The organism is Patescibacteria group bacterium (genome assembly GCA_028707065.1).
In the GTDB taxonomy this organism is placed as follows: domain Bacteria; phylum Patescibacteriota; class Patescibacteriia; order Patescibacteriales; family WJLG01; genus JAQTUZ01.
Map to the genome: position 1 here is coordinate 1 of JAQTUZ010000014.1, position 42,811 is coordinate 42,811.

Consider the following 42,811-nt stretch of genomic DNA (forward strand, 5'->3'; position numbering starts at 1 on the left):
ATCCATCGGTTTTTTTTGTCATCCCGAGCCCTGCCGAGGGATCCCTTTAATTTTTAATTGATTGAGATGTCAAGTACTAAGGAAATACAAAGACGAATAAAATCCATCGGCAATACCAAGAAGATTACTAAGGCGATGGAAATGGTCTCGGCCGCCAAGATGAGGAAAACCATCGAGGCTGTTTTGAAGACGCGGTCATACGCCAATTTGAGCTGGATGACGGTTTTGAATATCGCTTCTTCGGTGCATGCCGGAAAATATCTGCATCCGCTTTTAGCGCAAAGAAAAGAAATCAAGCGCGAAGCAATTGTCTTAATTACTTCCAACCGTGGTTTGTGCGGCAGTTTCAATTCAGCCGTGATCGCCAAGGCAGTCAATTCTGTTAAAAAACATCACACTGATGACAAAAAATTGACAGAAAATTTGTCTGAAAAAGTTGAACGGCCGGTTGATTTCATTTTATTGGGCAAAAAAGGAATTTCCGTAAAATCCCGATACAATTATAATATTGCCGCCGAATTCGTGAAGGAAGATGTGGCTTACCAGGCCAAGGAAGTCGTGCCGGTGGCCAAGATGATCATCAATGATTTTCTTTCTGGAAAATATGATAAAGTGATGGTGGCTTACACCGATTTTGTCAGCCCATCCAAGCAGATTCCCCGCGTCAAACAGATTCTGCCGATCGATTTGGAAGCCAAGGATCATCATTTGGGAATTGTCGGCCGTAATCCGCAAGTCGGTTTAGATGCTGAATTTATCAAAGCCAAGGAAGAAAAATATCTGCATGACGAGAAGCATGAATCCTATGTTTTCACCTACGAACCTTCCGCCGAAGAAGTTTTGAATGAAATCCTGCCCCGTTTGATCGAAGTCCAGCTGTTCCAGGCTTTGTTGGAATCCAACGCCTCTGATCATTCCGCCCGCATGGCCGCGATGCATAAAGCCACTGATGCCGCTAAAGATCTGGTCGCCGAGCTTACCTTATATTATAACAAGGCTAGGCAGGCGGCGATCACCAGGGAAATTTCGGAGATCAGCGCGGGAGTAAGCGCGATGAATGGATAAAATTAGTTGATTAGTTAATTAGGTACTTAGTTGTATTATGGATAGACTGCAGTTCATTAAAATATTTTCGAAATATAATTTTTTTGTCATCCTGAACGGAGCTCCGCCAGCTGGCGGAGCGGAGTGAAGGATCTATTGCGCAGGAAACTCGTATTGCGACGATAAAAATTTTTGTTGAAGATGTTCGCATTTCGTGCAAAATAGATCCTTCGCCAGGGGCTCAGGATGACAAAAACGGGGAATGACAGAACGAAAAGGGATGGCAAAATAAAAAAGGGGGATCGCTAAAAATTGATCCCCCTCGAAAAGTTTTATAAGCTGTAAAATTATTTACCAATAAACCACATTATAACCACTTTGAAGAAAGGCACGTTTTCCCGATTTACTCATTGCCTCCCTACCGTTATGAGAATGCAAACGATGGCATTGGCTACATTCATAGTAGTAGGGAGTATCCGGTTTTTTTTCTGTTTCAGTAAGTTCTTCGGCGGGAACTCTACATTGTTTTTCACCTATTTTTACTATTCCTCTGCAGGTTTCTTCACAGCAACGAAATGCATCCTCTAACATGTCACATTTTTCCATTTAAAACCCCTTTCACTAGTAGTTGTCAAAAAAGTACGTGAAAATATTTCAATTTAAAATATCATATCATATTTAATAAAAAATGTCAATATAATTAAAATTTATCAAAATATATGACTGAAGCGAAAAAACAAACTGGAAAAATTAAGCAGATAATCGGAGCCGTGGTGGACGTCGTTTTTGACGATAAACTTCCGGAAATTTTCAATGCCTTGGAAGTTGTTAAGGCCGATGGCGAAAAATTGATTCTCGAAGTGCAACAGCACACCGGTTTTAATGTTGTCCGCTGTATCGCCATGGGTTCGACTGATGGCTTGAAAAGAGGGGACACGGTTACCGATACCGGCGAGGGCATCCAGGTTCCGGTCGGCAAGGAAACTTTGGGCCGCATCTTCAATGTTTTGGGCGATGCCGTCGATGGTCAGCCGACTCCGAAGACTGCCAAGAAATACAATATCCACCGCAAGGCTCCGGAATTCACCGAGCAGTCCACCAAGACGGAAATTTTGGAAACCGGCATTAAGGTTATCGATTTGATCTGCCCGATCGCCAAGGGCGGTAAAGTCGGTTTGTTCGGCGGCGCCGGCGTGGGAAAAACTGTTGTCATCCAGGAGCTGATCAATAATATCGCCAAAGCTCACGGCGGCTATTCGGTTTTTGCCGGAGTCGGCGAACGCACTCGCGAAGGCAATGACTTGTATCATGAAATGAAAGACGCGGGCGTGTTGGATAAATTGGCGATGGTCTTTGGTCAGATGAATGAAGCGCCGGGCAACCGCGCGCGCATCGCGCTGGCCGGTTTGTCGCTCGCCGAATATTTCCGTGATGAAATGAATCAGGACGTTTTGTTCTTTGTTGATAATATTTTTAGATTTACGCAAGCCGGTTCCGAAGTTTCCACTTTGCTTGGCCGTTTGCCTTCTGCCGTAGGTTATCAGCCGACGCTCGCCACTGAAATGGGTGAACTCCAGGAAAGAATCACTTCTACTAATAAGGGTTCAATCACTTCCATCCAGGCCGTATATGTACCGGCTGACGATTTGACCGATCCGGCGCCGGCCACGACTTTCGCGCACTTGAATTCCACCGTCGTCTTGTCCCGCGGTCTGACCGAATTGGGAATTTATCCGGCCGTTGATCCCCTGGATTCTTCTTCGATAATTTTGGATCCGATCATCGTCGGCGAAGAGCATTATCAGGTCGCCCGCGGCGTGCAGAAAGTTTTGCAGCGCTATAAGGATTTGCAGGATATCATCGCCATCTTGGGCATGGAAGAATTGTCAGATGAAGACAAGCAGACCGTCACCCGCGCCCGCAAGATCCAGAAATTCTTGTCCCAGCCGTTCCAAGTCGCCGAAGCTTTCACCGGCCGTCCGGGAAAATTCGTCAAGCTCGCCGATACCGTCAAAGCCTTTGGTGAAATCTTGGCCGGCAAGCATGATGATAAAAGCGAGGATGAATTCTATATGGTGGGAGGGATTGAGGAAGTGGGAAAGAAGTAAGAAGTTAGAAGTATGAAGTTAGAAAATTTTCCTCCATTTTTGTCATCCTGAGCGCCGCGCGAAGGATCTATTATCGAAAGACACGGCTACTTGCAATTAAGAATTAGAAAGATAAAGTTTTCGATAAAAAATTTGGTTGAGGAAAATTCAATTTTGTACAAAATAGATCCTTCGTCAGGGACTCAGGATGACAAAAAATTGATAAAATTTATAAATTGAAGCATTATTTCAAAATTGAAAATTTAAAATTGAAAATTAAATTAGTATGGATAAGATAATCAAATTTGAAATCGTCACTCCGGAAAAAACCGTCTTAAAGGAGGACGTGGTTGAAGTGACCGTGCCGACCGAGGAAGGGGAAGTGACGATTCTGCCGCACCACGCGCCGCTGGTGGCGACGCTTAAGCCCGGAGTTTTGGTTTTGAAAAAATCGGATGGCGGGACCGACGTGGCGTTTATCGCCGGCGGATTTTTAGAGGTGTTAAGAAATAAAGTCGTGGTTTTAGCCGATACGGCCGAGCGCGCCGAAGAGATCGATCTGGCCAAAGTGGAGGAGGCGAGAGTTCGGGCGGAAAAAGCCATGAAGGAAACGCGGCATGAAGACGCCGAAGAATTCGCCCGCATCGCCGCCCAATTGGAGCACGAACTGGCCAAGACCCGGGCGGTCAACCGCTGGCGCAACATTAAAAAGTATTAAAATGCTTGACGCGAATAAATTCGACAAATTTTACCGCTCGCCCGCCGGGGAAAAAATGGCAGGCGAGGAGCTTTTGCCGGTGATCGGGCGATATCGATCAGCGGGTAATTTGAAAATTCTGGAAGTCGGCTGCGGCTATGGCCGCAATATTGCCGCCTTGTCGGGAATAAAAGATTCCGAGTATTCCGGGTGCGATATTTCCGCGGCGGATTTGGAGCAGGCGAAAAAGCGCGCGGAAGAATTGGGCAGAAATAATATCGAATTATTTTTGCAGCCGGATAAAAATAAATTGCCTTTTGCCGCTAATCAATTTGATCTCGCGGTGCTTTGGCAAGTTTTGGAACATGTCCCGACTCGCGCGGAAAAAAAATCCCTGCTTGCCGAAGTTTCTCGCGTGGTGAAAAACAACGGTTTGGTTTTGGTGGAAACGCCGAATTTTTTCTTTCCCGTCGATTATCACGATACCAATTTGCCGCTGGCCAATTATTTTCCCGCCTCCTGGAGAGCCTGGCTGATCAGGCGGATCAGAAAGCAAAATTTCCCCCCGTCTTTTTATACCGACGTTTTGGAAATAAAGAAATTTTTGGCTTCAGCGGGCGATGTCATAGCCGTAAAAAAAGCGAGCAAGATTTTTTTTGAAAAAAGTTATTCCGATATTTTTAAACATTTAGGCGGCACGCGGCAGGGGAATAAAAAGGCTTTTTTTGTTTTATATTTTCCGCTCTATTGCCTGCTTCGCGCGCTTAAAATCGACGGCGATCTGTTCACTCCTTCGGTCCGGGCAGTCTTCCGCGTGGAGAAGAAATAATCCCTTGAACAAGAAATAGCATTTAATAAATTTGCGGTAATCTTGACTAATATTAGTTAAGATTTTTTTGTTGTTTGATAATTCAGCCTTGATAAAATGAACTAATATTGACAAAAAAATGATAATGTGCTACTATGGTTGGTTAATTTACGTTTTCATCATTAGCCAGAAAAAGATGAAAAAAATTCGGAAACTTTTTAGAGAAAAAAGTTTTTAACCTTATTCTATGAATATCCATCAGTTTTTTAATTTGATCGGCAATAAGAGACAAACCATTGTTTCCCTGCTTATCATTTTTTTGGCCATCGCCATAATTTTTACGGCCGTTCAGCCGTTCAAATACGATTCCAACATGAAGCTCCTGACCATCATCAGCTTCAAGCAGGATATCGATCCCTATACGGCTTCCCGCTCCAATGAATACTTGAGCAATCTTTTGGCGAACATCGTTTCTTCCGGATCTTTTTTTGAAAAAATAAAGTCGTCCGGTTTTAAGGTTGACAATAATTATTTTCAGGGCAGCGAAAAACAACAGATAAAAAAATGGACCAAGACCGTCAAGGCGAAAAGCGTCGCCGACACCGGGATTATTTCCATCGACGTTTTCCATACTGATCGCGCGCAAGCGGAAGAGATCGCCAAGGCGGTGGCTTACACTTTGCAAACCACTAATTCGCAGTATCACGGTTTTGGCGACGGCGTCACCATCAAGATCATCGATCAGCCGATCACTTCCAATTATCCGGTTCAGCCGAATCTGCTTTTGAACCTGGGCTTGGCCGTGGCTTTTGCTTTGATCTTTTCTCTTTGCTATGTTTATTTGTTTCCGGAGGAAAAATATAATTTGCGCCTTTGGCCGAACAAAGCGAGGAATGTCGACGTTTCTTTTGACGGCGGCCAGGTGATCGAATCTCCCAATGTTTTTGCTCCGGTGATTGCGCCCGCCTTCGCCGAGGCTACGGCGGACAAGGAGGATGCGGATACCGAATCAGCCGAATATCAAGAACAAGATTTTACCAATGGTTATAATCCTTCCGATTATCAGGCCAACGGCAACATGAATAATATCTTGAAAAAATAATAATTCGGATGTGCCCCTTTTCGTAGCGGGGCTCCGCCCCTGGCGGATTACATAAAATTCGGATGTGCCCCTTTTCGTAGCGGGGCTCCGCCCCTGGCGGATTACATATTTTTGGATTGTCTAATCCGGGAGCTTGAACTAAAAAACTCCCGGGATAGAAAATCTAAATGATTTTCAATCAGGAAAGAACATTCACAATTATCCATGCTCTAGTTAGAGCAGAGAGGAGAAAATTATGGAAAGGTATAAAAGCTTTTCCGCGGTTCTATTTTTGGTGGCGGTGTTTTTCACTGCCAGCGGACAGTGCCCCGACCAGGCTTATATGCCGGGGATGCCGGTTACTATGGGTCCGGGAGGATCCATTTGCGAACAGGCCGCAGCGGCGGATATCGATTGCGCGGTGTTCACTAAGTGTCTGGAGAAATTCCAGCACCTCAAGGTTGACCCGCTGCAGGTTAGCGCCGTTACGCTCAAATTCTATGTTCCCAAGCAAACGGAACAGGATATCGTCAAGAGGGAACTGGGAATGGCCGAGCCAAGGGCAGAGCCGAAAGCGAAGCCGAAACAATCGGCCAAACCGCCGGTTTCCCGGAAGTGGACAAGGAAGTGCGCTTCCGTAAAAGATCATGACAAGTATCTTATGGAAACCTACTTCTTGCGGCACGGAGAGAATATTTTTACCGTCGCCAAGAGGTACAACAAGAATCCCCAAGTTTTGGCTTGGTTCAATTGTTTTTCCAACCCGGAGAGTTTGCGGGAAGGACAGTTAGTTGAAATTCCTGATACTAACTTCCGTTTTTGGATCAATGAAGATGCCGCGCCTTACGGATCTCGTCCGCTGGAAGATGCTTTGGCGGATTGTGATTTTGACGATTCGGTCAAAACTCGCATGTTAGTTCTTATGAACAACAATGCCTATGAGGACGGGTATATTCAAGGCGGGCAGGTCTTAAAGACGATGGCTTCGGCGCCGCTTAATGTCAATGGAAAAAGGAGAGTCCACACCGAAAGGAATGTGGTGGTCTGTTTTGAAAACGGTGTCGCAAATCATGGGCGGCTGTTGAAGGTTGGCCGGGGTGACAGTTTGGATATCGGGGCAGTCCCTGATGTCTGTTACAACTTTTCAACCTGGACCGAACTTGCACCTCCGCCGAAACTTCCGCCAAAAATGGAAAAACCTCCGCTTGATTCAACCCCTACCCCGCCTCCGCCCGAGCCTCCGGCTGAAGCGCCGCCCAGTCATGGTGTTATGCCCCCCACTATTAAGGAAAGCCCGGTTTTTAACCGAGATGAGCTGTTCTTATATGGAGGGACATATTTTCCCGTGCCCTATTTGGGCGACGTGCATAATTATTTTGGAGGCAGACTGGCGTTATTTTTCCCGACGGCAAGAGGCGCGATATTCGCTTGGGGGCCCAATCTTGGCTTTAACAGCTGGAGAGGGGTCGGACCAAGGGATACTGTGCCGCAATACCATTACGTCGGAATTCGTCCTTGCGGTGGTTTATCTCTCGATTGGCTGACCGAAACGAGCCGGTCTACGATCTATTTGGACTACGCAGTCCAGATCGATTGGGGATGGGATAGAAATATTCCGTCTCTGAGATATCACGAGCGGCAGATTACCCAGCTCGCTAATCCCAGTTTTGCTTGGATTTGCGCGCTTGATTCCTACTGGACCAGATGGATAGGACTGTGGGTCGATGGAGCTTTTGACCTTGGTAATGTTGATCATGTCTTTCATCACAAAACCAGTGATGTTGGCGGTGTCAGCCTGCTAAAAAGTCAAGCGGTGCTTCATAACAAATCAGCGGTTGATCTGGGATTCTATGTTTTTTACTGGGATATTTCCACGGCCAGAACTTCCTTAGTTCTTGGTTCGGGCGTCAAAGGCCTGCATTTGTGGGAGGACAACCGGTATGAAGCGGAGATTGATCAGTTGCTGGACATCAATCATTGGCTCCAATTCGGAATTGGCTATAAGTACACGGCTAATTCCAGTCTTCGTCTGATGAACGGCCCTTCCTTTGTCGGGTATTTCAATCTTTCCGTCCTGGATATCGGCAAGTATAAGAAGCCGGATTCAGGCTGGTAAGTCGATTGGTTTGAAAATTTTTTTCACAAAAATCACTTTTTCCAGGAGGTAGTATGAAGTTCAGTATTTCCGCAGTCGTCGCGATGATCGCGATGTTGGCCGTTTCCGCCATGGCTTTCACCCCGCCCAATAACGACGAGGTCGGAATCACCACGGACGGAATTATTTTCGTCAAAGCGCTGAGGATAACCCAGCTGAAACCGCAGGTCAATCCGCCCGGCGTTATGTGCGAGCTGATGAAGGATGCCAATCACCATTGGATCACCGGTCTAAAAACCAAGCGTGATGGCAACTACTTCATCTACGAAACCGGATTTACCGTACCAGCAGGGAAAGAAGTCCAGTTCTGCTTCTATCTCGGGGTCAATTTCTGGATGCCCGACTGTTATTATGAAGGGACGTATGCGTCCTTTGGCGCGGAGTATATTTCCGATTGGAAGGAAAATGCTCCTCCAAACGGTCCCGACGGCGGCGGACATAATTTCCGATACTCCGCGGTTCAGGCGAAGTAAGTAGCGAAGTAAGTAGTCAAGAAGGGGGTGCGAAGAGCAAAGCTTTTCGCACCCCCCAATTTTTTCCTACAAATGCTGCGAAAAAGACATCTGAATATTTTCAGCGAATACAATTAAGTCCAAAGATAATTTGGCTTTAATCCTGTTCACTGATTTCCACTTTTACAAGGAGAAAAATCATGAAATTGCTCGCTCTTTTTTTAATCATCATCGCCTTTCCCGTCTTTTCCCGCCCTCACGACACTATCGAGGTTAAACTTTCCACGCTTGAAAAAGCAAGCAAGGCGGGAATAACCATCTTTAGTTTTAAGTCAGGCGAATGTATCAAGATCATCAGGGATAGTGCTGCCGATGTGGCCGGTAATGATGTTTGGGGATTGGACGAAAAAGAAAAGATTGGCAAACAAGCAAGTTGTTTGCCCGCAAGGTTCACTCACGGATTTACCCCCCAGGGCGATTATTCTCTTGCCAAAGAATCGGTTGAACCGGGAGTGATTCCGGAAGTATCTTTTTCCCCATCCTGGGAAAGGCATAAAATGGTCGATGAGGGCCAATATTATGTCTTTCACTCCGGCGAAAAGATATTCGGCCGGCAAGCTTATCGCTTCTTTATCCGGGGGAAGCAGCTGCCCCAGCCGTCGTCGGTAACCCAATGGGACGATGCGGTAATCGATGATGGCGGAAAATGTTTTTTCTACTCTTTGCCGCTACCGGCGGGATTAAGATAGAAAGATATTTTTTAGATCAGATTCGGGGGCTTTGTTGAGAAACAAGGCCTCTTTTTTTATCATAAGTCGCGTGATATCATATGAATATGGCCGAAAAAATTAAAATACAACCTAATGAAAATCGAGTTGCCTCCTGGCTGGTTTTGGCGTTTTTGGCGCTCTTATTCATCGCCGCCTGCCTGGCCGCGCCCAGCTATCCTTGGCTGCTGATCGTTTTTTTCGCCGCGGCGATTTTTTTACTGCTCGCCACCAAGATCGAATACGGCGTTTATTTAATGATTTTCTTTTTGCCGGCGATCAATTGGAATTTCACTTTTCATAGCTTAGTGATCCCGTTCGTCGATCTGCTTGGCCTCACTGTTTTCACCGCCTTTGTGCTGCGGACCGTTTATCGCCGGCTCTTCGACCGCGCCCGCTTCAGCTTGAGAATTCCGCTTTTTATCCCATTCATTTTATTTTTTGCCAGCATCACAATCTCAAATTTCCTCTCGGAATATATCAGCGGCAATATTTGGTATTCGATCCGCTGGATTTTGTTTTTTTATTTGGTTTACGTCACCTTGCCGGTTAACGTCATCAATAATGAAAGGATATTGAAAAATTCCCTGATCAGCTTTATGTTGTCCGGCTTGACCGTCGCTATGATGGGAGTCGTTTCGCTTTTCCAGCAGGATTGGCAATATACGCTGGTGCGGACTTTGCCGATTCAAATTTTCGGCATTTATCCTTTGGGCGATAATCATAATTTGGTCGGCGAAGTGCTGATCGTTTCCTTGTTTTTTACGCAGGCGCTTAAATATTGGTCGCGTTCGATCACGGCCACCCGGCTGTTGAATATTCTGATGATTTTTCAAACTTTGGTTCTACTGGGAACTTTTTCCCGCGCCGCCTGGGTCGCCTTGGGCGTCGGCGTCATTCTTTTTTTGATCTTCGCCCAGCGAGCGGCCCGCGGCCAGCTTTTAGTCATTATGGCTTTTTGCCTGATTTTGCTTTCGCCGTTTTCGCTGTATATGTATAAATTGCAGAGCAATTTTTCCATCGGCGGCACCTCGAACGAAAGCCGCCTGCTGATGACCGAGATCGCCTGGAATAATTTTACGCTCAAGCCGCTTTTCGGCTGGGGGACCGGGCAGTTTGAGAATATGATGGCCAATGACGTGCGTTTTATCGCTAACTATGGAGCGCCCCTGGATTCGCACGGAGTCTGGCAAAAAGTTTTGGCGGAGAACGGCGTATTCGGCGTCGTTACTTTTGCCGGAATTTTTCTTTCAATTGTTATTATTTTTTTCCGCTCGTTAAGAAAATATCGGGCGGAAACAGCATTGCTTTTGCCGATATTTTTGGGCGGCCTCTGCATGTTTTTGATCCAATTTTTTAATACCTCTTATTATAAGGGCAAGCTTTGGCTGCCGGTCGCGTTGGGATTGTGCGCGATCAATATTGTGAGGAAAAAATTTCGAGAGGCCAAGAAAAAATCGTAAGAACGCAATATTTCGCGTTCCGGCAATTTAAAAGCGCGCAAAATATTGCGCGCCTACGACAGTTTAATTTATGGATAATAAAATTAAAATTTTGCATATCGTCCCCAGCTTATTGCCGGGCGGAGCGGAAAAAATGGCGGTCGATTTGGCCAAATTCGCCGACCGCGGCCTTTTCAGCGTCGAAGTTCTTTGTTTGCGGGCCGGTGGAATTTGGGAAGAGGAATTGCGGCGGGCGCAAATTCCGTTCACGGTTATCGGCAGTCTCCGGCACCCGATAATTTTTGATTTTTTCAAGATCGTTGGTTTTATCCGTGCTTTTTCGCCCGACATCGTCCAGACCCATCTTTTTGGCGCGGATTTTTATGGCCGCTTAGCGGCGAAATTGGCTGGCGTCAAAAGAATTATTTCCACCGAACAGAATTTAAATTGGAATGAGAATTGGCTGAAAAAAATCGCCAAATACTGGACGGCCAAATTGGCGGTTAAAATAGTCGCGGCGTCAGGAGCGATAAAAAAATATTTAATTGATCAGGAAGGCGTCGAGGCAGGCAAGATCGAAGTGATTTATAATGGCGTGGAAATTGAAAAATTTTTAAATAATAGCCGCGCTTACGAAGCGACTTCGCCCGTTGTCGGCACGATCGGCCGCTTAACCCGCCAAAAAGGTTTTGATTATTTGCTGAAATCAGTGGCTAATATTCCAGAAATTGAAGTCTTGATTGCCGGAGAAGGGGAAGAGAGAGAATCTTTGCTTCAGGGAATCAAAGAACTTGGCTTGGAACGGCGAGTGAAGTTGGTCGGAGTGCGAAAAGATGTGGCTGGCTTTTTAAATTCGTTGGATATTTTTGTCCTGCCTTCGCGCTGGGAAGGATTTGGCATTGTTATTTTGGAAGCGGGCTTGTCCGGCTTGCCGGTTATCGCGAGCGGAGTTGACGGTATTTTAGAAATAATTTCCGACAACGAGGACGGCCTGTTATTTGCGCCGGGCAACAGCGAAGATCTGGCCGCTAAATTGAAAAAATTGCTCTCCGATCCGGCCGAGCGCGCCCGCTTGGGAAAAAATCTCCAGCGAAAAGTCGCGGATAAATTTGATATCAAGAAGACCGTCAAACAATACGAAGAGTTGTATCAGAAAATAATGAATTGATCCGTATGGGAAAACTTTGGGAAAAAATTAAAAAATTCGGAAAAGGAGCGTTGAAATATTTTCGCTTGACGATGGATTATCGCCAGGCTAAATTGCGGTATAATCATTTGTTTTTGAATATCACCAGCTATTGCAACTCTAATTGCGTTTATTGCGAAGTCAAGTGCCTGGATCACAAGAACGATCTGGAATTTGAGCGGCAAAAAAAATTGATCGCGGAGGCCAGGGAGCTGGGCGTCAAAGAAGTTTCCTTTTCCGGCGGCGAGCCGTTTGTCTATTATAAAGTCTGGGAATTGATCGATTATGTTTTAAGCCTGGGGATGGAGTTGAACATTATGTCCAACGGCCTGATGATCAATGATTTTACGCCGGAAAAAATTAATACTTTGAAAAAATTAAAGCGGATTTTCATTTCCCTGGAATCGGCCGATGCTAAAACGCATAATGAATTGCGAGGCGGCCGGGATTTTTTTGAGAAAACCATGGCCGGAGTCAAAAAGATGCTATCAGCCGGGGTTAAAGTCAGCTTTGCCTCGGTTTTGAGCAATAAAAATTATTCGGGTTTGGCGGATTTGATCAAATTAACCGAGGAATCAGGAGTGAATTCGGTTTTTTTCCAGCCCCTGCATGTCTGGTCCAATTATGACACGGTGGAAAACATCAAGGACAAGGAAAAATTGATTCCGGCGGAAGATGATTTTTCCGCTTTGCGGGAAAGCATCAGGCGCTCGATCAAGCTGGCCAAAAAATTGGGCGTGGACAATAATCTTCCCGCCTTGAAGCAATGGGTGGAAAAATATTATCTTTATCAGAAGGGGACGGATAAGCGGGGGAGATGGATCGATAATATTATGCCAAGCTATAAGTGCCTGGAAATTTTCACCAAGATCTTCATCGATTGCGACGGCGGAGTTTTGCCTTGCGCCATGCTCTCGCCCCAAGATAATTTGAACCATAAGAGTTTAAAGGATTCTTTGGTCAGTTTAGACGCCATCAAGCAAAGCATCGCCGCGGGAATTTTTCCCAAAGAATGCGATGAATGTTCCTGCCAGGTCGCTTCCAATTTTACCTTCAGTTTGCTGCTATCTCCGATCAAAAATATAAAAAACCTTTTTGTTTTTATCAAGGACAAGTTTTAATTTCCGCGTAGGAACGCAATATTTTGCGTTCCAAAAATAATTTAGCCAATCTGCGGAAAGAACGCAAAATATTGCGTTCCTACAAAATAAATTTATGCAAACTCCGGCAGAAGTATTTTTAATCGAACAAATCATTATTTTTTTGAAGAATATCCCGATCGCCTCCCGGCCGGCCAAGATCATCAATCTTGGCGCGGGCAAGAGTTTCGTGATCGAAGACAGCGTGGCCGCGGCTGACCCTGATTTTACGGTTGATCGCACCGATGTTTACGAGTGCCGGATGGATAATCCGCGGGCTCGAACGCGTTTTGTCTGCTCGGCCGACAAAATGCCCGAAGTGCCGACCGAGAATTATGATCTGGGTTTTTCCAATTATGTTTTGGAGCACGTGGCGAACCTGCCGGACGCGGCCAAAGAAATCTACCGCGTCATCAAACCGGGCGGGATTTTCGCGGTTTCCACGCCCAATCCGCAAGCGCCGGAATTTTTCATTTCCCGCCATACGCCGCTTTTCTTCCATCAGCTGATCAAGGGCAAGGGAAAATTCGCCGAAGCCTATGAAACTTTTTACGCTTACAAAAATATCGGCGAATTGATCAAGATTTTTATTGCCGCCGGCTTTAAAGCCAAAGAAGTTAAATTTTATCCTTTCACTATCGGTTATCTGTTCCGTTTTCCGATCATCAGCATTATCAGCCGCCTTTACGATAAATTAATTTCACTGCTTGGCGCCAAGCCGCTGATGGGTCAAGTCGGAATTGTTTTTGAAAAACGATCAAGACCTGATCAGGGGTTTGATCGTTCCGAGCCGTGAGGCGAGGAAGCTGTTTTAAATAGGCAAATTTTAAATTATGAAAAATCCCATCGAGCGCTATTATCACTTTTTACTTTAAGTTTATGAAAATATTACTTATCAACAATTATCATTATTCACGGGACGGAGTGACCAGGGCTTATTTTGATCTGGCTGAAATTTTAACCGCCCGGGGGCATGAAGTCGCCTTTTTTTCCGCCCATAGCGCCAAGGAAACTCCGACCAAGTGGTCGAAATATTTTGCTTCTCCCACTGATTTCGAAGAAAAAATCGGCGGATTGGCCAAAATCAAATTGATTGCCAAGGGTTTTTATAATTTTGAGGCGAAAAATAAATTAGCCGAGCTCTTAAAGGATTTTCAGCCCGATGTCGCTCATTTGCACAATATTTATCATCATCTTTCTCCTTCGATAATCGGCGTCTTGAAAAAAAATAAAATTCCGCTGGTAATGACCTTGCATGATTACGCGCTGGTCAGCCCGAATTACAATTTGTTCGCGCGGGGAAAAATTTGGGAAGGCGCTAAGGGCGGAAAATTTTGGCGCTGTCTGGCCGACCGCTGCGTCAAAGGCTCTTATTGGCGAAGTTTTTTGGCGATGATCGAGTCTTATTTTTATCAAGGGCTGGGAAGTTATCGGAAAATAGATTTATTCATTTCGCCCAGCCGTTTTTTGATCGATAAATTCAAAGAATTCGGATTTAAATCAGAAATCATTTATCTCCCCAATCCTTTTTTGCTGACGGATGAGGCCGCGTCCGCCAATCGGGCGGAAAAAGAAAAATATTTCCTTTATTACGGGCGCTTAAGCGCCGAGAAGGGGATAGCTGATTTGCTGCGCGCTTATGCCAAACTGGAAACAGATATTAAATTAAGGATCGTCGGCGCCGGACCGCAAGAAGCTGATCTGAAAAAAATCGTCGCCGAAGAAAAAATCAGCGGCGTGGATTTTTCGGGCTACAAGATCGGCGCGGAACTTTGGCGGCAAGTCGCCGGCGCCGAAGCGATTGTTGTCCCGTCGCGCTGGTATGAGAACGCGCCGTACAGCGTGATCGAGCCGATGGGGTTGGGCAAAATAGTAATAGCCGCCAATCTCGGCGGCCTGGCCGAATTGATCAGCGATGGCCGAAGCGGTTTTCTTTTTGCCGCCGGCGACATTGAGGATTTGAAAACCAAATTGAATTTTATTTTATCTCATCCGGAATTGAAAGATTCGATCGGCGCGGCGGCGATCGCGGCCGTAAAAGACAAAAATGATCCGGAAAAATTCTATCAAGCCTTGCTTAAAATCTACGAGCGGGCGCCTAAAGTGTAATTTTTAGGATTTTTTGCCGTTTAAATTAAGGGTTGCTTATCAGAAACGGGGTCAAGGAAGAAACTTAAAAATATTGATAAATTTGGCTAACCAAGGCCATTTTTTTGTTAGAGCGGTTAAGGGGTGAAAAAGTATTGACATTTAGTATTAATTATGCTACTATCAGATGATTGTCTTATGATTATTTATTATAACTTATTATAACTTTTTAAATTTATACTAACTATGAAAAAAGTCCTAATTATCGCTGTTTTGTTCGCCGTCTTGGGTGCTTCGCTTTTGATGCAGCCGACCGAGAGCAAAACCAAAGCTTATTACTCCGGCAAGGCTGTGGGTTATAACGGAACGTTTTATGTCGGCACCGTCAACACCGGCAATTTTGAGCTGTTCGCTTTGGGAAACGGCCAGCTTAATAAAGTGACCACTATCCAATCTCTCGACGCGAACTACAAGGAGTTCGGCGATCTGCTTTTTGATAAAGCTGACGGCCGCCTTTATGTTTATTTGGTGAATGGCCGCTATTTAATCAAGTACGACATCACTGATCCGGAAATCCCCGCGCTCTTATTGAAGGTCAAGGATAATTCCTGGGACTGGTTCGCGCGCGTGGAAAAGGTTAACGGCAATATCGTTACCATCGGCAGCAAGGGCACCAAGGTCTGGAACAAGGATATGCAAGTGATCGATTCCTACGCCATGGTCAACAATATGTCGTTGGGCTATTCCCAATTCGTCGACAACGGCAAATTGATGGTGAGCATGAAAGACAAATTGAATGTCTATAGCACGGCTTCCCGGCAAAAAGTTTCCGAATACACCATTGCCACCAATGATGCCAACACCGGCCGGGCGATCACCAGCGATGAGAATTTGATTTATTTGGTTGACGATCAATCTTTGAAAGCGGTTGATTTCGACGGCAACGTGATAAAGCAATTCACCCATGCCGGCGTGACCGGATACGACGTCATCGATTCCACCGATCCGAATTATCTTTATTTCTCCGACGGTGTCGGCATCGTCAAGGTTGACAAGGAAACTTTCCAGCCGGTTAAATGGGATTGGACCACGAACTCCGGTCCGTCCGGAAGCTGGGCGATGGGCATCAGTTCCGCCAATGACGCTAACGGCGAAAAAATCGCGATCTTCAACGGTTCGAATATCATGGTCCTTGACCAAAATATGAATACGGTCGCCACTTATCTGGCGGTGGAAAAAGACACCCGCCCGACGCAACCGTTAAGCTTGGGCATTGATAAGAATTTTGGCGCGGAAGGATCCCAGGTTGCCGTTCATGGCACCGGTTTCGGTCTGAATGAAACTTTGAAAATTGAAATCAATAAGATCAAAGTCGCCGAAGTCCAAGCTGATGAGTATGGCAATTTTATTGCCACGATCACGGTCCCGGCGGTGGAACACAACCCGCTTAATACCGATATCAAGGTCACCGGACTTAGTTCCAAGCTTACTTACTCTACGACCTTCAGGATTGAATAATAATTTATTCGAACTCTTATATGCCTTTCATCTTTAGTAAAAGGTGGAAGGTAATAAGAAGTTGAAAATATAATCCGAACCTACGAAATACCCGAATACTACAAACAGCCACATAACGAAAGCGCTGATTAAGAGTGTTCGGGAAAAAAATGTTCGTAGTATTCGTGTCTAATTCGTAGTATTCGTATTATATACCCAAAATTATTTATGAAGATTGCAATCATTGGACAAAAAGGTATCCCGAGCATTTCGGGAGGAGTGGAAAAACACGTGGAAGATTTATCAATCCGCCTGGTTAAGGCCGGCCATGAAGTTTTCGTTTACACCCGTCCGAATTATACCGATAAGAATCTGCAGGAATATCAAGGCGTCAAGTTGATTTCCTTGCCTTCCGTCGCCACCAAACATTTGGACGCGATCACTCACACCTTTCGCGCCTGTTTGGACGTGGCCAAACGCGACGTGGACGTCATCCATTTCCATTCCATCGGGCCGTCTTCGCTGATCTGGCTGGTAAAAATGTTGAAGCCGGGCGTGCCGGTCGTCGCCACTTTTCATTCCCAATGCTACAAGCATCAGAAATGGGGGATCTTTGCCAAGGCTTATTTGAAATTCGGCGAATTCATCGCTTGCCGCCTGGCTGATAGAACCATCACGGTTTCCAAGAATCTCAAGGAATACACCATCAAGAAATATGGCCGCGTTCCCGAATACATTCCCAACGGCGTCGAGGCCGGCAAAAAAACGGCCGCCCACGATATCAAATATTTCGGCTTGAAGAAAGACAATTATATTTTGGCTTTGGGCCGCATCATTAAGCACAAGGGTTTGCAATATTTAATTAAAGCGTTCAAGAACGTGAAGACCGATAAAAAATTGGTGATCGTCGGCGGCAGCGCCCATACCGATAAGTTCGTCAAAGAGCTTAAGGATTTGGCGCGCGGCGACAAGCGCATCATTTTTACCGGTCCGCAGCATGGGCCGATCGTTCCGGAATTGTTTGCCAACGCCTATCTTTTCGTCCAACCGTCCGAATCGGAAGGTTTGTCGATCGCGCTGCTGGAAGCGATGGCGCACGGCACTGCCACGCTGGTTTCGGATATTCCGGAAAATCGCGAAGCGATCTCTTATACCGGCTATACTTTCAAGAGCAAGAACGTCGCTGATCTGATGGGCAAGCTGAACGGCCTGTTGCGCAATCCCGAGATTGTCCGCGAGATGGGCGAGATGCAGAGAAAAAGGGCCGCCAGCGAATACAATTGGGAAAAAGTTTCTGATAAAGTCCAGAATGTTTATCGTTCCGTGGCTTTTCCGCAAAAGGCGGCGGGCAAATCCGCTCAAGGCGTGCGCAAATTGAAATTCGCGCAGAGGTTTTTGAATTTATTCTTTTAAGTTTTACGAGGCGCAGGAACGCGATATTTTGCGTTCCCGCAAAAAATATTGCGGAGTATGAGCCGGTCTTGTCAAAATATTTTGATCAGTCCGGCCTATACTCCAAAAGTATAGAAAGAGAAGAAGAGCTCTTTGAAAATTTACGGTTAATTAACAGAAACAGAAATTTTAAACCAAAAAGGGAGGTCCTATGAAAAGGACTGTGTGTTTGTGGTTGATGACAGTGTTGGTGGCAGCCGGTTTTTTCGGCTGTCAGGACAATCCGGCGAGTCTTCCGACCCCCGGATCAACGGACACAATCGATGTTTCAGTGCCGATCTTCGGCCTGGTCAGTTCAAGCCAGGTCAGTGACAGCATCTGGACTTATGAGATCGCTCTTAAGGCCAGCGCTTATCAGCCGGCAGCCACCAACGCCGTAATGTTCGGCGCTCTTGGCACCAACTGGAATCTTTTGAGCAATGCCACGAATGGCGTGCTTTCCGGCGGTGCCTGGAATTTCACTTTTACGGTGAAAAACGGTCCGCGGCTGGTAAATTTTTCGAGCAAGACCGGGAACTGGGCCCAGCTTGACAGTCTGAAGAAATGCGATTTCTATCAGGCATCGAGCAAGGGCGGCGACTTGGCCATCGATTTTGAAAATGGCCAATTGCTGCACACCAGCAATGTCGTGACGATCCATACCGTTGACACGATGTATATCGTGAAGACGATCGTGGTCGATAGCATTCTCCGCGTCCGTGATACGGTCATTGATACTGTGTGGTCAAACCGTCAGATTCATGATTCGATCCACACCGTGGACACCGTTCGCGTGCCGTCAAAGACCGACACTGTTATGCTTGGCGATCTTGTCAAGCAGGTGGGCAATGTCGATCTGGGCAATGGCTCGTTCAGAACCACTTTGATTTTCAGTCCGCTTCTGGTTAAGAAGAATGCCACTGCCAACTGGGTTCCGTTCGGCGCGGGGTTCCCGCCCTATTACAGCTGGAACAAGGATTCAGTTATGGCGCTGGGACAACAGCGGCCAGATGGCTACTACCCACTGACCTATGTTTCGAAGCCGGGTTTCTTGACCTGTGACGTTGGCGGCGATTACAATCATGCCTGGGCCAATGACAGTCTGCTCGCGAAAGCGCCCTGGGGTTTCAAAACCCCGACCGGGTATGTCATTCGGCTGTACGAGAATAAAGCCGGTTGGGTTTTTCCCGCCAGTCTCGTGTATGTCGATACGACCACCAAGGTGGTGCATGACACGACGGTAAGGGTTGATACGGTAAAAACGCCGCAGAAGATTGTGTGGATTATCGATAGCGTTTTTACCATCAGAACCCAGCATGATACGACCGTCATTCGTACCCACGATACGGTTACCGTGATGACGATCAGGATCGTTAAGGATACGGTGCAACTGCCGGGAAAGATCGCCTACATCACAGATACGTTGAGGATCTATTACGTCACCCATGATACGGTCAGAACAAAGCCGGATACGGTGTTTGTTCCCATTCATGTTTATGACACAACGTTCGTGATCAGGGTAATTCCTCCCGATACGGTTTTCCTGCCCGGGAGGATTATAATCGTCCATGACACTCTCAAGCAGGTTAACACCGACACGATCCACGTGAAAGACACGGTCGTCTTTACGGCGGTGGATAAGGGGGTGGCGGTTGACAGCTCCAAAAACTTCCTGCGCGATACCTCGTGGTTGGAATCCAACCATTTAAAAGGTGTGGTGACGGAAGATACAGTGGTGACGACCAGAGCGATTCATTCGGTGCTCTGGATATCGCCCAAGGGAGATTCAACCGTTAAGCGCGACACAGCCTCGTCCACGAAGATCTATCAGTACCGGGCGGACACTATTTCTTTGGTGATCGCTCAATACGGCAGTAGCGTGGTCGGCGCCGATACGATCTATCGGTTCGGCGTGACTGTCAAGGCCTTTGCTTATTCCGGCAAGGGCGACGATTCCGCGAGCCTCACCGGTTTGGCGGACACGAGCAAATGGAAATTTGTCGGCAAGATCGGAGGGTATTTCGTCTTTGACGCCAAGTTGATTGGCGGGACGACCTACAACTTCAATTTTGTCGGCAATAAAGGGACCTGGGCCCAGCAGGAAATACTTCTGCTTAGTCCCTTGGCCGTCAAGACCGGAGGCAATTGCGATATTGTCTCTCGAGCGGTCTACGGCACCGGCCTAGTAAAACCGTAAATCTCTTCAACTCTTCAAGTACATTGAGACCTTTCGTGCCATGCGCGAGAGGTCTTTTTCTTTACAAAAATATTTTTAATTGATAGATTGATAATTAGAAAATTAGAAAATTTCAATCATTCTTAATCAATCTGATAAAGGATATAACATAACGTTAATACATCGAACATTTTACGAATTTTTATTCGGTTCGCAGAGTTCGCGGTATTCGCGTAAAATTTGTAGTATTCGTGTCATGTTTTTTTATGATTTTATATCTTAATACAATTAGTCAGCCGGAGATTGAGATCGCGATCAAGGACGGCGAAAAAATTATCGCCCAAAGCAAGATCGAGGCCAGGCGGGTGCAGGCGGAAAAATTATTAATGGCCGTGGAAACGATTTTGCGGAAGAAAAAAATAAAATTGTCGGCCTTAGAAGCGGTGGAAGTGGAAAATAAGGGCGGCAGTTTTACTTCCTTGCGCATTGGCGTGGCCGTGGCCAACGCGCTTGGTTTTGCGTTAGGGGTGCCGGTTAGGGGAACGGCCGGAACAGCCAAGACAGTTGGCACGATTAACGTTATCGAACCGATTTATGATCGAGAACCGGATATTGGAAAGAGCAAAGAACAAAGAGCAAAGAACAGTCGAACTTATTTTTAGCTTGAAATTGGTATATTTTTCCGTGTTCTTTGTTCCTTGTTCTATGTTTCGATGACTTCTGTGGATTACCTGTTCATAACATTTATCCACCTTGGATAAATTGATTGATCGCCCTTGTTGGGCGGTTTTTTTATTGGCTAATTTTAAATAACAGCCTGCTTGGGGAAAATTAGCCCAAAGTGTTTGACTGGAGCGGATAAGTGGTGTACAATTATAGTATGTTGGTGAAAAGTGGGGGAAAGGGGGTGAAAGTTTGGTTAATGCAAATGGCAAGAATAACCCACCCCGTCTCGCGCGGCGCGAGCCACCCCTCCCAAGAGGGGAATCATTATATTTATGTTTATCGGCGAATATAGCCACAATTTGGATAGCAAAGGCAGAATTGCCGTACCGGCAAAATTTAGGAATATGCTGGAAAAAGGGGCAGTTGTCACTAAAGGCTTGGATAACTGTCTTTTCTTGTACCCAAAAGCAAAATGGGAAGAGATTGCGCAGAAATTCGCCAATTTGCCCGTTAGCCAGGCCAAGGCCCGGGCGTTTGCCCGTCATATGCTGGCCGGAGCGATGAATGTCGAGTTTGATAATCAAGGCAGGATTAATCTGCCGGAATATTTGAGAAAATTTGCTAATTTAAAAAAAGAAACCATAATTGCCGGACTTTTTGATCGCTTGGAGATCTGGGATGAAGCTGCCTGGAATAAATACAAGACGGCGACGGATAAAGATAGCGGTCAGATCGCCGAGGCGTTGGGAGAGATGGGAGTGTAACCGGATGTCAGATATCGGAGATCTGATATTAGGGGTTTGAAATTTGGTTTTTAAATTTTTTGAGAGTAGGCTCATTTTATAATTCGTATATTCGTAAATATTCGTAGTTCTTATAGATACATTGTCTAAAAGCTCTACGAATTACGAATGCTTACGAATATACGAATAGAGCGTCCTAATTTGTAATTTCATTTCAATGGAGTATCAACACACCCCGGTAATGTTAAAAGAAGTGATGGAATATCTAAAACCCCAACAAGGAGGATATTTCATCGATGGTACCTTGGGCGGCGGAGGTTACACGGGAGCGTTATCGGAAATCGTCGGTGAGCAGGGAAAAGTTTTAGCGATCGATCTGGATGAACAGGCGATCGCCAATACCGCGCAAAAGAAACTTAATAATGTAATTTTAGTTAAAGATAATTTTGTAAACTTGGCTTCGATCATCGCCGATAATATCGAGGCGGGAAAATTATTCGATGGTTTTGTTCTGGATCTGGGCCTTTCGTCTTTTCAGCTGGCTGATCTGAAGCGCGGGTTTTCTTTTCGCGAAGATTCTCCGCTGGATATGGCTTTCAATTCAACTGGTGATGATCGGCGCACCAGGGCGATAGTGAACGATTGGCACGAGGAGGATTTGGCCAGGATAATTTTCACTTACGGCGAGGAAAAACACGCCCGGCGGATCGCCCGGGGTATTGTCGAACGCCGCCGGGAGGCTGGGATCGAAACGACCGGCGATCTGGTGGAAATAATAAAAAAAGCCATTCCGCGGCGATTGTGGAACGAGCGAGTTCACCCGGCGACCAAAACTTTTCAGGCGCTCCGCATCGCGGTCAATCATGAGTTGGAAAATCTGGAAAAAGTTTTGCCGCAAGCGGTTGCCGCGCTAAAGAGCGGGGGACGCCTGGCGATAATTTCTTTTCATAGCTTGGAAGACCGGATCGTCAAAGATTATTTTAAGAAAGAAAGCCGCGATTGCCTTTGTCCGCCGGAAATACCGATCTGCCGCTGCGGGCACCAAGCATCCTTGAAAATAATCACCAAAAAACCGCTTTTGCCGACCGCCGAAGAAATAAACATCAATCCTCGCAGCCGCAGCGCGAAGATGAGAGTGGCAGAGAAGATATAAACGCATAATCCGAACCTACGAAATACCCGAATACTACGAACGGCTGCGAAACGAATTGAAATTAATACGCCATGTTCGGATAAAAATGTTCGTTGTATTCGTATGTTTCGTAGGTTCGGATTATATTACAAAATAAAAATTAAAATAAAAACCATGACTCAAAAATTCGACGGGGTTTATTCCCAGCAAATCGAAAAAAATCGGCCAGCCTGGCTCAACATCAAAACTTTTAATTTTTTTCTTTTAACTTTGATCGTCGCCGGCGGGTTATATTATGTTACCGGCATCAATGATCTGGTCGTCAAAGGATTCACCATGCAGGAATTAAAAACAAGAGTCGCCTTGCTCCAGGAGGAAAACCAGAAATTAAACGTCGAAACCGCCTCCTTGCAATCTTTCAATAATTTGGCGAAAAGGATCGGTAATTTGAAAATGATCTCGGTGGACAATGTTGATTATCTTAAAGTTGATTCGGGAGTGGCGCTGGCACGATGACAGAGGGCATAGGAACAAAGAGCATAGAGCAGGGGGAATATTCGGGGCACGACCTTACAAACAAGTTTTATTAGTCGATTAGTTAATTGGTTAATTAGTTTTATTATCAAGCGAAGCGAGCGAAATGATTCCGCGCCTCGCGGAAATCATTTCCGAGCGAGCGATGATAAATACTTCGTCCGGTGGCACGCAAGGATACCTTTTAGAAAAGATAGGGCGAGTGCCTGCCCCGCGGTTGAATATCATTTATTGAAAACAAACTTTTTCTAATTATCGAAATTTATTTTTATTACAACTAAGTTCCTAATCAACTAAGCAACTAATGACATTCTTTTGTTATTGAAAATCAAAAATGCGGGCAATGCTAAAAAACAGGCGCGACAATCAAAATTCGACCCACAATAATCGCATTAATATTTTAATCGCGATTGTTTTTTTATTTGGCAGCCTGATCATCGGCCGCCTTTTTTATTTACAAATCGTCCAGCACCGGATGTATAGCGCCCAGGCCGACAGCCAGCAGCAGACTGAGGGCATTTTGATTCCGGAGCGAGGCAAGATTTATTTGATCGATGATCGGGATAAATCAAGCGAACAGGTTTTGTACCCCTTGGCGACCAATCAGCAATTCGCCCTGCTCTTCGCCATTCCGCGGGATATTAAAAGCCCGGCTGAAGCCGAGGATATTGCCGGAAAACTTTGGTTTGTTTTTGATCAGGCTGACGCGGCCAAACAGGTTGATGACAGTCTGGCGCAAAGCGACCAGGCCGAACTCGCCTTCGAGCTGGCTCCGACCTTATCTTTGCCGGCCGCGGAAAAAAAGATCAAAGCCGATCAAATCACCCATCAGCTTGATTTGCTGCATGCCGATAAAACTTGGTTAGCGGTCAGAGCCAAAAAACGCGACGAAGCGCTGGAAAATATCAAAAAAGCGAATATCGCCGTTTACCGGGAAATTTTAGGCCGGAGCGATTCGCAATACGCGCCGTTAAAAAAGAAAGTCAGCGGGGAAGATCTGAAAAGATTTTATTCCTTGTTTCTCGATCAAGACGGCGTGCAGATAATTTTTGATCGCCTGGAGGCTCGAAACGGAAAAATTTATGAAATCTTGCCGGATAATACGCCCCGGGAAGTTCATCCGAACGGGATCTATCATACCATGCAAACCTATCGGTACTATCCGGAAAACGAAGTGGCCGCGCAACTTTTGGGCTTTGTGCGTTCGGAAAATAATACGCTGACGGGAAATTACGGTCTGGAGGGTTTCTTTGACAAGGAATTGTCCGGCGTCAGCGGCTATTTGAAATCCGGCATCGGGGCCGGGTCCAATGTCGGCATTCTTAACGGCCAAGAATATGTCAAACCGATCAATGGCAGTGATCTGATCCTGACCATCGACCGTTCGATCGAATTTTACGCTTGCGAACAATTGAAAGAAGCGGCGCAATTGCATCAGTCCGATTCGGCCAGTTTGGCGGTGGTTAACCCGAGAACCGGAGCGATAATCGCCATGTGTTCTTATCCGGATTTTGATCCGAATAATTACCAGGCCGTAACAGATTTGAATATTTTTAACAATCCCATCGTCTTTCAACAGTACGAACCGGGGTCGGTCTATAAAGCAATAACGATGGGGGCGGCTTTGAACGAAGGCAAGATTACGCCTGATACGACCTATGACGACAAAGGGATGATAATGGAAAAAGGTTGGAAAAAGCCGATCAAGAACGCCGATTTTGACACCGTGGGCGGCCATGGTATTGTTAGTATGACTTATGTCCTGGAACGATCGTTGAATACCGGGGCGATTTTTGCCATGCAGCAGATCGGCGCGCCGACTTTTGCCAAGTATGTGCAAAATTTCGGTTTCGGCGTCCGCACCGGCGTGGAATTGGAATCGGAAAGCCCCGGCAATATCAATAATCTTTTGGTAAAGAAAATAAATAATTTGGACGCGGATACGGCGGCTTTCGGCCAGGGCTTGAGCGTCACGCCCCTGCAAATGCTGATGGCTTACGCGGCGATCGCCAATGGCGGCACCTTAATGAAGCCGTTTGTCGTCAAGGATATCGTTGATGCCGCCGGCAATAGATCGGAAACTAAGCCGACTCCGGTCCGGCAGGTGATTTCGGAAAAATCGGCCAATCTCTTGGCTGGTATGCTTATTTCCGACGTGGAAAGCGGCCATTCGCAATCGGCCAAGATCAGCGGTTATTATGTCGCTGGCAAGACCGGGACGGCTCAAATAGCGATTAAGGGCGGTTATGGCAATGAAACGATCCATACCTTTGTCGGTTTCGCGCCGGCGGACAATCCCCAATTCGTGATGCTCATTAAGTTTGATAATCCCAAGGATTTTCAGTATGCTGATTATACGGCCACCCCGCTATTCAAAACCGTCGCCGATTTCATGCTGAAACATTATCAAGCGCCGAAAGAAAGATAGGAATGAAATTAGAAATTGGAAATTTGAAATTAGTCTATAATCCAATCCTCCAATTTCAACCACAATTTCTAATTTCCAATTTCAAATATGCTAAAAAAAATAATAATTTTAAAACTCAAGTTTCTTGCCAAAGTAATTCTGGCCAAGTATAAACCGAAAATTGTCGGTATCACCGGCAGTGTGGGCAAGACCAGCGCCAAAGAGGCGATTTTTTCCGTTTTAAATTCCAAATTCAAAGTTCGGCGCAGCGAGAAAAATTATAATAACGAATTCGGGCTGCCTTTGAGCATCATCGACGCGGTTTCGCCGGGCAAGAATATTTTCGGCTGGCTTTTGGTTTTTGGGAAAGCGTGCAAGCTGATTTTGATGAAAGATAAGAATTTTCCGGAAATTTTAATTTTGGAAATGGGCGTTGATAAGATCGGCGATATGGATTATCTTTCCAGCATCGTTAAATGCGACGTCGGCGTGGTCACCAATATCGGCCAGGCGCATTTGGAAAGTTTCGGCTCGATTGAAAAGATCCAAAAAGAAAAAGGAAAACTATTGGGCAATCTAAACAAAAACGGCTGGGCGGTTTTAAATTATGACGATGAAAAAACCAGATTCATGGCGAATGAAACCGCGACCAGGATTTTAAGTTTCGGTTTTAAAGAAGGATCTTTGGTCAGGGCCGATAATTTGCGTTTTAAGTTTGAAGAATCGAAAAATTTGGATCATTTGCTCGGCCTGACTTTTAAATTAAGCTATAACGGAGCGATGGTGCCGGTGATCTTGCCTAAAGTTATCGGGCTGCCGGCGGTTTACGCGGCAATAGCCGCGGCAGCAGTGGGGATAAGTATGGAAATGAATTTAGTGGAGATCGCAGCGGCTTTGCAGAATTTTGTTTCGCCGAAAGGCAGGATGAGCCTGATTCCGGGAATAAAAAAGACCATGATCATCGATGATTCTTATAATGCTTCGCCGCAGTCGTCGCTAGCCGCGCTTGATTTCATCGGCCGGATCGAAACCGATGGGCAGTTCCGCCGCGTGGCAATCTTGGGGGATATGCTGGAGCTTGGTTCGTATAGCATTGCCGGGCACAAGGAGGTCGGCGCGGCAATCGCCAAAGCGAAATTCGATCTCTTGATCACGGTCGGCGAGCGTTCCCGCGATATCGGCCGCGGCGCTATTGAGACCGGAATGAGCGAAGAACGAATTTTTCATTTTTCCCATAACCAGGAAGCGGGGATCTTTGCCCAGGATCGGATTAAAGAAGGGGATTTGATTTTTATCAAAGGGTCGCAAGGCGCGCGGATGGAAGAAGTTGTCAAAGAACTTATGGCTGAACCGCTGCGAGCCAATGAACTTTTGGTAAGACAGGGCAAGGAATGGATTTCATAGGAACGAGATCTAGTCAGGTTTGTGAAAATAATATATTTATTATTTATAAATCTGTCAGTTAATTAGTTAATTGGTTAATTAGTTTTTGTGCAACCAAGTTCGTTAATATTATGAAGCATATTTATAGTCAAACTAGTTAACTAATCAACCAATCAACTAAATTAAGTCACAAAACGGCCTTTGCCTCGTTATTGTTTATGAGCGAAGCAATGAATAAAAATGACCCAGGCGTGTTGATGAAGAAAGCCAAGGAGGGCGATGATGAAGCATTCAGCTTGCTTTACGAGGCTTATTTTAGCCCAGTTTTTCGCTATATTTATTTTCGGGTGCAAGATCAGGCGATCGCCGAAGACCTGACCCAGACTGTTTTTTTAAAGGTTTACGAGAAATTGCCGGTTTATGAAGACCAGGATCGTCCGCCGCTGGCCTATTTTTTCACCATTGCCCGGAATAAAGTGATCGATCATTGGCGGAAGAATAAGGAAGTCAAATTGCCTGACGCGGAAAATTTTTTAGCGCAAGTTCCCGATCCCGCCGCTAACGCCGAAGAGCTTCTATCCCGCGCCGGGGCGGAAAAAATGGTCAGCCAGGCTTTGGAAATCTTGTCAGAAGATCAGCGTGAAGCGATTATCTTAAAATTCATCAATGAGCTGTCCAATCGGGAAATAGCCGACCTGCTCGATAAAAACGAAGAGGCGGTCAGGCAGTTGCAGTGCCGGGGATTAAGGAATTTACGCGAATATTTCCAGCGCCTCGAACCAAACTTGTAATAACATTAAATTTTTATAGCTATGACGAATAACGAACAACTGGAAAAAATTATCGCCGAGACTATCAGCCGCGCCGGAAAGAAGATCGAAGCGCCGCGGCCGCTTTTAGCCGAAATAATTAAGAAAGCAAGTGTCACGGAAAATGAAGTCGCCCGTTATAAAGACAGAGGCGAGGAAAAAGGTCGGGCCTCCTTAATAATTAAATTTTTTAATATTATGAATTGGAAAATAGCAATTCCCGTCACCCTGGTTGTCGTTCTGGCTGTTTTTTTCGCCGTAGCGCAGGGCGGGCATAAAGCGGGCGATTTGGCCGTAAAACCGGAGCCGGCGGCTGTCATTTCCGAAGCAGCGCCAGCAACTCTTTTGGCTCAAAGCGCCGATGAATTAACCGCTGATATTTTAGCCGGGATCGACGAAGAAAATTTAACGATTGCCGATGAAGATCTGGATGCGTCATTAATAGACGCTGACAGCGAGGCGATCGATAATTATTTACAATCATATGATGCAAGCCAAATTTAAAAAATCAATTTGCTTGACAGTGGCGGCGCTCATCGGGATGATCTTCCTTTCTCCCTTGGCCGCTATTGCTTGCGACAATTCTTCGGACGCGGCAAAAAAGCCGGCTACGGTCAAGATCGCTACGATCAAGCAGGAAAAAGTAAAAAATAGTTTTTGCGCTGTCTTTACCGATCAGCAAGTCAAGGCTAAAGAGAAATTAGCCGATGGCGCGGGGAAGATCGAAATTAAGCGCGCTCAAAACCTCATCGACCTTAATAAAAAGAGGCTGGATCGCGATGTCAAATTGGCGGAGAAGAAAATGCTTTTAGAGGAAAAGATCGTTAAAAATTTTTCCAAGCTGGAAAAGCGCGCTTCGACTACTGTCGAGAAAGAAGCTCTGGCCGCTTATAAAGCGGCTGTCACCAAGGCGATTTCCGACCGCCGGGAAGCGATTAAGACAGCTATCGATGCTTATCGCGCCGGCATGGATAAGGCCATGGCCGATCGAAAAGCCGCGATCAATCAGGCGACTAAAAATTATAACGACGCGGTTAAGGCCGCTTATGAAAAGGCTAAAACTGATTGCGCGTCAGGTCAAGACGAGAAAACGATCAAGGATACTTTGAAGAAAGCTCTCGCTGTCGCTCATGAAAAACTTGTCAAAGAAAGACAGGGTGTGGAAAAATTGAAGATTGATATCAAGCCGCTGCTGGCCGCGCGCCAAACAGCCATTGCCAAGGCTAATACTGATTTTAAAGCAGCTCTGGAAAAAGCCAAGACCGAATTCAAGACAGCTTTGGGCAAGAAATAGCAATTTAATAAAGAGCAAGTAAAAACTCCGCTTAAAGAAGCGGAGTTTTTGTAAAGCTGGATCAGGCTCGAAACCGCTTTAATGGCAGTCTTTCCGACCAAGGTAAAAGCTGATTATTATGAGATGAAAAAAGGAGTGTCGATTTTGACACTCCCGGTATATTTTTTCGAATTCGGGATGTTATTGCATTTCCGCCAGCTCGGTATTGGCCGATCCCTTGGCCACATCGATCATGGAGAAAACCTCACCTTTTTTCCCGCGCTTCATCTGTTCACGGAGAAACAAGAAGGCCTGCTTCGCACCTTCGGCATAGGGTTCACGGCCATTGATGTTATGAACGATTCTGAAGAACATTATATCGCTTAGGGCAAGGATGTATGAATGCCACCCATGGCCCTCGAGATATTTTTTCGCGACGCCCATTTTATATTGCTCAAAAGGATCACGAACCATCTCAATGCAACCTTCGAGGATTGTGCCAAGAATTTTGAAGTATCCGACCATGGCTTTGGCCGTGCCGCTCGTTTCCTGACCCTTTGATTCCTGATGACTTTCCTTAACCTTCAAGGAAAAACCTTTGAAGGCGTTGGGAAATGTTTCTGCGCCATATTTCAACATGGCTTGCAGGACGACAACCTGCAGGCACATATTTGGCGCGACCACGGCGCAGATTTCCGACCGCTTCACCAGATCAGTAATTTCTTGCAAATCGCCGCCGATGGCCCCCAGGACAAAGGGGATCTTATGGGTGCAGTAGAATTCTACATTGCTCCGGATGCTTTCCGCCCTCTTATCAAGGTCGGCCGAGCGGGAGAAATCAATCGCGTAAACATCCCAGCCGATTGTCCTTTCGTCTTCAACGACAGATGTCCATTTATCCCGTTTAAATAATCCGATTTTGGCGCCGCCGATCGTTACGGTTTTATCGGTTATTTCTGGACCGGTAAACGCTTGGGGAGAGACAAGATAGTCATATAATTTTTCAGTTGCAAGCATTGTTTCGGCCGCCGCGGTCGGCATCTTGCCCGGTAAACCGCTGATAATAACTGCTGATTTCATAATTCATCCGCCTTTCAGGTTAATATTATTGATTGGAATGTACTAAAGTCGTGACTTCGTAATATACCACAAATAACGGTTATGTCAAACGGCCGGTTGGATTTTATTTTTTGCTTATGTTAATATAATTTTATTGATAATTGTAATTAATTAAACGACATTTATTTATGCGGGGAATCATTCTTTCGGGAGGACTAGGAACAAGACTGCGGCCGTTAACCAATGTAACTTCAAAACAGCTTTTGCCGGTTTATAATAAACCGATGATTTATTATCCCTTGAATACTTTGCTCAAGGCGGGCATCAAAGAAATCCTGATCATTGTGGCGCCGGAGCGGGCCGGCGATTATTCCAATCTGCTCGGTTCAGGCAAGGAGTTTGGCGCGAAATTCACTTACGAAGTCCAGGACGAACCGCGCGGTCTGGCTGACGCTTTGATCATCGGCGATAATTTCATTGATCAGGAGAATATCGCGCTGATCTTGGGCGATAATATTTTTGAAGATGATTTTACCGCGGAGATCAAGAAATTCAAAGGCGGCGGAAAAATTTTTGCCAAGAAAGTTACGGATCCGGAGCGTTTTGGCGTGGTCGATTTTGTCGGGCAGAAAGTGAAACGCATCGTGGAAAAACCCCGGGAATTTGTCAGCGAATACGCCGTTACCGGATTGTATCTTTACGATTATCGCGCCGTCCAAGTCGCCAAAGAACTCAAGCCTTCGCCTCGCGGCGAACTGGAAATTACCGACGTGAATAATTGGTTTTTGGCCAAAGGGGAATTGGAAGTGGCTAAGATCAACGGCGTCTGGATCGATGCCGGAACTTTTGACAGCCTCTTGGAAGCGCAAAATTTTGCCAAAGAGAAATTAGCCGATAAAATGCTAATTTAGGGGGGGGGTAGTAAAAGAACAGCGGAGGAGTATTAATTGTTAATTATAGATTAGCATTGCTACATTGTTAAATTGTTGCGCAACGGACTAAAACGTTTCAGCAATGTAACAATGTAACAATTTAGCATTGAATTATTGGTTTGATTTTTTAAAATAAATCAGATGAAGGTTTGTATCGGTTTTATAATTTTCGGCGACCACACGGCAAAGTACCTGCCGTTTTTTTTGCCGTCTTTGAAAAATCAGACCGAGCAAAATTTTAAAATTATCGTTTTTAATAATGGCGAAGCGGATGACGAAAACGTCAAATATTTGAGAGCGAATTTTCCCGAAATAGAGATCAGGGGCGGCGGCGTAAATCTGGGATTCGCCGCGGCATATAATCAGATGATCACGAGCGCTTCCCTGAATCGAGCCGATTATTTTTTGATGACCAATCCGGATCTGATCTTGGAACCGGACGTTTTGGAAAAATTAGCGCAAAGGCTGGACTCCGACAAAGAACTTGGTTCGGCCTGCCCGAAGATCTTGAAATGGAATTTCGCCAACAATGAAAAAACGAGCCTGATCGATTCCTACGGCATCGGCTTGAAAAGCGGTTTGAGATTTTTTGATGTCGGCCAGGGGAAAAAAGATCACCGCGATTTTCGCTATTCCCGGATCATCGGCCCTTCCGGCGCTTGCGGATTATTCCGTCTGGCAGCGCTCGAGAAAATAAAAGAGAATGGAAAATATCTGGATGAGCGGATGTTCATGTATAAGGAAGACTGTGATTTGGATTATCGTCTTTATTTGATCCATCAGGAATCGGCTTGCGTGCCGGAGGCGGTCGTTTATCACGATCGATCCGCGGCCGGAACAGGCGCGAACGATCTGGCGGCGATCACGGCTCGAAAGAATAAAAGCCGCGAGATCAAACGTTTGTCCTTGGTCAATCAGCAGCTTATTTTTAAAAAATATTGGCACTTGCAAAATTTTATTTCCCGGCTGAACATTATTTTTTATCTGATCAAATCCTTTTTTTATAGTTTGTTTTTTGAGCAGTATTTGCTCGCGGAGGTCTTGACAATTTTTTTAAAAAAAGATAGACTGCAATGAAGTAGAAAAATGTTTAATTTAGCAAAGGAGGTTTCGATGCCCCGCTCTTTTAAAGAGATAGGACCGACAAATCAATTTATCGTTTTTAAAGTCGGAGAGCCATTTGACATGGCAAGAATCTTCGAAAAGATTCCCGATACTTTTACCGCTCCCAAAGGCCTGCCGATAATCAAGGTCGGACCTGATGGGAAAAAAGATGATGAAGTCGTGCCGGCCGATGGCACCGAACAGGTCAACGCCAGAGGACCACACTGCAAATTCGCCAGTATCGCCGATGAAGTTCAGGTTGTCGGCCTGATCGGATAACCAACGGAAACGGAGGGTAGCGTCTTGACCTTTTCCAGGAACCATGGTCGGAAACACAATTTTTCGCGCAAGCACCAAAACCACCGGCGAAAAATAATCGTCCCGAGCAAGCAGAACAAGGGGAAGTTTGCGTCTGATTCATCCGCCGGTGAAATTCGGCCGAGAAAGGCGAAGTTCGATTTCGGATCTTGCCCGATCAAGGCCTGATCCGCGCGCCTGATCCACGATAAAAGGAGGAGGTAATGGCGAAGAAGACTTACACGGTCGTCAGGATAAAATTCGGCCGGCCGATCGGGGAGATAGCCGAGAGCATGAAAAAATCAGGGATATTTCCGGATGTTAAAACCAAACCTGATCATGCCTCGCTGATCGTCTTGGAAGGAGAATTCCAGCCAGATGTCATTGATCCTTTTTTTCACGGCCAGGATCATGATTATTACTTGATCTCCACCAATAAGGATCCGTTTGAACTACTTTGAACCACGATGATATTTCGCCGGGGCAGCGCTAATGCTCCGGCTTTTTTTATCCTTGACTTTTTGGTTGGTTTTAGTATACTTATATTAAAGCTTCAGAAAAGCTTTTTTATTATTATAATTTCAAATATTTTATGGCTAAGATTGCGGTGATCAAGACTGGCGGAAAACAATACAAAGTTACCGATGGTCAGTTGCTAAACATTGAAAAAATTGAAAAAAAGCAGGGCGATAAGGTTAAATTCGAAACCTTATTGATTGCCGACGAAAAGGGTTTGAATATTGGCAAGCCGTCTTTGGGCGAGAAGGTCGAGGGCGAAGTCGTCGAACAGGGCCGCCATGACAAAATTTCCGTGGTCAAGTTCAAGAACAAGACGCGCTATACCCGGAACCGCGGCCATCGCCAGCCGTTCACCAAAGTGAAAATTACCGCTATTGCTTAAATTAAAAAAACAGGCTTAACGGTCTGTTTTTTTTGTTGGCTGGCACGCTCTTGACAATAATAATTATTTATGATAAAAAGCAGTATTAAGTGTCCTTTGTCAATATTTTAACTGAACCAAATATAACCAGGGAGGTTTTATGAAATTGTTTTTTGATTGTGAAAGAACAGTGAGCAGCGCCCTTTGGAGAGCGCTTAGCGCAATTATTGATAAAAAGGGGTCGTTGATTGTCACTAATTCACGCGAAAAGGCCGACCTGATCCTGGTTGACCAGCAGCGGAAAATCGGCGGGGAATACGACGCCACCAGGACTTACGTGATCATAAACATCCCGGGGACTACCGAAAAAGGGATTGAGAAGGATAAGCTACCGGCCAATGTCAAATTGTTCCAGTTTGGTAGCGTCGTTGCCGAGATGGCAACCCTGATCGGCAAAATGTCGGCAAAAGTTATTGATCAGCCGGACAAAGAGATGGAAGGGATTATCTCCCATCCGAAAAAGGTGAATCATCATCTCAAGAATATTTTGGTGATCGATGACAGCCGGAAGAATTTGATCAAGGCCGCGGAACAGTTGTCGGGTAAAAACAATCTTTGGTTGGCGAACGGTCTTGAGGCGGCGCTCGAAATCATCTCTAAATCTAACCTTGATTTTTACGCCGTACTTTGCGACCTCTATCTGCCGATGAGCCCGATGACCCTGTCACCTCAAGCCTTCAAACCCGGTCAACTCGTTCCCTACGGAATGCCTTTGATCTTCATTTGCTCGACGTGCCCCGTGGCAAGAATCGCGATCGTGACTGACATCAGCCATCATAATGATCCCATCTCCGCCACCTTTGATCTCTTGAGCGGGAAAACATTCCTGCTTGACGGGACAACGGTCAAATTCCTCCATGCCCGGCTTGACGAAAAAGGCGCCAAGGATTGGCTCTGGGCGCTGGAGTCGCTGGAAAACATTTGATAACACAAGGTTCATTATCGGTCGCAGCTTAGGTAAATCCTGGCTGCGACTTTTTTATTTGCCGAGCGGCAGTCTCCTCGAAGGGGCTGCCGCTTTTTGCAGGCAAGAAATAGGCAGCAGTCCGCTGACGCGAGACTGCTGCATGGCAAAAATTTTGGGAATTAGTTAATTAGTCGATTAGTTAATTAGTTTTGAAACTTCAATTAATTGATATAAAAAAATCGTCAGCAAAACTGACGGTTTTTTTATTGAGAACTTGAAAATTTCACAACTAAGTGCCTAATTAACTAATCAACCAATGACCTATTTTTTAACGCGTTATTCAAAGTTATCTCGTCCGCGTATTCGATATCCGAGCCCATCGGCAGGCCGCGCGCCAGGCGGGTGGTTTTTATTTTGAGCGGCTTGAGAATCTTGGCCAGATATAAAGAAGTTGTTTCGCCTTCCAGAGTGGGGGAGAGCGCTAAAATTATTTCCTTGATCTTTCCTTGCTTAAGGCGATTTTCTAATTTGGCAATATTGGACGTTTCCACACTGACGCCGGTTTGCGGGCGCAAGTTGCGGCCCAAAAGAAAATATAAGCCATTATATTTTTTGGTCGTCTCGATCGCGAGCATTTCGGGCTGAGTGGCGATAATACAAAGTATTGAGCTGTCGCGATTTTTATCGGCGCAAATCGGACAAGGATCGGTCTCAGCAACGGAAAGACATTGACTGCAAATTTTTAAATTCTTTTTTAAATTGATAATGTCGGTAGCGACTTTAGCCAAAAATTCTTTGGGCTGTTTCAATAAATAAAAAGCATACCGCTGGGCAGTCTTTGGGCCGACAGTGGGAATTTCCGACAGATCGTCGATCAGATTTTGAATAGCTTGGGGGAATTTCATTTAATATCCAATATCAAATAACCAATATTTTAAAAAATATTATAATATTTAAATATTTTATTATTTTTTTGATATTGGTTATTTATTATTTGTTATTACATTCCGGGTAGTCCTCCCATCGCCCGCATCTTGTCCGCCATCACCCGCTGGGCTTTTTTGATCGTGTCATTGATGGCGTCGGGCAATTTTTTTTCCAATTCTTCCTTGGACATTTCTTTTTCCAAAGTGACGGCCGAGACAACCATATTGCCGTCCATGGTGATCTTGATGCCATTTTTTTCCACCACAATGGTTTCTTCGCCCAAAGCATTCTGCAAATGCTTGGCCTTGTCGCGCAGATCTTTAAGCTGTTTTAGTTTTTCAAACATATGAATGTGTTCGCAAAGTTTTTGCGTATTTTTAATATTTAGTATTTTATGGAAAGGTTAAATCCGAAAATGAACATCCGAATAAATATTCGTAGATTTGGATGCATTCGTAGGTTCGGATTATTTTTTAGAATTCCGGCACTGCTTCGCCCAGGTCCTGTTTTTGCAGGTTTTTAAAGCTGACCGTGTCATGATCGAAAAAAAGACTGACTGAACCGGTCGGGCCGTTGCGGTGTTTAGCCACATAGATTTTAGCCGAATGCTTATCCTCGTCGGTCAAAGAATCAAAGTCATAACTGCGGTCGGCGGCTTTGCGATAAACAAACATCACCACGTCGGCGTCCTGTTCGATCGAACCGGATTCGCGCAAATGAGAAAGTTTGGGGATGGCCGGTTTTTCCTGCTCCACGGCGCGGGAAAGTTGGGAAATGGCCACGACCGGGACATTCAATTCACGGGCGATTCCTTTCAGGCCGCGGGTGATCTCGGCGACTTCTTGGACGCGATTATCGCCGTATTTGCCCCGGCCCTCCATTAATTGCAAATAATCAACAATGACCAAGCCCAAGCCTTTGTCCATTTTTAAGCGGCGGGCTTTGGCGCGAATTTCCATAATTGAAGTTGAGGCCGAGTCGTCGATAAAGATCGGCGCTTCGGACAATTGGCCCATGGCTTCGCCGATCTTGGCAAAATCGTTTTCATCTTCGCGGTCGGACAATTTGCCCGTGCGCATTTTCCACAGTGAAACTCCGGCCTGGGCGCAAAGCATCCGGTCGACCAATTGCTCTTTGCTCATTTCCAAAGAAAAAATTCCCACCGGTTCGCGGCTTTTGATCGCCACTTGCCGGGCGAAATCCATCGCCAGCGCGGTTTTGCCGACCGAAGGCCGGGCGGCCAAGACGACGAGATCGGATTTTTGCAAGCCGGCCAGAAGCTTGTCCAGATCGGCAAAGCCGGTGGGCAAGCCGCGCAATTTGCCCGACTGCTTGTGCAACTCATCGATGCGCTCAAAGGCCTCGGTCAAAAGATTGTCGATCGAAACAAAAGCGGTCTTGGAAAAATTTTGGGAGATTTGGAAGATCTTTTTTTCCGTTTCATCCAGGATCAGATCGACGTCTTCGTCTTCATTGAAGCTTAAGTCGGAAATTTCGCTGGCGGCCTGCTGCAGGCGGCGCAAAGTAGCTTTATGCTGGACGATCTTGGCGTAATTTTCCACGTTGGAAGCGGTGGCGACGAAATTGGAAAGCTGGGCCAGATAAGTCCGGCCGCCGATCGCCGCGAGTTTCCCCTTGGCATCCAGCCGGTTGGAAAGCGTCAGAATATCGATCGGCTCCTGGCGGGAAAATAATTCCTTGATCGTTTCATAAATGGTGAAGTGCGCGTCCTGATAAAAATCTTTTTCCGAAAGCGTATCGACGACTTTGACGATCGCGTTTTTTTCCAACAGCAAACACGAAAGCAGGCACTGTTCGGCCTCAATATTCTGCGGCGGCAATTTACCGATGATGTTTTTTTCCGGCATAGATTGAAATCTGTCTAAAATGCATAGATAATATTATCTCATCGCCCTTGATTTAGCAAGCGCGAAAAACGCACATTTAATCCACCGTTTTCGGCAGTTATCGAGAGTCGCGGCAGAGCCGAGCAAAAGCGAATTCTTCCCCTTAATATTTTTTGCCAGCAGGCATGATAAATAGTATAATTAGACAGTAGACACCGTTTGATGTCTATTTTAAGGTTAGCCAAAAATATTAATCCCATATGCAGGAACGCAATATTTTGTGTTCCTGCCGAATCAATGATAAATATATTCAAAAACAATACCTTTGCCCGAAATAGCGCCATTTTGTTTGCCGGCACGATCGTCGCCAATTTGATGAACTATTTTTTCCATTTGGCGATCGGCCGGATGGTTAGCGCGGAGATCTACGGCGAAACCGAATCTTTGATCTCGCTCATCGCCATTATTTCCGTGCCGGCCGCGGCATTAGGCCTGGTTGCTACTAAATTCGCGGCGATCGGCAAAGCGGAAAACCATCCGGAGAGCAGTTTGGGGCTGATGAAATATCTTTACCGGCAGGTCTTTGTTTATGGTTTGCCGGTTTTTTTGCTGGCCTTGGCCGTAACGCCGCTGGTTGCCGATTTTTTAAAGATCCAGGGTTTTTTGCCCGTAGTGATGATCTGGGCGGCGATGTTTTTATCCTTTTTTGGCGTGATCAATCTGGGGATTTTGAGCGGCTGGCAAAAATTCGGTTCAGTCAGCTGGAACAGCGTCTTGGGGACATTGACCAAATTGATCTGCGGCGTCGTCTTGGTCAAATTAGGTTTCGCGCTTAATGGCATTATCGGCAGTTTTCTCGTTAGCGGCGTGGTTGCTTATTTTGCTTCCGTGATCATGCTGAAATTCTTAAAAACCGCAGCGAATGAAACTCCGGGCGTGATAAAAAAAATTAATTTTCAGTCGGTGAAAAATTACGTGATTCCCGTTTTTGTCGGCAGCTTGGCGATCAATCTGTTGGGAAATGCCGACATGATACTCGCCAAGCATAATCTTGACCCGATCTTGGCCGGAAGCTATGGCGCGCTGAATGTCACTTCCAAGATAATCTTTTTTGTCACCGGCGTGATCGCCTCGGTTCTTTTCGCCATGGCCGCCGAACACAGCCATCAGCAAGCTAATTCAAAACCCATCCTGAAAAACGCCTTGTGGCTGACGATAGTGTTTTGCTTAGCCTCGATAATTTTTTATTTTTTATTTCCCCGCTTCATCCTGGAGATATTTTTCGGCAGTAAATATCTGTCCGCCGCTTCCTATCTGGGCTGGTTTGCCGTCAGCGCGTCGCTGTTTTCGCTGGCCAATCTGATCTTGCAATATTTATTGTCGATCCACGCGACCAAAATCGCTTATATTTATCTGGTTATTTCGCTTTTAGCCGGTATTGGCATCTTATTGCTTGGCAGGAATATTTTTGCTATCTTGATTATGATCGGCTTGAGCAATCTGGCCAGTGTTTTGATTGGCGCTATTTTCCTTTTTCGCAAGCGATTTTCAGCGATAGAGGAGGAAATTACGCCGATAATTAATTATATCGAATGAATACGAGGGCCCGTGATATCCGGCGGGCTCGAATAATTACCTTAAACCATATGTTCGAAAAAAGAATTATTTCCATAGTTGTTCCGGTCTATAACGAGGAGAAAAATATCAACCTTTTTTATGGAGCCCTGGTGAGGATTTTGGCGAATTCGGCGGCGAGTTTTGATTTTGAATTGATTTTTGTCAACGACGGTTCGACTGATCAAAGCGCCGGGATCATTGAGGGGCTGGCTCGTACCGACCAGAGAATAAAATATCTGGAATTTTCCCGCAATTTCGGCAAGGAGATCGCCACGACAGCCGGATTGAATAACGCGCGAGGCGCCGCGGCAATCATGATTGACGCCGATCTTCAGCATCCCGTGGAATTGATTCCCGAGCTGATCGCCAAATGGCAGAATGGCGCCGAGGTGGTGATCGGGGTGCGCAAAAGCAATCGGGGCGAAGGGATAATCAAAAAAATCGGCTCCCGGCTTTTTTATCAGATCATCAATAATATCGCCGAAATAAGAATCATTCCCCAGGCGACGGATTTCCGGTTGATCGATCGGGCGGTGATCGACGAATTCAACCGCTTTACTGAAAATAACCGCATGACCCGGGCGCTGATCGACTGGCTCGGCTTCAAGCGCGAATATGTTTATTTTGACGCTAAAGAGCGAACCGACGGGAAGGCCAAATATGGTTTTTGGAAACTTTTCCATCTGGCGGTTTCGAGTTTCGTGGCTCTGAGTTTGCTGCCCTTGAAATTGGCCGGTTATCTGGGCATCTTGATCATTTTTTTCTCCGGCGCGCTCGGACTTTATATTTTAGTGGGCAAATACTTTTTTCATTTTTACTATGCTTCCAGTTTTTCCGGCACGGCCCAGCTCGGCATTTTGATCGTCTTTTTGGTCGGCATCATTTTAATGTCTCTGGGTTTAATGGCTTTGTATATCGCCAATATCCATGGCGAAGTCACTCACCGCCCGCTATACGTGATTAGAAAAAGAAAATAAAATTTATAAAGTTAAAGGTTATAAAGTTGAAAGTTGTAAAGTAGTGGGTTTTTGAAAAATATTCGGATACTTTATAACTTTAAAACTTGTGACTTTATAACTTATAACTAATCGCATGATCAAATACAGTTTTATCATTCCGGTCAAGGCGATCAATGATTATGTCCGCGAAGCCATCTCTAAAATCTTGGCGATCAAGCGCGATGATTATGAAATAATCGTTTATCCTGACCAGACGAATGATGAACAATGGGAGAAGACCAGGCAGATCGCTTGCTTGGGCGGCCCGGCGATAAAGCGAACGCGGTCGATCACGGATGCGTCAGGAGAAATCTTGATCTTTATCGACGATGACGCTTTTCCGGCGGAAAATTATTTGGAAATTTTGGACGAGGATTTTAAAGATGAAAAAATAAAAGCGGCCGGCGGTCCGGCCATCACTCCGCCCGACGACGGTTTTTGGCAGAAAGTTTCCGGCGCGGTTTTTTTGAGTTTTTATTCCGGCGGCAATCCGGAAAGATATATATCCCGCGGCGGCAAAGTTTTTGTCGCTGATTGGCCGAGCGTTAATTTTACGATCCGCAAAGCGGTTTTTGCCGAGTTGGGCGGTTTTGCCAGCGAATTCTGGCCGGGGGAGGATACCAAGCTTTGCCATGATTTAAATAAAAAATATCCGCAAAGCATCGTTTATGATCCGGCTCTGATCGTTTATCATCATCGCCGCTCCGGCCTCAGGGAGCATCTCCGGCAAACCGGCGCTTACGGTTTGCACCGCGGCTATTTCGTCAAACATTATCCGGAAACTTCTTTCAAGTTAAAATATTTTTTGCCCGCGCTCTTTTTGCTTTTTGCCGTTTTTGGCGCGGTTTTAAGCTTAGCCGATATCCCTTTTTCCGCCATTTATTTATTGGGCTGGCTGATTTACGTTTTAGTTTTATTCAAATCTATCTCCGACATCCGCCATCATGAAAAAAATTCGTTGATTATCCTAAATGCGGTCTATTATATTTTTTTAACCCACCTTGTTTACGGATTTTATTTTATCAAAGGACTGGTCTTTACCCGCAACCTGAAAAGCAAACTGCGATAAAAAATTACCCTCCAGAGAAGGGGGGCGCCGCCTCGGCGATCCGCCAGCTGGCGGAGGGGTGGGTTAGGAAAAAGTCCCCTCCACGGGAGGGGTGCCGAGCCCGGCGAGGCGGGGTGGGTCTATTCCCGACATTATTATAAGTTTTTTTAGAATAAAAATGTTTTAAAAGTAAAAGAAAAAGCCTAACCGCAAGATTTATAAAATTAAAATAATGGATAAAAATAATAAGGAAGAATAATAGACCCACCCCGTCAGGCCGAGGCGGCCTGCCACCCCTCCCAAGAGGGGACAGACTAAACAAATTTTAATAATGAAAGTTGCAATTTCGTTTCCGCCATTAGAATCCGAAAAAGGCGTACCTCTGCTTTCCCAGAATCGCCAATTCCAATGGTTTAACAGTCCTACATATATATACCCGGTTATTCCGGCCTATTTGGCTACCGTTTTGAAAAATAACGGCCAGGAAGTTTTTTGGGACGACGGCATCGCCGAAGGCTTAAGCTATGAACAATGGCTGGCCAGGATAATCAAAGAACAGCCGGATGTCATCGTGATTGAAACCAAGACTCCGGTGATAGAGAGGCATTGGAAAATAATCGATGAGTTAAAGAAAAAATCATTGAAAATTGAAAATTGGAAATTGAAAATTGTCCTCGTCGGGGATCATGTAACGGCGATGCCCGAAGAAAGCTTAAAAAATTCCCAAGTTGATTTTGTCGTTGCGGGTGGGGATTATGATTTTATCGTTTTGTCGATCATTAAGAAAATAAATAACCAAGGCGAATTGGAGGGCGGGATTTATTGGAAAGAAAATGGCTTAATTAAGAATTCCGGTGCTTATGATTTGAAAAAACATTCGCTTGATGAATTGCCGATGATCGACCGCGAATTAACCAACTGGAAATTATACGCCTACAAAAATGGTAATTTTAAATATACGCCCGGAACTTATCTGATGTCCGGCCGCGATTGCTGGTGGGGTAAATGCACCTTTTGCTCCTGGACAACGATGTTTCCCGGCAATTGTTTCCGCGTCCGCTCGGCTAAATTGGTCTTGGATGAAGTCGGTTACTTGATCGATCTGGGAGTCAAAGAGATTATGGAAGATTCCGGCAGCTTGCCGATTGGCGCTTGGCTCCAAGAATTTTGCCAAGGGATGATCGACCGCGGCTATAACAAAAAAGTCACTCTAAGCTGCAATATGCGGCTTAACGGAATTAAAGATGAAAAAACCTGGCAATTGATGAAGCGCGCCGGATTCAGGTTTGTCTTATTCGGCTTGGAATCAGCCAACCAAACGACGCTGGATAAAATAAATAAAGGCTTGAAAGTTGAAGAGATCGAACCCGGATTAAAAATTTGCAAAGCCGCCGGACTTGAGCCGCACATCACCGCTATGATCGGTTATCCCTGGGAAACCTACGAGGATGCCAAGCGAACCGTGGACTTGGCCAAGGATTTATTCAAGAAAGGACTGGTTGATACTTTGCAGGCGACAATCTTGATTCCTTATCCGGGCACGCCATTATATGAATATTGCCAGGCCAATAATTTGTTGAATTTTACCGATTATGACAGGTTTGATCAGCGCGAGCAGGTGATGAAAAGCCCGCTCTCTAACGAACAAGTCAAAGAATTGACGCAAGGATTATACAAATCCTTCCTGACCCCGAAATTCATTTTTAATAAAATTTTAGCGATCAGAAATTTCGACGATATAAAGTTTTTATGCCGCTCCGGTCTGAAAGTCCTCGGCCACCTGGCGGATTTTAAAAATCCCCCTCCTTCCCAAGGAGGGGCGTAGGGGTGGTTTGCCCCCTCCTTCCCAAGGAGGGGTTTGGGGGTGGTTAGGAAAGTCATCTCTATCACGAGGTTGGCCGCGTCGCGCAGACGGCCTGCCCTGAGCTTGTCGAAGGGGGTGGGTAAAAAGTCCCCTCTATTAAGGGGGGTGGACCGCCGCCTCGGCGGGACGGGGTGTGTTGAAAATAAATAAGTCGAGAAATTAATTATATGGATAATCCTTTGGTTAGCGTAATCGTTCATACTAAAAATGAAGAAAAAAATATTGCCAATTGCTTAAAATCGATTAAGGCTCAAGATTATGAAAATATTGAGAT

General features: G+C 45.6%; 41 protein-coding genes. 36 read left to right on the forward strand and 5 right to left on the reverse strand.

The features are described 5' to 3' along the window. Positions 1–66 precede the first annotated feature (66 nt). The gene (gene atpG, locus PHE24_04890) at positions 67–1,065 is read left to right on the forward strand and encodes an ATP synthase F1 subunit gamma (protein ID MDD4902441.1); all 999 of its coding nucleotides are present in this window, start codon (positions 67–69) and stop codon (positions 1,063–1,065) included. A gap of 330 nt (positions 1,066–1,395) precedes the next feature. On the opposite strand, the gene PHE24_04895 is transcribed toward atpG, so the two are convergent. After that, positions 1,396–1,650 carry a hypothetical protein gene (locus tag PHE24_04895; GenBank protein MDD4902442.1) on the reverse strand — a complete coding sequence of 85 codons (255 nt, stop codon included), beginning with the start codon at positions 1,648–1,650 and terminating at the stop codon, positions 1,396–1,398. A 113-nt stretch (positions 1,651–1,763) separates the two neighbouring features. On the opposite strand from PHE24_04895, the gene atpD reads away from it, so the two are divergent. The 24 genes from atpD (at position 1,764) to PHE24_05015 (ending at position 29,018) form a co-directional block, all read left to right on the forward strand. Further along, on the forward strand, positions 1,764–3,152 hold the full coding sequence (gene atpD / locus PHE24_04900; GenBank protein MDD4902443.1) for a F0F1 ATP synthase subunit beta: 1,389 nt from the start codon (positions 1,764–1,766) through the stop codon (positions 3,150–3,152). A gap of 265 nt (positions 3,153–3,417) precedes the next feature. After that, positions 3,418–3,849 (forward strand): ATP synthase F1 subunit epsilon, encoded by a 432-nt coding sequence (gene atpC / locus PHE24_04905; protein ID MDD4902444.1) that lies wholly within the window; start codon positions 3,418–3,420, stop codon positions 3,847–3,849. Between the two features lies 1 nt (position 3,850). Beyond that, complete coding sequence (locus tag PHE24_04910; GenBank protein ID MDD4902445.1) at positions 3,851–4,657, forward strand: class I SAM-dependent methyltransferase; 807 nt, start codon at positions 3,851–3,853, stop codon at positions 4,655–4,657. A gap of 226 nt (positions 4,658–4,883) precedes the next feature. Next, the gene (locus PHE24_04915) at positions 4,884–5,738 is read left to right on the forward strand and encodes a hypothetical protein (protein ID MDD4902446.1); all 855 of its coding nucleotides are present in this window, start codon (positions 4,884–4,886) and stop codon (positions 5,736–5,738) included. Positions 5,739–5,973: 235 nt separating this feature from the next. Further along, a complete protein-coding gene (locus tag PHE24_04920) occupies positions 5,974–7,833 on the forward strand; it encodes a hypothetical protein (GenBank protein MDD4902447.1) in 1,860 nt (619 codons plus the stop codon). Positions 7,834–7,886: 53 nt separating this feature from the next. Continuing rightward, on the forward strand, positions 7,887–8,345 hold the full coding sequence (locus PHE24_04925) for a hypothetical protein (GenBank protein ID MDD4902448.1): 459 nt from the start codon (positions 7,887–7,889) through the stop codon (positions 8,343–8,345). Between the two features lie 179 nt (positions 8,346–8,524). Further along, positions 8,525–9,073 carry a hypothetical protein gene (locus PHE24_04930; protein ID MDD4902449.1) on the forward strand — a complete coding sequence of 183 codons (549 nt, stop codon included), beginning with the start codon at positions 8,525–8,527 and terminating at the stop codon, positions 9,071–9,073. 80 nt (positions 9,074–9,153) lie between these two features. Continuing rightward, positions 9,154–10,554 (forward strand): O-antigen ligase family protein, encoded by a 1,401-nt coding sequence (locus PHE24_04935; protein MDD4902450.1) that lies wholly within the window; start codon positions 9,154–9,156, stop codon positions 10,552–10,554. Positions 10,555–10,624: 70 nt separating this feature from the next. After that, on the forward strand, positions 10,625–11,701 hold the full coding sequence (locus tag PHE24_04940; protein MDD4902451.1) for a glycosyltransferase: 1,077 nt from the start codon (positions 10,625–10,627) through the stop codon (positions 11,699–11,701). A gap of 5 nt (positions 11,702–11,706) precedes the next feature. Beyond that, positions 11,707–12,840 (forward strand): radical SAM protein, encoded by a 1,134-nt coding sequence (locus PHE24_04945; GenBank protein MDD4902452.1) that lies wholly within the window; start codon positions 11,707–11,709, stop codon positions 12,838–12,840. 94 nt (positions 12,841–12,934) lie between these two features. Further along, complete coding sequence (locus tag PHE24_04950; GenBank protein MDD4902453.1) at positions 12,935–13,654, forward strand: methyltransferase domain-containing protein; 720 nt, start codon at positions 12,935–12,937, stop codon at positions 13,652–13,654. Between the two features lie 83 nt (positions 13,655–13,737). Next, positions 13,738–14,967 carry a glycosyltransferase gene (locus PHE24_04955; GenBank protein MDD4902454.1) on the forward strand — a complete coding sequence of 410 codons (1,230 nt, stop codon included), beginning with the start codon at positions 13,738–13,740 and terminating at the stop codon, positions 14,965–14,967. A gap of 225 nt (positions 14,968–15,192) precedes the next feature. Continuing rightward, positions 15,193–16,464 (forward strand): hypothetical protein, encoded by a 1,272-nt coding sequence (locus PHE24_04960; protein ID MDD4902455.1) that lies wholly within the window; start codon positions 15,193–15,195, stop codon positions 16,462–16,464. 207 nt (positions 16,465–16,671) lie between these two features. After that, the gene (locus tag PHE24_04965; protein ID MDD4902456.1) at positions 16,672–17,856 is read left to right on the forward strand and encodes a glycosyltransferase family 4 protein; all 1,185 of its coding nucleotides are present in this window, start codon (positions 16,672–16,674) and stop codon (positions 17,854–17,856) included. A 190-nt stretch (positions 17,857–18,046) separates the two neighbouring features. Then, the gene (locus PHE24_04970; protein MDD4902457.1) at positions 18,047–20,071 is read left to right on the forward strand and encodes a hypothetical protein; all 2,025 of its coding nucleotides are present in this window, start codon (positions 18,047–18,049) and stop codon (positions 20,069–20,071) included. A gap of 245 nt (positions 20,072–20,316) precedes the next feature. After that, on the forward strand, positions 20,317–20,712 hold the full coding sequence (locus PHE24_04975; protein ID MDD4902458.1) for a hypothetical protein: 396 nt from the start codon (positions 20,317–20,319) through the stop codon (positions 20,710–20,712). Positions 20,713–21,048: 336 nt separating this feature from the next. Beyond that, positions 21,049–21,480 carry a division/cell wall cluster transcriptional repressor MraZ gene (gene mraZ, locus PHE24_04980; GenBank protein ID MDD4902459.1) on the forward strand — a complete coding sequence of 144 codons (432 nt, stop codon included), beginning with the start codon at positions 21,049–21,051 and terminating at the stop codon, positions 21,478–21,480. Between the two features lie 196 nt (positions 21,481–21,676). Continuing rightward, positions 21,677–22,612, forward strand: a complete 936-nt coding sequence (gene rsmH / locus PHE24_04985; protein ID MDD4902460.1) for a 16S rRNA (cytosine(1402)-N(4))-methyltransferase RsmH — start codon at positions 21,677–21,679, stop codon at positions 22,610–22,612. Positions 22,613–22,765: 153 nt separating this feature from the next. Then, positions 22,766–23,107 (forward strand): hypothetical protein, encoded by a 342-nt coding sequence (locus PHE24_04990; GenBank protein MDD4902461.1) that lies wholly within the window; start codon positions 22,766–22,768, stop codon positions 23,105–23,107. A gap of 361 nt (positions 23,108–23,468) precedes the next feature. After that, positions 23,469–25,553: a penicillin-binding protein 2 gene (locus PHE24_04995; GenBank protein ID MDD4902462.1), complete on the forward strand. Its 2,085-nt coding sequence runs from the start codon at positions 23,469–23,471 to the stop codon at positions 25,551–25,553. 87 nt (positions 25,554–25,640) lie between these two features. Beyond that, on the forward strand, positions 25,641–26,936 hold the full coding sequence (locus tag PHE24_05000; protein MDD4902463.1) for a UDP-N-acetylmuramoyl-tripeptide--D-alanyl-D-alanine ligase: 1,296 nt from the start codon (positions 25,641–25,643) through the stop codon (positions 26,934–26,936). A gap of 209 nt (positions 26,937–27,145) precedes the next feature. Continuing rightward, positions 27,146–27,706 (forward strand): RNA polymerase sigma factor, encoded by a 561-nt coding sequence (locus PHE24_05005; protein MDD4902464.1) that lies wholly within the window; start codon positions 27,146–27,148, stop codon positions 27,704–27,706. A 21-nt stretch (positions 27,707–27,727) separates the two neighbouring features. Then, complete coding sequence (locus PHE24_05010) at positions 27,728–28,228, forward strand: hypothetical protein (GenBank protein MDD4902465.1); 501 nt, start codon at positions 27,728–27,730, stop codon at positions 28,226–28,228. Continuing rightward, positions 28,209–29,018, forward strand: a complete 810-nt coding sequence (locus tag PHE24_05015) for a hypothetical protein (GenBank protein MDD4902466.1) — start codon at positions 28,209–28,211, stop codon at positions 29,016–29,018. The genes PHE24_05010 and PHE24_05015 overlap by 20 nt, the downstream gene beginning before the upstream one ends. A gap of 180 nt (positions 29,019–29,198) precedes the next feature. On the opposite strand, the gene PHE24_05020 is transcribed toward PHE24_05015, so the two are convergent. Continuing rightward, on the reverse strand, positions 29,199–30,077 hold the full coding sequence (locus PHE24_05020; protein MDD4902467.1) for a dihydrodipicolinate reductase C-terminal domain-containing protein: 879 nt from the start codon (positions 30,075–30,077) through the stop codon (positions 29,199–29,201). Between the two features lie 167 nt (positions 30,078–30,244). Between PHE24_05020 and PHE24_05025 the strand changes: the two genes are divergently transcribed. The 6 genes from PHE24_05025 (at position 30,245) to PHE24_05050 (ending at position 34,254) form a co-directional block, all read left to right on the forward strand. After that, complete coding sequence (locus PHE24_05025) at positions 30,245–30,967, forward strand: sugar phosphate nucleotidyltransferase (protein MDD4902468.1); 723 nt, start codon at positions 30,245–30,247, stop codon at positions 30,965–30,967. A gap of 162 nt (positions 30,968–31,129) precedes the next feature. Continuing rightward, positions 31,130–32,065 (forward strand): glycosyltransferase family 2 protein, encoded by a 936-nt coding sequence (locus PHE24_05030; protein ID MDD4902469.1) that lies wholly within the window; start codon positions 31,130–31,132, stop codon positions 32,063–32,065. A 36-nt stretch (positions 32,066–32,101) separates the two neighbouring features. Further along, positions 32,102–32,371, forward strand: coding sequence for a hypothetical protein (locus PHE24_05035; protein ID MDD4902470.1), 270 nt, complete (start codon positions 32,102–32,104; stop codon positions 32,369–32,371). Between the two features lie 242 nt (positions 32,372–32,613). Continuing rightward, positions 32,614–32,850, forward strand: a complete 237-nt coding sequence (locus PHE24_05040; protein ID MDD4902471.1) for a hypothetical protein — start codon at positions 32,614–32,616, stop codon at positions 32,848–32,850. A gap of 131 nt (positions 32,851–32,981) precedes the next feature. Continuing rightward, positions 32,982–33,290, forward strand: coding sequence for a 50S ribosomal protein L21 (gene rplU, locus PHE24_05045; GenBank protein ID MDD4902472.1), 309 nt, complete (start codon positions 32,982–32,984; stop codon positions 33,288–33,290). A gap of 139 nt (positions 33,291–33,429) precedes the next feature. Next, positions 33,430–34,254 carry a hypothetical protein gene (locus PHE24_05050; GenBank protein MDD4902473.1) on the forward strand — a complete coding sequence of 275 codons (825 nt, stop codon included), beginning with the start codon at positions 33,430–33,432 and terminating at the stop codon, positions 34,252–34,254. A gap of 287 nt (positions 34,255–34,541) precedes the next feature. Here the strand turns inward: PHE24_05050 and recR are convergent, their stop codons facing one another. From recR to dnaB, 3 genes are all read right to left on the reverse strand, one after another. Continuing rightward, the gene (recR, locus tag PHE24_05055; GenBank protein ID MDD4902474.1) at positions 34,542–35,141 is read right to left on the reverse strand and encodes a recombination mediator RecR; all 600 of its coding nucleotides are present in this window, start codon (positions 35,139–35,141) and stop codon (positions 34,542–34,544) included. A 95-nt stretch (positions 35,142–35,236) separates the two neighbouring features. Continuing rightward, positions 35,237–35,509, reverse strand: a complete 273-nt coding sequence (locus PHE24_05060) for a YbaB/EbfC family nucleoid-associated protein (protein MDD4902475.1) — start codon at positions 35,507–35,509, stop codon at positions 35,237–35,239. Between the two features lie 127 nt (positions 35,510–35,636). Further along, positions 35,637–37,031: a replicative DNA helicase gene (gene dnaB, locus PHE24_05065; GenBank protein ID MDD4902476.1), complete on the reverse strand. Its 1,395-nt coding sequence runs from the start codon at positions 37,029–37,031 to the stop codon at positions 35,637–35,639. 276 nt (positions 37,032–37,307) lie between these two features. Between dnaB and PHE24_05070 the strand changes: the two genes are divergently transcribed. From PHE24_05070 to PHE24_05090, 5 genes are all read left to right on the forward strand, one after another. Continuing rightward, on the forward strand, positions 37,308–38,606 hold the full coding sequence (locus PHE24_05070) for an oligosaccharide flippase family protein (protein MDD4902477.1): 1,299 nt from the start codon (positions 37,308–37,310) through the stop codon (positions 38,604–38,606). A 50-nt stretch (positions 38,607–38,656) separates the two neighbouring features. Next, positions 38,657–39,604 (forward strand): glycosyltransferase family 2 protein, encoded by a 948-nt coding sequence (locus PHE24_05075; GenBank protein MDD4902478.1) that lies wholly within the window; start codon positions 38,657–38,659, stop codon positions 39,602–39,604. Between the two features lie 115 nt (positions 39,605–39,719). Next, complete coding sequence (locus PHE24_05080) at positions 39,720–40,694, forward strand: glycosyltransferase (protein ID MDD4902479.1); 975 nt, start codon at positions 39,720–39,722, stop codon at positions 40,692–40,694. Between the two features lie 310 nt (positions 40,695–41,004). After that, positions 41,005–42,498, forward strand: a complete 1,494-nt coding sequence (locus tag PHE24_05085) for a radical SAM protein (GenBank protein ID MDD4902480.1) — start codon at positions 41,005–41,007, stop codon at positions 42,496–42,498. Positions 42,499–42,704: 206 nt separating this feature from the next. After that, positions 42,705–42,811 (forward strand): glycosyltransferase (locus PHE24_05090; protein ID MDD4902481.1); only part of this gene is annotated, 107 nt, incomplete at its 3' end.

Coding starts and splice junctions, on each gene's coding strand:
- rplU (MDD4902472.1), top strand. CDS start 32,982: ATGGCTAAGATTGCGGTGATCAAGACTGGCGGAAAACAATACAAAGTT.
- PHE24_04950 (MDD4902453.1), top strand. CDS start 12,935: ATGCAAACTCCGGCAGAAGTATTTTTAATCGAACAAATCATTATTTTT.
- PHE24_04940 (MDD4902451.1), top strand. CDS start 10,625: ATGGATAATAAAATTAAAATTTTGCATATCGTCCCCAGCTTATTGCCG.
- atpG (MDD4902441.1), top strand. CDS start 67: ATGTCAAGTACTAAGGAAATACAAAGACGAATAAAATCCATCGGCAAT.
- PHE24_04925 (MDD4902448.1), top strand. CDS start 7,887: ATGAAGTTCAGTATTTCCGCAGTCGTCGCGATGATCGCGATGTTGGCC.
- PHE24_04970 (MDD4902457.1), top strand. CDS start 18,047: ATGAAAAGGACTGTGTGTTTGTGGTTGATGACAGTGTTGGTGGCAGCC.
- PHE24_04995 (MDD4902462.1), top strand. CDS start 23,469: ATGCTAAAAAACAGGCGCGACAATCAAAATTCGACCCACAATAATCGC.
- rsmH (MDD4902460.1), top strand. CDS start 21,677: ATGGAGTATCAACACACCCCGGTAATGTTAAAAGAAGTGATGGAATAT.
- PHE24_04965 (MDD4902456.1), top strand. CDS start 16,672: ATGAAGATTGCAATCATTGGACAAAAAGGTATCCCGAGCATTTCGGGA.
- PHE24_05050 (MDD4902473.1), top strand. CDS start 33,430: ATGAAATTGTTTTTTGATTGTGAAAGAACAGTGAGCAGCGCCCTTTGG.
- PHE24_05070 (MDD4902477.1), top strand. CDS start 37,308: ATGATAAATATATTCAAAAACAATACCTTTGCCCGAAATAGCGCCATT.
- PHE24_04915 (MDD4902446.1), top strand. CDS start 4,884: ATGAATATCCATCAGTTTTTTAATTTGATCGGCAATAAGAGACAAACC.
- PHE24_04920 (MDD4902447.1), top strand. CDS start 5,974: ATGGAAAGGTATAAAAGCTTTTCCGCGGTTCTATTTTTGGTGGCGGTG.
- PHE24_04945 (MDD4902452.1), top strand. CDS start 11,707: ATGGGAAAACTTTGGGAAAAAATTAAAAAATTCGGAAAAGGAGCGTTG.
- PHE24_04975 (MDD4902458.1), top strand. CDS start 20,317: ATGATTTTATATCTTAATACAATTAGTCAGCCGGAGATTGAGATCGCG.
- PHE24_04935 (MDD4902450.1), top strand. CDS start 9,154: ATGAATATGGCCGAAAAAATTAAAATACAACCTAATGAAAATCGAGTT.
- PHE24_04930 (MDD4902449.1), top strand. CDS start 8,525: ATGAAATTGCTCGCTCTTTTTTTAATCATCATCGCCTTTCCCGTCTTT.
- PHE24_04990 (MDD4902461.1), top strand. CDS start 22,766: ATGACTCAAAAATTCGACGGGGTTTATTCCCAGCAAATCGAAAAAAAT.
- mraZ (MDD4902459.1), top strand. CDS start 21,049: ATGTTTATCGGCGAATATAGCCACAATTTGGATAGCAAAGGCAGAATT.
- PHE24_05020 (MDD4902467.1), bottom strand. CDS start 30,077: ATGAAATCAGCAGTTATTATCAGCGGTTTACCGGGCAAGATGCCGACC.
- PHE24_05025 (MDD4902468.1), top strand. CDS start 30,245: ATGCGGGGAATCATTCTTTCGGGAGGACTAGGAACAAGACTGCGGCCG.
- PHE24_05040 (MDD4902471.1), top strand. CDS start 32,614: ATGGCGAAGAAGACTTACACGGTCGTCAGGATAAAATTCGGCCGGCCG.
- PHE24_04960 (MDD4902455.1), top strand. CDS start 15,193: ATGAAAAAAGTCCTAATTATCGCTGTTTTGTTCGCCGTCTTGGGTGCT.
- PHE24_05080 (MDD4902479.1), top strand. CDS start 39,720: ATGATCAAATACAGTTTTATCATTCCGGTCAAGGCGATCAATGATTAT.
- dnaB (MDD4902476.1), bottom strand. CDS start 37,031: ATGCCGGAAAAAAACATCATCGGTAAATTGCCGCCGCAGAATATTGAG.
- PHE24_05035 (MDD4902470.1), top strand. CDS start 32,102: ATGCCCCGCTCTTTTAAAGAGATAGGACCGACAAATCAATTTATCGTT.
- atpD (MDD4902443.1), top strand. CDS start 1,764: ATGACTGAAGCGAAAAAACAAACTGGAAAAATTAAGCAGATAATCGGA.
- PHE24_05075 (MDD4902478.1), top strand. CDS start 38,657: ATGTTCGAAAAAAGAATTATTTCCATAGTTGTTCCGGTCTATAACGAG.
- PHE24_04910 (MDD4902445.1), top strand. CDS start 3,851: ATGCTTGACGCGAATAAATTCGACAAATTTTACCGCTCGCCCGCCGGG.
- recR (MDD4902474.1), bottom strand. CDS start 35,141: ATGAAATTCCCCCAAGCTATTCAAAATCTGATCGACGATCTGTCGGAA.
- PHE24_04955 (MDD4902454.1), top strand. CDS start 13,738: ATGAAAATATTACTTATCAACAATTATCATTATTCACGGGACGGAGTG.
- PHE24_04895 (MDD4902442.1), bottom strand. CDS start 1,650: ATGGAAAAATGTGACATGTTAGAGGATGCATTTCGTTGCTGTGAAGAA.
- PHE24_05030 (MDD4902469.1), top strand. CDS start 31,130: ATGAAGGTTTGTATCGGTTTTATAATTTTCGGCGACCACACGGCAAAG.
- PHE24_05000 (MDD4902463.1), top strand. CDS start 25,641: ATGCTAAAAAAAATAATAATTTTAAAACTCAAGTTTCTTGCCAAAGTA.
- PHE24_05060 (MDD4902475.1), bottom strand. CDS start 35,509: ATGTTTGAAAAACTAAAACAGCTTAAAGATCTGCGCGACAAGGCCAAG.
- atpC (MDD4902444.1), top strand. CDS start 3,418: ATGGATAAGATAATCAAATTTGAAATCGTCACTCCGGAAAAAACCGTC.
- PHE24_05015 (MDD4902466.1), top strand. CDS start 28,209: ATGATGCAAGCCAAATTTAAAAAATCAATTTGCTTGACAGTGGCGGCG.
- PHE24_05005 (MDD4902464.1), top strand. CDS start 27,146: ATGAATAAAAATGACCCAGGCGTGTTGATGAAGAAAGCCAAGGAGGGC.
- PHE24_05010 (MDD4902465.1), top strand. CDS start 27,728: ATGACGAATAACGAACAACTGGAAAAAATTATCGCCGAGACTATCAGC.
- PHE24_05085 (MDD4902480.1), top strand. CDS start 41,005: ATGAAAGTTGCAATTTCGTTTCCGCCATTAGAATCCGAAAAAGGCGTA.